At 69.5% G+C, this 56253-nt stretch carries 49 protein-coding genes and 1 pseudogene (2 of these 50 running past the window's edge); 38 read left to right on the forward strand and 12 right to left on the reverse strand.

All coding sequences use genetic code 11. The annotated features are described in order from the left end of the window. The 3 genes in view from ASC76_RS22035 to ASC76_RS22045 are tightly spaced (at most 25 nt apart) and all read left to right on the forward strand, a layout consistent with a single transcriptional unit that may run on beyond the window. Positions 1-42: the 3' portion of a sigma-70 family RNA polymerase sigma factor gene (locus ASC76_RS22035; RefSeq protein WP_082549379.1), read on the forward strand. The gene continues 495 nt to the left of window position 1, outside the view; only the last 42 of its 537 coding nucleotides appear in the window; its start codon lies beyond the left edge, outside the window; it ends in the stop codon at positions 40-42. Between the two features lie 25 nt (positions 43-67). Beyond that, positions 68-916 carry an anti-sigma factor gene (locus ASC76_RS22040; protein ID WP_082549394.1) on the forward strand — a complete coding sequence of 283 codons (849 nt, stop codon included), beginning with the start codon at positions 68-70 and terminating at the stop codon, positions 914-916. A 19-nt stretch (positions 917-935) separates the two neighbouring features. Next, a complete protein-coding gene (locus ASC76_RS22045; RefSeq protein ID WP_056471942.1) occupies positions 936-1730 on the forward strand; it encodes a tetratricopeptide repeat protein in 795 nt (264 codons plus the stop codon). Here ASC76_RS22045 and ASC76_RS22050 read toward each other — a convergent pair. Further along, a complete protein-coding gene (locus ASC76_RS22050) occupies positions 1699-2280 on the reverse strand; it encodes an FxDxF family PEP-CTERM protein (protein WP_056471947.1) in 582 nt (193 codons plus the stop codon). The two genes, ASC76_RS22045 and ASC76_RS22050, sit on opposite strands and share 32 nt — an antisense overlap. A gap of 342 nt (positions 2281-2622) precedes the next feature. Between ASC76_RS22050 and ASC76_RS22055 the strand changes: the two genes are divergently transcribed. Together ASC76_RS22055 and ASC76_RS22060 are read left to right on the forward strand one after the other, a co-directional pair. Further along, positions 2623-4215, forward strand: coding sequence for an MFS transporter (locus ASC76_RS22055; RefSeq protein ID WP_056471949.1), 1593 nt, complete (start codon positions 2623-2625; stop codon positions 4213-4215). A 55-nt stretch (positions 4216-4270) separates the two neighbouring features. After that, positions 4271-5161 (forward strand): M48 family metallopeptidase, encoded by an 891-nt coding sequence (locus ASC76_RS22060; RefSeq protein ID WP_056471954.1) that lies wholly within the window; start codon positions 4271-4273, stop codon positions 5159-5161. Between the two features lie 24 nt (positions 5162-5185). Here ASC76_RS22060 and ASC76_RS22065 read toward each other — a convergent pair whose 3' ends face one another. Both ASC76_RS22065 and ASC76_RS22070 read right to left on the reverse strand, forming a co-directional pair. Beyond that, positions 5186-5875, reverse strand: coding sequence for an alpha/beta hydrolase (locus ASC76_RS22065; RefSeq protein WP_056471957.1), 690 nt, complete (start codon positions 5873-5875; stop codon positions 5186-5188). A gap of 20 nt (positions 5876-5895) precedes the next feature. Then, entirely contained in the window at positions 5896-6681 is a 786-nt protein-coding gene (locus ASC76_RS22070) for an exodeoxyribonuclease III (protein WP_056471961.1), read from the reverse strand. Positions 6682-6698: 17 nt separating this feature from the next. Between ASC76_RS22070 and pyrE the strand changes: the two genes are divergently transcribed. Together pyrE and ASC76_RS22080 are read left to right on the forward strand one after the other, a co-directional pair. Further along, on the forward strand, positions 6699-7376 hold the full coding sequence (gene pyrE / locus ASC76_RS22075) for an orotate phosphoribosyltransferase (RefSeq protein WP_056471964.1): 678 nt from the start codon (positions 6699-6701) through the stop codon (positions 7374-7376). After that, positions 7377-8069, forward strand: a complete 693-nt coding sequence (locus ASC76_RS22080) for a hypothetical protein (RefSeq protein ID WP_056471968.1) — start codon at positions 7377-7379, stop codon at positions 8067-8069. 12 nt (positions 8070-8081) lie between these two features. On the opposite strand, the gene gatB is transcribed toward ASC76_RS22080, so the two are convergent. From gatB to gatC, 3 genes are read right to left on the reverse strand one after another with little or no spacing between them, the layout of a single operon-like run. Continuing rightward, entirely contained in the window at positions 8082-9530 is a 1449-nt protein-coding gene (gene gatB / locus ASC76_RS22085; protein WP_056471972.1) for an Asp-tRNA(Asn)/Glu-tRNA(Gln) amidotransferase subunit GatB, read from the reverse strand. 8 nt (positions 9531-9538) lie between these two features. After that, on the reverse strand, positions 9539-11026 hold the full coding sequence (gene gatA / locus ASC76_RS22090) for an Asp-tRNA(Asn)/Glu-tRNA(Gln) amidotransferase subunit GatA (protein ID WP_056471975.1): 1488 nt from the start codon (positions 11024-11026) through the stop codon (positions 9539-9541). Next, the gene (gatC, locus tag ASC76_RS22095; protein WP_056471979.1) at positions 11023-11325 is read right to left on the reverse strand and encodes an Asp-tRNA(Asn)/Glu-tRNA(Gln) amidotransferase subunit GatC; all 303 of its coding nucleotides are present in this window, start codon (positions 11323-11325) and stop codon (positions 11023-11025) included. Before gatC ends, gatA begins: the two co-directional genes overlap by 4 nt. Positions 11326-11626: 301 nt before the next feature. Here gatC and ASC76_RS22100 point away from each other — a divergent pair, with 301 nt between their 5' ends. The 5 genes from ASC76_RS22100 (at position 11627) to rodA (ending at position 17469) form a co-directional block, all read left to right on the forward strand. Beyond that, a complete protein-coding gene (locus tag ASC76_RS22100; protein ID WP_056471982.1) occupies positions 11627-12670 on the forward strand; it encodes a rod shape-determining protein in 1044 nt (347 codons plus the stop codon). A gap of 93 nt (positions 12671-12763) precedes the next feature. Further along, positions 12764-13741: a rod shape-determining protein MreC gene (gene mreC, locus ASC76_RS22105; protein WP_056471985.1), complete on the forward strand. Its 978-nt coding sequence runs from the start codon at positions 12764-12766 to the stop codon at positions 13739-13741. A gap of 22 nt (positions 13742-13763) precedes the next feature. Beyond that, positions 13764-14285, forward strand: a complete 522-nt coding sequence (mreD, locus tag ASC76_RS22110; RefSeq protein ID WP_056471988.1) for a rod shape-determining protein MreD — start codon at positions 13764-13766, stop codon at positions 14283-14285. Further along, entirely contained in the window at positions 14282-16315 is a 2034-nt protein-coding gene (mrdA, locus tag ASC76_RS22115) for a penicillin-binding protein 2 (RefSeq protein ID WP_056471991.1), read from the forward strand. The genes mreD and mrdA overlap by 4 nt, the downstream gene beginning before the upstream one ends. Continuing rightward, a complete protein-coding gene (gene rodA, locus ASC76_RS22120; protein WP_056471993.1) occupies positions 16312-17469 on the forward strand; it encodes a rod shape-determining protein RodA in 1158 nt (385 codons plus the stop codon). The genes mrdA and rodA overlap by 4 nt, the downstream gene beginning before the upstream one ends. Here rodA and ASC76_RS22125 read toward each other — a convergent pair. Next, a complete protein-coding gene (locus ASC76_RS22125; protein ID WP_082549380.1) occupies positions 17402-19003 on the reverse strand; it encodes a sensor histidine kinase in 1602 nt (533 codons plus the stop codon). The genes rodA and ASC76_RS22125 overlap by 68 nt on opposite strands. 218 nt (positions 19004-19221) lie before the next feature. On the opposite strand from ASC76_RS22125, the gene ASC76_RS22130 reads away from it, so the two are divergent. Further along, positions 19222-19569 (forward strand): PEP-CTERM sorting domain-containing protein, encoded by a 348-nt coding sequence (locus tag ASC76_RS22130; RefSeq protein WP_162247155.1) that lies wholly within the window; start codon positions 19222-19224, stop codon positions 19567-19569. On the opposite strand, the gene ASC76_RS22135 is transcribed toward ASC76_RS22130, so the two are convergent. Then, positions 19566-20237, reverse strand: a complete 672-nt coding sequence (locus tag ASC76_RS22135) for a response regulator transcription factor (RefSeq protein ID WP_056471999.1) — start codon at positions 20235-20237, stop codon at positions 19566-19568. The genes ASC76_RS22130 and ASC76_RS22135 overlap by 4 nt on opposite strands. 127 nt (positions 20238-20364) lie before the next feature. Here ASC76_RS22135 and recA point away from each other — a divergent pair, with 127 nt between their 5' ends. From recA to ASC76_RS22220, 17 genes are all read left to right on the forward strand, one after another. Then, positions 20365-21459, forward strand: a complete 1095-nt coding sequence (recA, locus tag ASC76_RS22140) for a recombinase RecA (RefSeq protein WP_056472001.1) — start codon at positions 20365-20367, stop codon at positions 21457-21459. Between the two features lie 81 nt (positions 21460-21540). Next, positions 21541-21993, forward strand: coding sequence for a regulatory protein RecX (locus ASC76_RS22145; RefSeq protein WP_371262164.1), 453 nt, complete (start codon positions 21541-21543; stop codon positions 21991-21993). 168 nt (positions 21994-22161) lie between these two features. Continuing rightward, complete coding sequence (locus tag ASC76_RS22150) at positions 22162-22776, forward strand: DUF2889 domain-containing protein (RefSeq protein ID WP_056472006.1); 615 nt, start codon at positions 22162-22164, stop codon at positions 22774-22776. Positions 22777-22794: 18 nt separating this feature from the next. Then, positions 22795-23958, forward strand: a complete 1164-nt coding sequence (gene sucC, locus ASC76_RS22155; protein WP_056472008.1) for an ADP-forming succinate--CoA ligase subunit beta — start codon at positions 22795-22797, stop codon at positions 23956-23958. A gap of 12 nt (positions 23959-23970) precedes the next feature. Then, a complete protein-coding gene (gene sucD, locus ASC76_RS22160; RefSeq protein ID WP_056472011.1) occupies positions 23971-24864 on the forward strand; it encodes a succinate--CoA ligase subunit alpha in 894 nt (297 codons plus the stop codon). A gap of 140 nt (positions 24865-25004) precedes the next feature. Next, positions 25005-25691: a TerC family protein gene (locus tag ASC76_RS22165; RefSeq protein WP_056472014.1), complete on the forward strand. Its 687-nt coding sequence runs from the start codon at positions 25005-25007 to the stop codon at positions 25689-25691. Positions 25692-26012: 321 nt separating this feature from the next. Continuing rightward, a complete protein-coding gene (locus tag ASC76_RS22170) occupies positions 26013-26708 on the forward strand; it encodes a TerC family protein (protein ID WP_056472016.1) in 696 nt (231 codons plus the stop codon). A gap of 37 nt (positions 26709-26745) precedes the next feature. Further along, positions 26746-27195, forward strand: a complete 450-nt coding sequence (locus ASC76_RS22175; RefSeq protein ID WP_056472022.1) for a hypothetical protein — start codon at positions 26746-26748, stop codon at positions 27193-27195. A gap of 116 nt (positions 27196-27311) precedes the next feature. After that, on the forward strand, positions 27312-28454 hold the full coding sequence (locus ASC76_RS22180) for a serine/threonine-protein kinase (RefSeq protein ID WP_056472025.1): 1143 nt from the start codon (positions 27312-27314) through the stop codon (positions 28452-28454). 33 nt (positions 28455-28487) lie between these two features. Further along, positions 28488-29270, forward strand: coding sequence for a Stp1/IreP family PP2C-type Ser/Thr phosphatase (locus ASC76_RS22185; protein WP_056472027.1), 783 nt, complete (start codon positions 28488-28490; stop codon positions 29268-29270). Between the two features lie 27 nt (positions 29271-29297). Continuing rightward, entirely contained in the window at positions 29298-29966 is a 669-nt protein-coding gene (locus ASC76_RS22190) for an FHA domain-containing protein (protein WP_056472030.1), read from the forward strand. Positions 29967-30012: 46 nt separating this feature from the next. Further along, positions 30013-32292, forward strand: coding sequence for a CHASE2 domain-containing protein (locus ASC76_RS22195; RefSeq protein ID WP_056472032.1), 2280 nt, complete (start codon positions 30013-30015; stop codon positions 32290-32292). After that, positions 32289-33074 carry an MBL fold metallo-hydrolase gene (locus tag ASC76_RS22200; protein WP_056472033.1) on the forward strand — a complete coding sequence of 262 codons (786 nt, stop codon included), beginning with the start codon at positions 32289-32291 and terminating at the stop codon, positions 33072-33074. Before ASC76_RS22195 ends, ASC76_RS22200 begins: the two co-directional genes overlap by 4 nt. A 169-nt stretch (positions 33075-33243) precedes the next feature. After that, on the forward strand, positions 33244-33648 hold the full coding sequence (locus tag ASC76_RS26400; RefSeq protein ID WP_056472035.1) for a pilin: 405 nt from the start codon (positions 33244-33246) through the stop codon (positions 33646-33648). Positions 33649-33696: 48 nt separating this feature from the next. Continuing rightward, the gene (locus tag ASC76_RS22210) at positions 33697-35445 is read left to right on the forward strand and encodes a PglL family O-oligosaccharyltransferase (protein WP_082549381.1); all 1749 of its coding nucleotides are present in this window, start codon (positions 33697-33699) and stop codon (positions 35443-35445) included. Between the two features lie 79 nt (positions 35446-35524). Then, entirely contained in the window at positions 35525-35824 is a 300-nt protein-coding gene (locus ASC76_RS22215; protein ID WP_056472040.1) for a hypothetical protein, read from the forward strand. 40 nt (positions 35825-35864) lie between these two features. Continuing rightward, on the forward strand, positions 35865-38138 hold the full coding sequence (locus tag ASC76_RS22220) for a tetratricopeptide repeat protein (RefSeq protein WP_056472043.1): 2274 nt from the start codon (positions 35865-35867) through the stop codon (positions 38136-38138). Positions 38139-38141: 3 nt separating this feature from the next. Here ASC76_RS22220 and ASC76_RS22225 read toward each other — a convergent pair whose 3' ends face one another. Then, a complete protein-coding gene (locus ASC76_RS22225; RefSeq protein WP_056472047.1) occupies positions 38142-39701 on the reverse strand; it encodes a tetratricopeptide repeat protein in 1560 nt (519 codons plus the stop codon). A 54-nt stretch (positions 39702-39755) separates the two neighbouring features. Beyond that, positions 39756-40088: pseudogene (locus tag ASC76_RS26680) on the reverse strand (tetratricopeptide repeat protein); the annotation flags it as partial. Positions 40089-40336: 248 nt separating this feature from the next. On the opposite strand from ASC76_RS26680, the gene ASC76_RS22235 reads away from it, so the two are divergent. Next, positions 40337-42079 (forward strand): PglL family O-oligosaccharyltransferase, encoded by a 1743-nt coding sequence (locus ASC76_RS22235; RefSeq protein ID WP_235580555.1) that lies wholly within the window; start codon positions 40337-40339, stop codon positions 42077-42079. A 15-nt stretch (positions 42080-42094) separates the two neighbouring features. Here the strand turns inward: ASC76_RS22235 and moaC are convergent, their stop codons facing one another. After that, positions 42095-42601, reverse strand: coding sequence for a cyclic pyranopterin monophosphate synthase MoaC (gene moaC, locus ASC76_RS22240; RefSeq protein ID WP_056472060.1), 507 nt, complete (start codon positions 42599-42601; stop codon positions 42095-42097). Between the two features lie 64 nt (positions 42602-42665). On the opposite strand from moaC, the gene ASC76_RS22245 reads away from it, so the two are divergent. The 3 genes from ASC76_RS22245 to pbpC all read left to right on the forward strand — a co-directional run bounded on the left by ASC76_RS22245 (position 42666) and on the right by pbpC (position 52344). Continuing rightward, a complete protein-coding gene (locus tag ASC76_RS22245) occupies positions 42666-44276 on the forward strand; it encodes a M48 family metalloprotease (RefSeq protein ID WP_056472065.1) in 1611 nt (536 codons plus the stop codon). A gap of 65 nt (positions 44277-44341) precedes the next feature. Continuing rightward, positions 44342-50227 carry an alpha-2-macroglobulin gene (locus tag ASC76_RS22250; RefSeq protein ID WP_056472067.1) on the forward strand — a complete coding sequence of 1962 codons (5886 nt, stop codon included), beginning with the start codon at positions 44342-44344 and terminating at the stop codon, positions 50225-50227. Further along, positions 50224-52344 carry a penicillin-binding protein 1C gene (gene pbpC, locus ASC76_RS22255; protein ID WP_056472070.1) on the forward strand — a complete coding sequence of 707 codons (2121 nt, stop codon included), beginning with the start codon at positions 50224-50226 and terminating at the stop codon, positions 52342-52344. The genes ASC76_RS22250 and pbpC overlap by 4 nt, the downstream gene beginning before the upstream one ends. 4 nt (positions 52345-52348) lie before the next feature. On the opposite strand, the gene ASC76_RS22260 is transcribed toward pbpC, so the two are convergent. Then, entirely contained in the window at positions 52349-52699 is a 351-nt protein-coding gene (locus ASC76_RS22260) for a phage holin family protein (RefSeq protein WP_056472073.1), read from the reverse strand. Positions 52700-52778: 79 nt separating this feature from the next. Here ASC76_RS22260 and hemP point away from each other — a divergent pair, with 79 nt between their 5' ends. The 4 genes from hemP to ASC76_RS22280 all read left to right on the forward strand — a co-directional run. Further along, on the forward strand, positions 52779-52994 hold the full coding sequence (hemP, locus tag ASC76_RS22265; RefSeq protein WP_056472076.1) for a hemin uptake protein HemP: 216 nt from the start codon (positions 52779-52781) through the stop codon (positions 52992-52994). Positions 52995-53087: 93 nt separating this feature from the next. Then, positions 53088-55388 (forward strand): TonB-dependent siderophore receptor, encoded by a 2301-nt coding sequence (locus tag ASC76_RS22270; protein ID WP_056472189.1) that lies wholly within the window; start codon positions 53088-53090, stop codon positions 55386-55388. Between the two features lie 17 nt (positions 55389-55405). Then, positions 55406-56095 (forward strand): Fe2+-dependent dioxygenase, encoded by a 690-nt coding sequence (locus tag ASC76_RS22275; protein ID WP_056472079.1) that lies wholly within the window; start codon positions 55406-55408, stop codon positions 56093-56095. Positions 56096-56138: 43 nt separating this feature from the next. Then, positions 56139-56253, forward strand: partial view of a PepSY domain-containing protein gene (locus ASC76_RS22280; RefSeq protein ID WP_056472080.1) — the start only. The gene runs 155 nt beyond the window's last position; the window shows 115 of its 270 coding nt (coding positions 1-115); it begins with the start codon at positions 56139-56141; the stop codon falls past the right edge of the window.

The following is a 56253-nucleotide window of genomic DNA, read 5'->3' on the forward strand; positions in this document are numbered from 1 at the left end:
GCGCCGCATGCCACCGCGCCCGGCCTGCGCCGCGTCGTCTGACGCCGCGCGCCTCGAACGAACCACCATGACCTCCGCCCCGATCGACGACCTCACGCTGCACGCCTGGCTCGACGGCGAACTCCCGCCCGAGCGCCACGCCGAGGTCGAGGCGTGGTTGCAGGCGCACCCCGAGGACGCCGCGCGCGTGCGCCTGTGGGCCGCCGACCGCGAACTGATGCGCACGCGACTCGGTGCCGTGCTCGACGAACCGGTGCCACCCGCGCTGGAACAGGTGGTGTGGCGCCGCGGTGAGCGCGGCCGAGTGCTCGGCGCGGGCTGGCAGCGCTGGGCCGCGGCTTCCGCGGTGTTCGCGTTCGGCGGCTTGCTGGGCGCAGGGGCGATGTGGCGCGTGCAGGCGACCGGCCAGCCGCTCGCCGCCGCGGGGGCCGGCGAGCCGGCCTGGGTCAAGCGCGCGGCGGTCGCGCATGCGGTCTACGTGCCCGAGGTGCGCCACCCGGTCGAGGTCAAGGCGCAGGAGGAGCACCTCAGCCGCTGGCTGACGCGGCGACTCGACGTGCCGGTGAAGTTGTTCGACCTGCGCGCGCAAGGCTTCGAGCTGGTCGGCGGCCGCTTGCTGCCGGACTCGTCCGGGCCGAGCGCCCAGCTGATGTACGAGCGGATGGCGGCGCCGGCCGCGTCGGGTGTCGCCGCCAAGCCGCTGCGGGTGACCGTCTACCTGCGCAAGCCCGATCGCGACACCCCGGCCGCGTTCCGCTACGAGCAGCAGGGCGCGCTCGGGATGTTCTACTGGGTCGAAGGCGCGAGCCCGCAGGGCGGCCCGGTCGGCTACGCGCTGGTCGGCGAGTTGCCGCGCGCGCAGTTGCTGGCGATGGCCGAGGCGATCTACCGGCAAGGCGCTGCGCCGACCAGGTGAGGCGGGCGAGAATCGCCCGATGACGACAAGCCCCGACCCCTGGCCCGCCCGGCCGGTCGCGCCGGAGGACCTGGCCGCGATCACCACCGCCCAATGGCGCGCCGTGCTCGACGGTGCGCCGGACCAGGCCGCCGGCTGGGTCACCGCCGCCGCCCGGCTCGGGCACGCCGAAGCGCAGGCCATGCTGGGGCAATGGTGTCTCGACGGCCACGGCGTCGTGCGCGACCCGGCGCAGGCGCTGCACTGGTTCCTGCGCGCGGCGCACCAGGGCCACGCGATGGCGATGAACATGGCGGGCCGCTGCCATGAGCAAGGTTGGGGCACGCCCGCCGATGCCGGCAAGGCGGTGCACTGGTACCGGCTGGCGGCGCGGACGAACCTGCCGCAGGCCCAGTACAACCTCGCGAACCTGCTGGCCGCGGGCCAGGGCGTCAAGCGCGATCACGCGCAAGCGTTCGGGCTGTACCGGGACGCGGCCGACCAGGGCTACGCGAAGGCGTTCGCGAAGCTCGGGCGGTATTTCGAGGATGGTGTGGTCGTGCCGCGAGACCCGCAGAAGGCACGCGATTGCTACCGCCGCGGCGCCGAAGGTGGCGACTTTCGCGGCCAGTTCTGCCACGCCGGCATGCTGGCCGAGGACGGCCGGCACGACGAGGCCCTGCGCTGGCTGGCCCAGGTGCCCGAGACCGCGACGCCGCGTTATCTCGAGCAGGCCGGCACGCTGCTGCTGCAGTCGCCGCACGGCGCGATCCGCGCCGTGGGCGAGCGCATGCTGGCGAAGCTCAGGCCGCCGGCTTGCGGCGACGCGCCATGAAGCCGATGGCGCCCATGCCGGCGAGCATCAGCGCGTAGGTCTGCGGCTCCGGAACGGCCGGCACGTTGGTGAACAGCGAGGCGTGCGACAGGCCGAGACCGCTGGTGTTGGCCAGGTTCACGGTGTAGGCCAGGTTACCGGCTGCGACGCCGTCGGCGAAGTAGTACGCGGACCAGGCCTGGCCCAGCTTCAGCGTCAGCACCAGCGGGCCGGTGAAGGCTTGCGCGAAGGTCACGTAGCCGCCGCTGTTCGACAGGCCGACCGCGTCGATGAACGAGGTGGTCGTGCCGACGGCCGAGTTGTTGTCCTTGTACTGGATGCTGAAGGGCGCGCCCCAGCCTTCGGCGGCGATGATCGCGTTGACTTGCGTCAGGTCGTCGTTCGGCGGCGGTGCGATCGAGCCGTAGCAGTCGCTCGCGCCGGCCGAGAAGGTCACGGCACCGCAGGCCCAGCCACCGTCCGCGACAGGGGCGGCGGCGAAGCTGGAGGCCGAAGCGGCGAGGGTCGAAGCGGCGACAAGGGCGCCGAGCAGGTTGCGTGAAAAGTTCATGTGGTTTCCCTTTGGTTGGCTGTTGGAGTCGCCCCTGGCGGGTGGGTGATAGCCAAGCGATTCGACTGAAGGAAGTGTGTGTTCGAGACACAAATGGACACACCCCCGAGCCGCGGGGGCCGCAACGGTCGATCCGAGAACTGCTTCTCGTTTTGACGGCTCATCGGCCTCAGTCGATCGAATTGGTGCGAATCCGATCGGTGCGCAAACAACAAAGCATTGACGAAGACGCGGCGCGCCGGTTCGAGACACGAACGCCGCGCCCGGAACCCGCCGTCGCATAAGCTACGGCCCACCGCCGCCGGCGCCCGCGCCGCCCCTCCCTCACTTCTCCGTGCCGTCTTGGACTCTTCCAGCAGCGTTCACCCGCGCCCGCGCTTCAGCGCCGCCACCGCCTACCGGCTCGTCGTCGTCACGGCGCTCGGCTTCGCGTCGGGCCTGCCGCTGGCGCTCACCGGGCAGGCGATGCAGGCCTGGCTCAGCGTCTCGGGCGTCGACATCGCGACGATCGGCTTCCTGAGCCTCGTTGGCCTGCCGTACACGTTCAAGTTCCTGTGGGCCCCGTTGATGGACCGCTTCGAGCTGCCGTGGCTCGGCCGGCGCCGCGGCTGGCTGGTGCTGACACAGCTCTTGCTGGCCGGCGCGCTGATGTGGATGGCCGCCACGTCGCCGAGCGGCGCGACCCGCTTCTTCGCGCTGCTCGCGGTGCTGGTGGCGTTCCTGTCGGCGTCGCAGGACGTGGTGATCGACGCCTACCGCACCGATGCGCTGCACGCGAGCGAGCGCGGCCTGGGCTCGTCGCTGTTCGTGCTCGGCTACCGGGGCGCGATGATCGTCTCGGGCGGCATCGCGTTCATCTGGGTCGATCCGGCGCAGGGCGGGGGCTGGACCTGGCCCGAGGTCTACCGCTTCATGGCCGGCGTGATGGTCGGCGCGGCGGTGCTGTCGGCTGTCGCGCTGCCGCGCCTGCCGCTCGCGCTGGTGCCGTCCAGCGTGCCGCGGCGCGATCTGCTCGGCTTCCTCGCGGTGCTCGCGGCGGTGGCGGTCGGCGTGTTCCTGAGCGACCGGTTCGGCCCGCCGATCGCGAAGGCCCTGCTCGGCGGGTGGCTCGCGAGCGGTGCGATGCCGACGGCGTTGCAAGGCAAGTGGATCGACCTCGCGGCGCTGATGCTCGGCATCGCGTTCACGCTGCCGCTGGCGGCGTGGGCGGCGCGGGCCGCACGCTTCGAGACCTTGCTCGGCGGACTGCGCAGCTACTTCTCGCAGCCGGGCGCCGCGGCCTTCCTCGCCTTCATCGTGCTCTACAAGCTCGGCGACGCGTTCGCCGGCTCGCTGATGACGCCGTTCCTGCTCCAGGCGATGCAGTACAGCACCGCCGAGGTCGGGGTGGTCAACAAGGTGATCGGCTTGTGGCTGACGATCGGCGGCGCGTTGCTGGGGGGCGCGCTGATGCTCAAGCTGGGCCTGTGGCGCGCGCTGCTGCTGTTCGGCGTGCTGCAGATGGCGAGCAACCTCGGCTTCTGGTGGCTCGCCGTCAACGGGCGCGACGTGCTGCCGGGGCTGACGATCCCGGCCTTCGACTGGGGCTTCGTCAAGCTGCTGCACGCCACGCCTGTCGACGGTGGTCTGCTTCTGGTGATCGCGGCCGAGAACCTGTCCGGCGGCATGGGCACCGCGGCGTTCCTCGCGTTCCTGATGAGCCTGTGCAACCAGCGCTTCACCGCGACCCAGTTCGCGCTGCTCAGCGCGTTCGCGTCGGTCGGCCGGGTATGGGTCGGACCGCTGGCCGGCGTGCTGGCGGAGTCTATCGGCTGGCCGGTGTTCTTCCTCGTCTCGACCGTCGTTGCGCTGCCGGCCCTGGCCATGCTGTGGTGGCTGCGGGATACCGTGCGTGCGCTCGAATACGATCCGGCGACAGCGCCGGCCGACGATTGAATTGCCGACGCGCGACCCGACTTACACGCCGCATTCCGAGCATGGGCGAGAAACGATGAACCAAGACACTTCCCTGCTGCACCACGTCGGCTGCAGCTGCGCTTTCCACGGCCGCCGGCTGTTCACCGGCGGCCTGCTGCTCGGCGGCGGCGCCACGCTGTTCGCGCTGCCGGCATGGGCGCGCGAGGGCGTCGATGTCGGTCCCCAGTCGAGCTTCAGCAAGCTGGTGTCGGCCGAGCAGATCGAGAAGGCGGCGCAGCAGAACTACCTGCAGCTGCTGCAGCAGGCGAACACGAAGGGCGCGGTCGCCAGCCCCTCGCACCCGCAGCTCACCCGCTTGCGCGCGATCGCGCAGCGGCTGATCCCGTACACCTACGAGTGGAACGAGCGTGCGCGCCAGTGGCGCTGGGAAGTCAACCTGATCAACAGCCCGCAGATCAACGCGTTTTGCATGCCGGGCGGCAAGATCGCGTTCTTCACCGGCATCCTCGAGAAGCTCAAGCTCACCGACGACGAGGTCGCGATGATCATGGGCCACGAGATGACTCACGCGCTGCGCGAGCACGCCCGCGAGCGCATGGGCAAGAACGCCGCAACCCAGGGCGCGATCGAGATCGGCGCGGCGATCTTCGGCCTCGGCAACGGCGGACGCTACCTGGCCGGCATGGGCGGGCAGCTGCTGACGCTCAAGTTCGGTCGCGACGACGAATCCGAGGCCGACCTGGTCGGCATGGAACTCGCCGCCCGCGCCGGCTACGACCCGCACGCCGGCGTGACGCTGTGGCAGAAGATGGCCGCCGCCAGCAAGGGAGCGCCGCCGCAGTGGATGTCGACCCATCCGTCCGGCCCGACGCGCATCCGCGACATCGAGCGGAGCCTTCCCAAAGTCGAGCCGCTCTATGCCCGGGCGGGAAAGCCCGCGCAGCGGTTCGACACCGCGCGCTGACCCATCGGCGGCTTCTGCGCGCGTTTACTTCGCTGGCGCAGGCGCCAGCGCGCGCAGCAGCCAGCGGTTCATGTCGGCGATCTCGTCCGGGCAGACCGAGTGCGGCATCGGGTACGCGTGCCACTCGACCGGGTGGCCGAGCGCGACGAGCGCGTCGCGCGACTGCAGCGCGCGCGCGATCGGGATCACCGGGTCGGCCGTGCCGTGGGCCTGGAAGATCGGCAGGTCGGCGTTGGCGGGGCTGCGCTCGGCCGCGGTCAGCGTGCCCAGCGGCAGGTAGCCCGACATGCCGAGCAGCCCGGCCAGCCGCTCGCCGTGGCGCAGGCCGGTCATGAAGGTCATCGCGCAGCCCTGCGAGAAGCCGGCCAGCACGATGCGCGAGGCCGGCACGCCGCGTGCCTTCTCGCGTGCGATCAGCGCCTCGACCAGCGCCTGCGATTCGCGCAGGCCGGCTTCGTCTTCGCGCTTGACGCCGCCCGGGCCGAGCTCGGCGCCGAAGATGTCGTACCAGGCGCGCATCACGTAGCCGCCGTTGACCGTGACCGGCCGGGTCGGGCCGTGCGGGAACACGAAGCGCACCGGGCCGACGGCGGCGAGATCGAGCTCTTGCGCGATCGGCACAAAATCGTTGCCGTCGGCGCCCAGGCCGTGCAGCACGATGATCGACGCGGTCGGGTTCGGCGCGGTTTCGAATTCGATGACGTCGAGGGACATGGTGGGTGCTTCTTTCGGGTTCAAAGGGTGAAGTCGTAGTCGATCACCAGCGGCGCGTGGTCGCTGAAACGCTGTTCGAGGTAGATGTGCTCGGCGACCGCGTGCTTGGCAATGCCGGGGGTGGCCAGGTGGTAGTCGAGGCGCCAGCCGACATTCTTCGCCCACGCCTGACCGCGGTTGCTCCACCAGGTGTATTGCTCGGGGTGCGGGTTGAGGGTACGGAATACGTCGACCAGGCCGATCTCGTCGAGCAGCGCGCTCATCCACGCGCGCTCCTCGGGCAGGAAGCCGCTGTTCTTCTGGTTGCCCTTCCAGTTCTTCAGGTCGATCTCCTTGTGGGCGATGTTGATGTCCCCGACCAGGATCAGCTCGCGCTCGGCAGCCAGCGCCTTCAGGTGCGGCGCCATCAGCGCGAGGAAGCGGAACTTCGCGGCCTGGCGCAGCTCGCCGCTCGAGCCGCTCGGGAAGTAGCAGCTGATCAGGCTGAGTCGGCGCGTGGGGGTGTCGAACCGCGCCTCCACGTAACGGCCCTCGGCATCGAACTCGGCGTTGCCGATGCCGGTGACCACGGCGCTCGGCGCCTTGCGGCTGTACAAGCCCACGCCCGAGTAGCCCTTCTTGTCGGCGTAGTGGAAATGCCCGGTCATGCCGGCCACCGTGTCGAACCGGCCGACGACCGTGTCGGCCTGGGCCTTGATCTCCTGCACCCCCATACAATCGGCCGCCAGCCCGGCGACCCAGGCTTCGAAGCCCTTGGTGGCGGCGGAGCGGATGCCGTTCAGATTCAGCGACACGAGACGAAACACGACAGAGGACCTTCGGGATGAGCACCACCGACCCCCAGGATTCACTCGCGCAGGACTTCGTGAAGTTCGCGGTCGAGGCGGGCGTGCTGCGGTTCGGTGAATTCAGGACCAAGGCCGGCCGGCTGTCCCCGTACTTCTTCAATTCGGCCCTGTTCGACGACGGCGCCAAGCTGGCGCGTCTGGCGGAATTCTATGCGCGGCGCCTGCTGGCGTCCGGCTGCGAGTTCGACATGCTGTTCGGCCCGGCCTACAAGGGCATCACGCTGGCCGCGGCTTCGGCGATGGCGCTCGCGCAGCTCGGCCGCAACGTGCCGTTCGCGTTCAACCGCAAGGAGGCTAAGGCCCACGGCGAAGGCGGCACGCTGGTCGGCGCGCCGGTGCAGGGGCGGGTCGTGATCATCGACGACGTGATCACCGATGGCGCCTCCAAGCGCGAATCGGTCGACATGCTGCGCGCGGCCGGCGGCACGCCCGCCGCGGTGCTGATCGCGCTCGACCGGATGGAGCGCGGCGGCACCGACGACAACCTGTCGGCCCGCTCGGCCGTTGAGGATTTCGAGCACGATTACGGGTTGCCGGTGATTTCGATCGCGTCGCTCGACGACTTGCTTCAGTACCTGCATTCCAATGCCGATACCGCGCTCGGGGCCCATTTCGAGCGGGTCTCCGCCTACCGTGAACGCTATGGAGTCTGAATGAGAGCCCACCGTCCTGTTGCCGGCGCCGCGCTGATCATGCTGTCGCTGCTGGCTGCGAGCCCGCTCGCGACGGCCCAGACGACCGGCGGGCGTTCGATCTTCACCTGCGTCTCGGCCGCCGGCAAGACGCTCACGTCCGACCGGCTGATCGCCGACTGCGTCGGCCGTGAGCAGCGCGTGCTCAATGCGGATGGCTCGCTGAACCGCATCGTGCCGCCGAGCCTGACTGCCGAGGAACGCGCCAAGGCCGAGGAACGCGAGGCCGCGGCGGCCGCCGTGCGCGCCGCCAAGGCCGAAGCCGTGCGCCGCGACCGCAGCCTGCTGACCCGCTACCCCGACGACAAGGCGCACAAGCGCGCCCGCGAGGCGTCGCTCGACTCGGTCCGCAAGCTGGTCGCCGCGAGCGAGGTCCGCCTGAAGGTGCTGGAGGAGGAGCGCAAGCCGCTGCTGGCCGACGCCGAGTTCTACGCCGGCAAGCGGCTGCCGCCCAAACTGAAGACCCAGCTCGACGCGAACGAGGTGTCCACCGAGGCGCAGCGCGCGCAGATCGAATCGCAGAAGCAGGAGATCGCGCGGATCAACCAGCGCTTCGACGAAGAGCTGCTGCGCCTGAAGAAGATGTGGGCCGGCACGCCGCCCGGATCGTTCGAGGTCCAGGCGGCCATCGCAGCGTCGACGCCGGCCAAGTGACCGCCGCGGCGGTCAGCCGAGTTTCTTCTTCAGCAGCTCGTTGACCTGGCTCGGGTTGCCCTTGCCCTTGGTCGCCTTCATCGCCTGGCCGACCAGCGCGTTGAACGCCTTCTCCTTGCCCGCGCGGAACTCCTCGACCGACTTGGCGTTGGCCGCCAGCACGTCGTCGATGATGCGCTCGAGTTCCCCGGAGTCGCTCATCTGCTTCAGGCCCTTGGCCTCGATCAGCGCGTCGACGTCCTGACCTTCGCCGGTCCACAGCGCGTCGAACACCTGCTTCGCGCCGTTGTTCGAGATCGTGCCGTCGGCGATGCGCCGGATCATCGCGGCGAGCGCCTCGGCCGAGACCGGGCTCGCCTCGATGGCGCCGCCCTGCGCGTTGAGCCGGCGCGAGAGTTCGCCCATCAGCCAGTTCGCGACCAGCTTGGGCTGGCCGCTGGCCAGCGCCGCGGTCTCGAAGAACCCGGCGAACGCCTTGCTCTGCGTCATCAGCGTCGCGTCGTACGCGGGCAGCGCGTAGTCGCGCTCGAAGCGCGCGGCCATCAGGCGCGGCAGCTCGGGCATCTGCGCGCGCACCTGCTCGATCCACTCGGGCGCGATCGCCAGCGGCGGCAGGTCCGGGTCCGGGAAGTAGCGGTAGTCGTGCGCGTCTTCCTTGCTGCGCATCGCGCGGGTCTCGCCGCTGTCCGGATCGAACAGCACGGTCGCCTGGTGCACGCTGCCGCCGTCCTCGAGCAGGTCGATCTGCCACTGCACTTCGTAGTCGATCGCCTGCTGCATGAACTTGAAGCTGTTCAGGTTCTTGATCTCGCGGCGTGTGCCGAACTCCGCCCCGGGGCGGCGCACCGACACGTTGGCATCGCAGCGGAACGAGCCCTCCTGCATGTTGCCGTCGCAGATGCCGATCCAGGTGACGATCTGGTGCAGCGTCTTTGCGTACTCCACCGCCTCGCGGCTGCTGCGCATGTCGGGCTCGGTGACGATCTCGAGCAGTGGCGTGCCGGCGCGGTTCAGGTCGATGCCACTCTGGCCCTGGTAGTCCTCGTGCAGCGACTTGCCGGCGTCCTCTTCCAGGTGGGCGCGGGTCAGGTTGACCTTGTGCTTCACGTCGCCGACGAAGAACTCGACCGCGCCGCCCTGCACCACCGGCGTCTCGTACTGGCTGATCTGGTAGCCCTTGGGCAGGTCAGGATAGAAGTAGTTCTTGCGCGCGAAGATCGACAGCGGCGCCACCTTGGCGCCGACCGCCAGGCCGAAGCGGATCGCGCGCTCGACCGCGCCGCGGTTCATCACCGGCAGCGTGCCCGGCAGCGCCAGGTCGACCGGCGACGCCTGCGTGTTCGGCGCCGCGCCGAAGTGCGTCGACGAACCGCTGAAGATCTTCGATTGCGTGGAGAGTTGCGCGTGGGTCTCGATGCCGATGACGACCTCGAAACCGCGGATCAGTGCGGGTGTGCTCATGCTCGTGTTCAGTAGCCCGAAGGCGCCCGCGAATGCCAGTCGGTGGCCTGCTGGAACGTGTGCGCGGCCTGCAGCAGCGCGCCTTCCTGGAAGTAGTTGCCGATGAGTTGCAGGCCGACCGGCATCGCCGCTTCGCCGAAGCCGGCGGGCAGGCTCATGCCGGGCAGACCGGCCAGGCTGGCGGGCAGCGTGAAGATGTCGGCGAGGTAGTTCGCGACCGGATCGTCGCTCTTGGCGCCGAGCTTCCACGCGACCGTGGGCGCGACCGGACCCGCGATCAGGTCGCACTGCGTGAAGCAGGCCTGGAAGTCGTCCGCGATCATGCGGCGCAGCTTCTGCGCCTGCAGGTAGTAGGCGTCGTAGTAGCCGTGGCTCAGCACGTAGGTGCCGATCATGATGCGGCGCTTGACCTCCGGGCCGAAGCCTTCGCTGCGACTCTTCTTGTACATGTCCTCGAGGTCGCCGTACTTCGCCGCGCGGTGGCCGTAGCGCACGCCGTCGAAGCGCGAAAGGTTCGACGACGCCTCGGCCGGCGCGATGATGTAGTACACCGGGATCGACAGCTCGGTGCGCGGCAGGCTCACGTCGACAAGCGTGGCGCCGAGCTTCTCGAACTCGGCGAGCGCGGCGCGCACCGCGCCGTTCACGTCAGCGGCGAGCGCGGCCGGGAAGAACTCCTTCGGCAGGCCGATGCGCAGGCCCTTCAACGGCTGCGCGGCGGTCGCGCCGGCGCGGGCTTGCAGCATCGCGGCGTGGTAGTCCTGCGGCGGCCGCTGCGCGCTGGTCGAGTCGCGCTCGTCGAAGCCGCTCATCGCGCCGAGCAGCAGCGCACAGTCCTCCGCGCTGCGCGCCAGCGGGCCGGCCTGGTCGAGGCTGGACGCGAATGCGATCATCCCGTAGCGCGAGCACACGCCGTAGGTCGGCTTGATGCCCGTGATGCCGGTGAAGCTGGCCGGCTGGCGGATCGAGCCGCCGGTGTCGGTGCCGGTCGCGGCGGGCATCAGCCGCGCGGCGACAGCGGCGGCGGAGCCGCCCGACGAGCCGCCCGGCACGCGGGCCGAGTCCCACGGGTTGCGCACCGCCCGGTAGGCCGAGTTCTCGTTGCTCGAGCCCATCGCGAACTCGTCGCAGTTGAGCTTGCCGAGCGTGACGACGCCGGACTCGGCGAGGCGGGCCACGACGGTTGCATCGAACGGGCTGCGGTAGCCCTCGATCATCTTGGAGCCCGCGGTGGTCGGCAGTTCGCGCGTGACGAAGATGTCCTTGTGCGCGAGCGGCACGCCGCGCAGCGCGCCCGCGTCGCCGGCTGCGCGTGTCGCATCGGCGGCGGCGGCCTGCGCGAGCGCGCCGGCCTCGTCGACGTGCAGCAGCGCGCCGAGTTGTTGGTGTGCGGCAACCCGTGCGAGCAGATGTTTCGTCACCTCGACGCTGGAGAGCTGCTTCGCGCCCATCGCGCGGCCCAGTTCGGCCACGCCCATCTCGTGGATCTGCTTCATGCGCCGATCACCTTCGGCACCAGGAACAGGCCGTCCTCGACGGCCGGCGCGCTGCGCTGGTTGGCGGCGCGCTGGTCGGTCTCGGTGACCACGTCGTCGCGCAGCCGCAGCGTCACTTCCTGCACCGCCGACAGAGGTGTGTAGAGCGGTTCGACACCGCTCGTGTCGACCGCGCTCATCTGCTCGACGATGCCGAAGAAGCCGTTCAACTGCGACAGCATCGCGGCCTGTTCGGCGGGCTGGAGTTCGAGCCGCGCCAACTGGGCGATGCGGCTCACGTCTTGCGGGGTCAGGGCCATGGCGTGGGTGGGAAAAAGAGGGGCTCGTCAGGGGCCCAAAACAGGGCGCGCCGTCACGAATGCGACGGGGCTTGCGGTATTATCCCCGGTTATCCACAAGCCCTTCGAGCCTGTGCAAATCGTCATCCGATGGCGATTTGACGCCGGATCGCAGCGCGCGTGCCATGAGCCCATCGGCCTGCGAAAGCACACGGTCGGCGCCCCGACAACACGTTCAACCCACGGAACACGATCCGTCCCGCCAGTGCCGCGTCTGCTTCAATGCCCGCAGGCTGCTTGACGAATCCCCAGCCCACACACCATGTTCGGATCCTTTCGTCGCTATTTCTCGACTGATCTGGCCATCGACCTCGGCACCGCCAACACGCTGATCTACGTGCGTGGCAAAGGCATCGTGCTCGATGAGCCCTCGGTCGTCGCCATCCGCCACGAAGGCGGCCCCAACGGCAAGAAGACCATCCAGGCGGTCGGTGCCGAGGCCAAGGCCATGCTCGGCAAGGTGCCGGGCAACATCGAGGCGATCCGCCCGATGAAGGACGGCGTCATCGCCGACTTCACCGTCACCGAGCAGATGCTCAAGCAGTTCATCAAGATGGTGCACCCGCGCTCGGTGCTGCGGCCGAGCCCGCGCATCATCATCTGCGTGCCCTGCGGCTCGACCCAGGTCGAGCGCCGCGCGATCCGCGAATCGGCGCTGGGCGCCGGCGCGAGCGACGTCTACCTGATCGAGGAGCCCATGGCGGCCGCGATCGGTGCCGGACTGCCGGTCAGCGAGGCGAGCGGCTCGATGGTCGTCGACATCGGCGGCGGCACGACCGAGGTCGGCGTGATCAGCCTCGGCGGCATGGTCTACAAGGGCTCGATCCGCGTCGGCGGCGACAAGTTCGACGAGTCGATCATCAACTACATCCGCCGCAACTACGGCATGCTGATCGGCGAGCCGACCGCCGAGGCGATCAAGAAGAGCATCGGCAGCGCCTTCCCCGGCTCCGAAGTGAAGGAGATGGAAGTCAAGGGCCGCAACCTCAGCGAGGGCGTGCCGCGCAGCTTCACGATCTCGTCGAACGAAATCCTCGAGGCCCTGACCGACCCGCTCAACCAGATGGTCTCGGCCGTCAAGAACGCGCTCGAACAGACCCCGCCCGAATTGGGCGCCGACATCGCCGAGCGCGGCATGATGCTCACCGGCGGCGGCGCGTTGCTGCGCGACCTGGACCGCCTGCTGTCGGAAGAGACCGGCCTGCCGGTGCTCGTCGCCGAGGACCCGCTGACCTGCGTGGTCCGCGGTTGCGGCATGGCACTCGAGCGCATGGAGCGGCTCGGCTCGATCTTCACGTCAGAGTAACCAGGATGCAGTTGCGAAGCCGGCACGTTCGTCGCGTGGCCGGCTTCGTCGTTTCTTCTTTCGACGCTTGTTCGACGCACCGAGTCCGCGGCCATGTCCATCGGCACCATTGATCGCACGCCGCCGCCCTTCTTCCGCCAGGGGCCGTCGGCGCTGACGAAGCTGATCCTGTGCTCGGCGCTGGCGCTGTTCCTGATGGTGGCGGACAACCGCTTCACGATCACGCGCCAGCTGCGCGCCGTCGTCGCGACCGCGCTCTACTACCCGCAGCAGGCGCTGCTGGTGCCGGTGGAGGCGATTCGTGGCGTCGGCAATTACTTCATGGGCCTGCAGGGCGCGCTGTCCGGCGAACAGGCGGCGCGCCGGGACCTGGCCGCGCAGGCCGAGCGCGCGCTGCGGGTCGACCAGCTCGCCACCGAGAACGCGCACCTGCGCGGCCTGCTGGAACTGCGGCCGAGCCTCACGGTGCGTTCGCAGGCGGCGCAGGTGCTGTACGAGGCCTCCGACCCGTACTCGCGCAAGGTCGTGATCGACCGCGGCGCGACCAACGGCGTGGCGCTGGCCTCGCCGGTGATCAACGAGACCGGCGTGCTCGGACAGGTCACGCGCGTCTACCCGCTGTCGAGCGAGGTCACGTTGCTGACCGACAAGGACGCCGCGATCCCGGTGCTGAACACGCGCACCCAGGTCCGCAGTGCCGCGTTCGGCAGCGCCGGCGCGGTCGGCGGCGGCATGGAGATGCGCTTCATGGCCGGCAATGCCGACGTGCAGCCCGGCGACGTGCTGACCACCACCGGCGTCGACGGCATCTACCCGCCCGGGCTGCCGGTCGCGAAGGTCACGAGCGTCGACCGCAAGCTCGACTCCGGCTTCGCCCGCATCCTGCTCGCACCGAACGCCAAGACCGACGGCGTGCGCCACGTGCTCGTGATCGAGCCGATCGGCTTGCAGATGCCGGCCCGGCCGGAGGTGCCGCCGGCGCTCGATCCGAAGGCCGCCGCGGCAGCCAAGAAGGGTGCGAAGGCCGCTGCCGCGAAGGCCTCGGCCGCCGCATCGGGGGCCGCGCCGTGAACCTGCCCGGAGGTCGCACGTCATGATCATGCCGCGCGCCAGCGACCAGCTGCTGCTGCCGGTCAACCCGCTGTTCGTCGCGTTCACGCTGCTGTTCGCGTTCGCGCTGAACATCGTGCCGCTGGGCCGGGTGCCGCTGCTGCCCGACTTCGTCGCGCTGGTGCTGGTGTTCTGGAATGTCCACCAGTCGCGCCGGGTCGGCGTCGGCCTGGCGTTCCTGTTCGGGCTGATGATGGACGTGCACGACGGCGCGGTGCTCGGCCAGCACGCGCTGGCCTACACGCTGTTGAGCTTCTTCGCGATCACGATCCACCGCCGGCTGTTGTGGTTCACGGTGCCGTCGCAGGCGGTGCAGATCCTGCCGCTGTTCTTCGCCGCGCACGCCGTCTCGCTGGTCGTGCGCATGATCGCCGGGGGCATGTTCCCGGGCTGGCAGGTGCTGCTCGCGCCGGTGTTCGAGGCGCTGCTGTGGCCGATCGCCACATGGCTGTTGCTGGCTCCGCAGCGCCGCGCGCCCGATCGGGACGAAAATCGACCACTGTGACTGAGCTGAAGAACGTCGAACAGGAAGTCGGGCGCTTTCGCATGCGTCTGGCGGCGGCCGCTGCGTTCGTCCTGTTCGCGTTCGGCCTGCTCGGCGCGCGGCTGGTCTACCTGCAGATCTACAAGCACGAGGAGCTCTCGACGCAGGCCGAGAACAACCGGATCACGGTCGTGCCGATCGTGCCGAACCGCGGCCTGATCCTCGACCGCAACGGCATCGTGCTGGCGAACAACTACTCGGCCTACACGCTCGAACTCACGCCGTCCAAGATCGACGACCTGGAGGCGACGATCGACCGGCTCGCCGCACTGGTCACGATCGAGCCGCGCGACCGCAAGCGCTTCAAGCGGCTGATGGAGGAGAACAAGAGCTTCGAGTCGCTGCCGATCCGCACCAAGCTCAGTGACGACGAGGTCGCGCGCTTCACCGCGCAGCGCTTCATGTTCACCGGCGTCGACATCAAGGCGCGGTTGTTCCGCAACTACCCGCTGGGCCAGGTCGGCAGCCACCTGATCGGCTACATCGGCCGGATCAACGAGGCCGAGAAGGCCAAGATCGACGACTCCGAGGACGAGGCCAACTACCGCGGCACGCAGTACATCGGCAAGCTCGGCGTCGAGCAGAGCTACGAGGCCGAGCTGCACGGCACGACCGGCTTCGAGGAGATGGAGACCAGCGCCGGCGGCCACCCGGTGCGCCGCCTCGACAGCCGCCCGGCCACGCCCGGCAACGCGCTGGTGATGTCGATCGACATCCGGCTGCAGGCGCTGGTCGAGGAGCTGTTCGGCGATCGCCGCGGCGCGCTGGTCGCGATCGACCCGCGCAACGGCGAGGTGCTGGCCTTCGTCAGCAAGCCCAATTTCGATCCCAACCTGTTCGTCGACGGCATCGACAGCGAGAACTGGAAGGCGCTGAACGAGTCGCTCGACAAGCCGCTGCTGAACCGCGCGCTGCGCGGCACCTACTCGCCCGGCTCGACCTACAAGCCGTTCATGGCGATGGCGGCGCTGACGCTGGGCAAGCGCACGCCGCAGCAGGCGATCAACGACCCCGGGTACTTCAACTTCGGCAACCACCGCTTCCGCGACGACAAGGAGGGCGGGCACGGCTCGGTCGACATGTACAAGTCGATCGTGCAGTCCTGCGACACCTACTACTACATGCTCGCCAACGACCTCGGTGTCGATGCGATCCACGATTTCATGGCCCCGCTCGGCCTGGGCCAGCTGACCGGCATCGACATGCAGGGCGAGCTGCGCGGCGTGCTGCCGTCCACCGAATGGAAGCGCAACGCCTACCGCAAGAAGGAACTGCAGAAGTGGTATGCCGGCGAGACGATCTCGCTGGGCATCGGCCAGGGCCAGAACAATTTCACGATGCTGCAGCTGGCGCAGGCGACCGCGACGATGGCGTCCGGCGGGCTGCGCTTCAAGCCGCACCTGGTCAAGATCGTCGAGAACTTCGAGACGCGTGCGCAGCGGCGCGCCGTCGGCGAGGCGCTGCCGCCGCTGAACTGGAAGCCGGAGCATGTCGAGTTCATCCGCAAGGCGATGTACGGCGTCACCCAGGAAGGCACCGGACGCGGCGCGTTCCTGAATGCCCCCTACCAGTCGGGCGGCAAGACCGGCACCGCGCAGGTCATCGGCATCAAGCAGGGCGAGAAATACAACGCCAAGAACCTCGACGAGCGGCATCGCGACAACGCGCTGTACACCGCGTTCGCACCGCTCGAATCACCGCAGATCGCGATCGCGCTGGTGGTCGAGAACGCCGGCTTCGGCGCCGGCGCCGCCGCGCCGATCGCGCGCCGCGTGATCGACTACGTGCTCACCGGCATGGTCCCGAGCGAGGCCGACATCGCGGCCACCAAGCTCGGCCAGTCGACCGCGCCGATCGGCACGCCGCGTCCCGCGGCCTCGGTGCCCTTGCCCGGCACCACGGTCGACGGCGCGGCCGCGGCGCTGCTGACGCCGCCGGCGCCGGCGCCGGCGGCCTCTGCCGTGGTCGCGGCGAACGAGAGATCTCGGTGAGCGCGATCTTCGAGCGGCCTTCGCTGTGGCTGCGCATCAAGCCGGTGTTCACCGGGTTCGACGTGCCGCTGATCCTGGCGATGCTCCTCCTCGCAGGTGCCGGGCTCGTCACGATGTATTCGGCGGGCTTCGACTCCGGCACGCGCTTCGTCGACCACGGCCGCAACATGCTGCTGGCGCTCGGCGTGGTCTTCATCGTCGCGCAGGTCTCGCCGCAGACGCTGATGAAGGCGGCGGTGCCGCTCTATACGGTCGGTGTGGCATTGCTGATCGCGGTGGCCGTGATGGGCGTGACCAAGAAGGGCGCGACCCGCTGGCTCAACGTCGGCGTCGTGATCCAGCCGAGCGAGGTCCTGAAGATCGCGATGCCGCTGATGCTGGCGTGGTGGTTCCAGCGCCGCGAGGGCCAGCTGCGCGCGCCCGACTTCGTGATCGCGGCGCTGCTGCTGCTGGTGCCGGTCGGGTTGATCGTCAAGCAGCCCGACCTGGGCACGGCGATCCTGGTGCTGTCGGCCGGCTTCTACGTGATCTTCTTCGCCGGGCTGAGCTGGAAGCTGACCCTGCCTGTGCTGCTGGTCGGCGCGATCGGGATCACCGCGATCGTCGTCTCCGAGGACAAGATCTGCCAGCCCGAGGTCAGCTGGCAGCCGGTGTTGAAGGACTACCAGAAGAACCGCGTCTGCACGCTGCTGGACCCGACGACCGACCCGCTCGGTAAGGGCTTCCACATCATCCAGGGAATGATCGCGATCGGCTCCGGCGGCGTCCACGGCAAGGGCTTCATGAAGGGCACGCAGACGCACCTGGAGTTCATCCCGGAGCGCACGACCGACTTCATCTTCGCGGCCTACTCCGAGGAGTTCGGGCTGGTCGGCTGCATCGGCCTGGTGCTCGGCTTCGTGTTCCTGATCTTCCGCGGGCTGATGATCGCCGCGGAGGCGCCCACGGCGTTCACGCGGCTGCTCGCCGGCGCCATCACGCTGAGCTGGTTCACCTACGCCTTCGTCAACATGGGCATGGTCAGCGGCATCCTGCCGGTGGTGGGCGTGCCGCTCCCGTTCATCAGCTACGGCGGCACCGCCATGGTCACGCTCGGCCTGGGGCTGGGGATCCTGATGTCGATCTCGAAGAGCCGCCGCCTGATTCAAAGCTGACGGTCGGCGCCGCCTCTTCGTCTGCCGGCGTTGCACTGCTCGCCTGCAGCCGCACCGTGATCAGCGTGCCGGGCGGGGTGCGGGTCGACGCGTCGGTGATCGCGATCTCTGCACCGTGCTGCATCGCGATCTCGCGCACGATCGCCAGGCCGAGGCCGGAGCCGTCGACCTCGGTGCCCAGCGAACGGTAGAACGGCTGGAACACGAGCTCGCGTTCGGCCAGCGCGATGCCGGGCCCCGAATCCTCGACCTGCAGGACCACCACCTGGCCAAACGGATCGTCGATCACCCGCACCGTCACCGTGCCGCCAGCGGGCGTGTACTGCAGCGCGTTGTCGACCAGGTTGCGGATCAGCTCGCGCAGCAGCAGCGCGTGGCCGAGCACCTGCGGACCTTGCGGGTGGCGCGCGGCGGCCAGGTCGCCGGGCCCCTCGTAGCCCAGGTCGATGCGCTTTTCGAGCGCGCGCGGCACGAAGTCGTGCACGGTCTCGGTCGCCAGCCGCGCCAGGTTCACGACCTGGCGCTGCGGCGCCTGTTGCTGGTTCTCGGCACGCGCCATCGCGAGCAGCTGGTTCACCATGTGCGCGGCGCTCTGGCTGGAGCGGGCGATCTGCTGGAGCGTCTTCTTGAGCGCCTGCGGGTCGGTCTGGCCGGCGTCGATCTGGCGCTGCGCCAGTTCGGCCTGGGTGCGCAGGCCCGCCAGCGGCGTCTTCAACTGGTGGGCGGCGTCGGCCAGGAAGTGCTTCTGCGAACGCAGCGACTGGTCGAGCCGGGCGAGCAGGTCGTTGATCGCGCGCACGAGCGGCGAGACCTCCTCGGGTGCCTGGCGCTCGTCGATCGGGCTCAGGTCGTTGCTGTCGCGCCGACGGATGCGCTGCTGCAGCTCGTTCAGCGGCGCGATGCCGCGCGCCAGCGCCAGCCACACCAGCAGCACCGCGAGCGGCAGGATCACGAACTGCGGCAGGATCACGCCCTTGATGATCTCGGTGGCCAGGCGCGAGCGCTTGCCCAGCGTCTCGGCCACCTGCACCAGCGGGGCCTCGCCGGTCGCCGGGGTCGCCGCGTCCGGGTCCGGCGGCCGGTCCTGGACGTTGACCCACAGGTAGGCGACTCGCACGCTCTCGTTGTTGAGCGTTTCGTCGCGGAAGCGCACCTCGCCTGGCGGCGCGCGGTCCTCGTCGGCCGGCACCGGCAGCGCGGCGTCGCCGCTGAGGAACTCGCCGCGCAGGCCCAGCACCTGGTAGTAGATGTCGTCGGCCTCGTCGGTGCGCAGGATCTCGGCGGCCGCGGCGGGCAGCTTGAACTGCGCCCGCGCGCGGCCGGGCTCGCCGCGCACCGAGACTTCCTTGGACAGCACGCGCACCATCTCGCCGAGTTCGCGATCGAATGGCTTGTTCGCGATGCCCTGCGCCACGAGCCAAGTCAGCACCACGCTCATCGGCCACAGCAGGAGCAGCGGCGCGAGCATCCAGTCGAGGATCTCGCCGAACAGCGAGCGTTGCTCGCGGGGGCGCGAATCGGGCAGCGTGGGCATGGGTGCGGCGGAGCATAGCGCCGTGGCCTGTCGCGGTGGCTGACAACGTGTTGCGTTGTTGCCCTTTTCCCCGGGTATCGCTGCGCGGCACATGTTCCTAAAGTCAAGCACGAAGTAGCGACATCATCGGCAGCAACTTCTCCGGCACCGCGTTCAACCTGGTGCCCGGTCACGGGGCGTACATTGACCTGGACGGCAGCTCGGCCGATGCCGGGCTGTTGAGCCGGTCGTTCATGTTGACAGCGGGCGTCGAATACACCGCCAGCTTCGACCTCGCGGGCAGCCATCGCGGCTCGACAGAAAGCGGAACCGTGACGTTCGGAGCCGCCTCGCTCACCTACCAGATTGCCTCGGCCACCGACTTTGCCGGCTACGTGCTGACCTTCACGCCAGGGACGACGGGCGACTACGCGCTGACGTTCCAGAATGCCGGCGGCGACAACGTCGGCGCGCTGCTCGACAACGTCGCGATCAGCTTCACCAGCGCCGTGCCCGAGCCCGGCGTGTGGGCCCTGACGCTGGCGGGGCTGCTGGTGGTCGGCCTGCGGTCGCGACGCAGCCGCTAAGCCGCGATCTTCTCAAGGCAGTAGCCGAGGCCGCGCACCGTGGCGATGCGCACCGGGCCCTGCTCGATCTTCTTGCGCAGCCGGTGGATGTAGACCTCGATCGCGTTGTTGCTGACCTCCTCGCCCCACTCGCACAGGCGCTCGACCAGCTGGTCCTTGCTGACCAGCCGCCCGGCGCGCTGCAGCAGCACTTCCAGCAGGCTGAGTTCACGCGCCGACAGTTCGACCATCTGGTCGTTCAGGTAGGCCACCCGCCCGGTCGCGTCGAAGCTCAGCGGTCCGTGCTTGATGATCGCCGAGGCGGTGCCCAGGCCCCGCCGCGTCAGCGCCCGCACCCGCGCTTCCAGTTCCTGCAGCGAGAACGGCTTGGCCATGTAGTCGTCGGCGCCGAGATCCAACCCCTTGACGCGCTGCTCGACGCTGTCCGCGGCCGTGAGGATCAGCACCGGCACGCTGGCGCCGCGCGCGCGCAGCTTGCGCAGCACCTCCAGGCCGTGCAGCTTGGGCAGTCCGAGGTCGAGGATCACCAGGTCGAACTCGTGCGACGACAGCGCCGCGTCCGCCTCGGTGCCGCTGCCGACCTGGTCGACGGAGTAGCCCGCGTTGCGCAACGAGCGCAACAGGCCGTCGGCCAGGACCTGGTCATCTTCGGCGATGAGGATGCGCATGCGAGTCTCCAGACGGGCGCGGCTCGGGGCCGCATCTTCATTGTAGGGAGCGCCGCAAAAAACGGCGCCCAGGCACTGTACAAACATCCAGCTTTTGAGATAATGCGCCTTACTTCAGGAGAATCCCTTGGACGCCATCGCAAAAGCCGCTGCCCCCGCCCCGACCGCTCTCAACACCGAAAAGGCCAAGGCCCTGCAGGCGGCGCTCTCGCAGATCGAAAAGCAGTTCGGCAAGGGCACGATCATGCGCCTCGGCGAGGGCGAAGTCATCGAGGACATCGAGGTGGTCTCCACCGGTTCGCTCGGCCTCGACATGGCGCTGGGTGTCGGCGGCCTGCCGCGCGGCCGGGTCGTCGAGATCTACGGCCCTGAATCCAGCGGCAAGACCACGCTCACGCTGCAGGTCATCGCCCAGATGCAGCGCGTCGGCGGCACCTGCGCGTTCATCGACGCCGAGCACGCGCTCGACATCGGCTACGCCCAGAAACTCGGCGTCAACCTGCAGGACCTGCTGATCAGCCAGCCCGACACCGGCGAGCAGGCGCTCGAGATCGTCGACGCGCTGGTGCGCTCCGGCTCGGTCGACCTGGTCGTGGTCGACTCGGTCGCCGCGCTCACGCCGAAGGCCGAGATCGAGGGCGAGATGGGCGACTCGCTGCCCGGCCTGCAGGCCCGCCTGATGAGCCAGGCGCTGCGCAAGCTCACCGGCAGCATCAAGCGCACCAACACGATGGTGATCTTCATCAACCAGATCCGCATGAAGATCGGCGTGATGTTCGGCTCGCCCGAGACCACCACCGGCGGCAATGCGCTGAAGTTCTATGCCTCGGTGCGCCTGGACATCCGCCGCATCGGCTCGATCAAGAAGGGCGAGGAGGTCATCGGCAACGAGACCAAGGTCAAGGTCGTCAAGAACAAGGTCTCGCCGCCGTTCAAGACCGCCGAGTTCGACATCCTCTACGGCCAGGGCATCAGCCGCGAGGGCGAGGTGATCGACATGGGCGTCGAACAGAAGGTGCTCGAGAAGAGCGGCTCCTGGTACGCCTACAACGGCGAGAAGATCGGCCAGGGCAAGGACAACGCGCGCGAGTTCCTCCGCGAGAACCCGGCGCTGGCGTTCGAGATCGAGAACAAGGTCCGCGAGGCCGCCGGCATCCGCCTGCTGGCCGACGCCGGGCTGGCCGACGAGAAGCCGGCCAAGCTGAAGGTCGTGAAGGAGTAAGCCACGCCCGCGCCCAAGCCCCGGTCGCTGAAGGCGCGTGCGCTGCAGTGGCTGGCGCAGCGCGAACAGAGCCGCGTCGAGTTGCGGCGCAAGCTGCTGCCGCACGCGGTCGCGGAGTTGGCGGCGGCGACGGGTGACGGGGCGACCGACCCGGAGGCCCGCGCGAGCGCCGCTGCGCGCGTCGACGCGGTGCTCGACTGGCTCGAGACCCACAACTACCTGTCCCAGGAGCGTTTTGTCGAATCGCGCGTCCATGCCCGCTCGGCGCGATTCGGCAACCTGCGCATTCGCCAGGAATTGAAGCAGCACCAGGTCGCACTCGGTGCCGATGCGGCGCAGGCATTGAAGGACAGCGAACTGGCGCGCGCACGCGCCGTGCGCGAGCGCAAGTTCCCGATGTGGCCGGCGGATGCGGCCGAACGGGCTCGGCAGGCGCGGTTCCTGGCGGGTCGCGGCTTCTCGCCCGATGTGATCTCGCGCGCGCTGCGAGGCGCGTCCCGGCCCCGCGATCCCGACGAGGACGACGGGGGCTGAGCGGTTCCGCGTCCGCCCGGCTGTCATCCCGGCGTCAGCGATGGTGCAGAGCAGCATGCTACATTCGCGGGCTGATTTGCGGGTTCGCCCCGGGCGTCGTTGCCCCGGCCGTCCCGCCCCGAAGCGCCGCCACCTCGAACTCCGTTCACTTCGCCCTTCGCCCCACCGATGGCCCTGCCGACCGCAGCCAGCGACCGCCAGCTCAAGCACCGCCGCAGCATCGACGTGCAGATCTACGCGCGCGGCAACGGCTTGTGGGAAGTCGACGCGCACATCACCGACGTGCGCTCGCGCGAGACCCGCATGGCCACCGGCATGCTGCCGGCCGGGGCGCCGATTCACGACATGCTGCTGCGACTGGTCGTCGACGAGCGCTTCAACGTCGTCGAAGCGGGCGCCGAGACGGCGGCGATGCCTTACCCGGGCGAATGCAACAGTTATGGTGACGTCTACGGCCGACTTGTCGGATTGAACCTGATGAAAGGGTTCCGCCAGGCCGTCAAGGAGCGGCTCGGCGGCGTGCAAGGCTGCACCCATATCACCGAGCTGACCCAGGTGCTGCCGACCGCGGTCGTGCAGGCCTTTGCCGGCGAGGTGCTCGACACCCGCGGCGACAGTGCGGACAGCACCCAACCGTTCCAGATCGACCGCTGCCACGCGCTGCGCGCCGATGGCCTGGCCGTCAAGACGTACTACCCGCGCTGGTATCGAGCCCCGCAGAACAGCGCCCCCGCCCGCAGCGCGCCACCCGGCGCCGCCGTTGTTGTCCCCTCCGAAACCTGAAAGCCCGAGAGACCGACCATGAAGATCCACGAGTACCAAGGCAAGGAAATCCTGCGCCAGTTCGGTGTGCCGGTGCCGCGCGGCTATCCCGCGTTCAGCGTGCGCGAGGCCAACGAGGCCGCGCAGAAGCTCGGCGGCCCGGTCTGGGTCGTGAAGGCGCAGATCCACGCCGGTGGACGCGGCAAGGGCGGCGGCGTGAAGCTGGCGCGCTCGATGGCCGATGTCGAGAAGCTCTCCAACGAAATCCTGGGCATGCAGCTCAAGACCCACCAGACCGGCCCGGAGGGCCAGAAGGTGCGCCGCCTGCTGATCGAGGAAGGCGCGGACATCAAGAAGGAGTATTACGTCGCCGCGGTCACCGACCGCGCGACGCAGAAGGTCGCGATCATGGCCAGCTCCGAGGGCGGCATGGACATCGAGGAAGTGGCCCACGCCACGCCCGAGAAGATCCTGAAGGTCTTCGTCGACCCGGCCACCGGACTGACCGATGCGCAGGGCACCGAACTCGCGAACGGCATCGGCGTGCCGCCCGGCTCGACCGCGCAGGCGATCGACGTGTTCAAGAAGCTCTACCAGTGCTACATGGACACCGATTGCTCGCTGGCCGAGATCAACCCGCTGATCCTGGAAGGCAACGGCAACATCAAGGCGCTCGACGCGAAGTTCAACTTCGACTCGAATGCGCTGTTCCGTCATCCCGAGATCGTCGCCTACCGCGACCTCGACGAGGAAGACCCGGCCGAGATCGAGGCCAGCAAGTTCGACCTCGCGTACATCCAGCTCGACGGCAACATCGGCTGCCTGGTCAACGGCGCCGGGCTGGCGATGGCGACGATGGACACGATCAAGCTGTTCGGCGGCGAGCCGGCGAACTTCCTCGACGTCGGCGGCGGCGCCACCGCCGAGAAGGTCACCGAGGCCTTCAAGATCATGCTCGGCAACCCGAAGGTCAAGGCCATCCTGGTCAACATCTTCGGCGGGATCATGCGCTGCGACACGATCGCCGAAGGCGTGATCGCCGCGTGCAAGGCCGTCAACCTGAACGTGCCGCTGGTCGTGCGCATGAAGGGCACCAACGAGGACCTGGGCAAGAAGATGCTGAAGGACTCGGGCCTGCCGATCATCACCGCCGAATCGATGGCCGACGCCGCCAAGGCCGTGATGGCCGCGCTGGCCAAGTAAGCAAGGAACACCATGAGCATCCTGATCAACAAAGACACCAAGGTCATCACGCAAGGCATCACCGGCAAGACGGGCCAGTTCCACACCCGGATGTGCCGTGACTACGCGAACGGCAAGGCCGCGTTCGTCGCCGGCGTGAATCCGAAGAAGGCCGGCGAGGACTTCGAAGGCATCCCCATCTACGCCAACGTGACCGAGGCCGCCAAGGCGACCGGCGCCACCGTCAGCGTGATCTACGTGCCGCCGGCCGGCGCCGCCGCGGCGATCTGGGAGGCCGTCGAGGCCGACCTGGACCTGGCGATCTGCATCACCGAAGGCATTCCCGTGCGCGACATGTTGATGGTGCGCAACCGCATGAAGGAAAAGGAAGCCAAGGGCGGCAAGAAGACGCTGCTGCTCGGGCCGAACTGCCCCGGCCTGATCACGCCGGACGAGATCAAGATCGGCATCATGCCGGGCCACATCCACAAGGCCGGCCGGGTCGGCGTGGTCTCGCGCTCGGGCACGCTGACCTATGAAGCGGTCGCGCAGCTGACCGAACTCGGCATCGGCCAGTCGAGCGCCGTGGGCATCGGCGGCGACCCGATCAACGGGCTCAAGCACATCGACATCATGAAGCTGTTCAACGACGATCCGAACACCGACGCGGTGATCATGATCGGCGAGATCGGCGGCCCCGACGAGGCGGACGCGGCGCGCTGGTGCCAGGCCAACATGAAGAAGCCGATCGTCGGCTTCATCGCCGGCGTGACCGCGCCGGCCGGCAAGCGCATGGGCCATGCCGGTGCGCTGATCTCCGGCGGCGCCGACACGGCCGATGCCAAGCTCGAGGTGATGGAGGCCTGCGGCTTCACCGTCACCCGCAACCCGTCGGAGATGGGCAAGCTGCTCAAGGGCCTGCTCTGACGCCGGTTTGACGCGGCACGCCGTGCCGCGTCGGTGATAGTCCCACCGACGCCGCGCGCCAGCCTGCCTAGAATCCATACCAGCTCGACAACGGGCGGCCGCGTGCCGCCCGATTTCATTCCTACATACGGGCCTGCTTCATGGACTTCACTTCCGGCGCCTACTGGGCGGCACTCGGTTCGATCATCCTTGCCAACATCGTGCTGTCGGGCGACAACGCCGTCGTCATCGCGATGGCGGCGCGCTCGCTGCCGCCGCATCAGCAGAAGAAGGCGATCTTCTGGGGCAGCGCCGCCGCGATCGTCATGCGGATCATCCTGACGCTGATCGCGGTCGAGATGCTGAAGTGGCCGTACCTGAAGATCGTCGGCGCGCTGCTGCTGCTCTACATCGGCATCTCGCTGCTCAGCGAGGACGATGGCGACGACGACGGCCACAAGGAGATCGGCGGCATGGCCGCGGCGATTCGAACCATCCTCGTCGCCGACCTGGTGATGAGCCTGGACAACGTGCTGGCCGTCGCGGCGGCGGCCAAGGGCAACACCGCGCTGCTGATCATCGGCCTCGCGGTCAGCATCCCGCTGATCATCTTCGGCAGCACGCTGCTGCTCAAGGTGATGGAGCGCTTCCCGATCATCATCACGCTCGGCGCAGCGCTGCTCGGCTTCCTGGCCGGCGAGATGCTGCTGACGGACCCGGCGGTGGTCACGCGTTTCGGCGAGCAGCCGCACATGGTCATCAACGCGGCCGGCGTGATCGGCGCGGCGATCGTCGTCGCGGTCGGGCTGTGGATGCAGCGCCGCGCGCGCGCCAAATCCCCCGCTTGACACGGGTCGGGCGGCCCTGTCCTAATCGGGGCCTTGAAGGGGAGTAGCTCGACGTCTCGCGCCTCAGGGTGCAGCAGGCGTTTCGGTGAGCCGTCAATACGAAGCGGGGTCCACGACCCGCTTCCGGTTCACCGGGCCAAAACATTCACTCCATGCCGGGCAAGACCTTCGATGCAAGCCGCTTCTGCGTGAGCAGGGCGGCGGGCTCGAGGTCGGCGCGCGGTCTTCACCCACCGCCACCTTCCTGAGTTCGCTGTCTGCGTTCGCCATCGGCGCGGCTTTGCATCGTTCGTCGTGCATTGCCCTGTCCATGGAGACCGTATGGAACTCTTCTCCGCCGCGTGGCTGTCCGCGCTGCTCGCGATCATCCTGATCGACCTCGTGCTCGCCGGCGACAACGCGATCGTCATCGCGCTGGCCGCCCGCAAGCTCCCGCCGCAGCTGCAGACCAAGGCCATCATCTGGGGCACGGTCGGCGCGATCGTCGTGCGCACGATCATGACCGTCGGCGTCGTCTGGCTGCTCAAGATTCCGGGCCTGATGCTGATCGGCGGGCTGGGCCTGGTCTGGATCGCCTACAAGCTGCTCGCGCCCGACTCGGGCGGCCATGGCCACGAGCCGACCGCCACCACCTTCTGGGGCGCGATGAAGACCATCGTGATCGCGGATGCGCTGATGGGCGTCGACAACGTGCTCGGCGTCGCCGGCGCGGCCAAGGGCAGCATCGACCTGGTCGTGATCGGCCTGCTGGTCAGCGTGCCGATCGTGGTGTTCGGCAGCACCCTCGTGCTGAAGCTGGTCGAGCGCTTCCCGATCATCATGTACCTCGGTGCGGGCGTGCTCGCCTACACCGCCGCGCACATGATCGTCAGCGAACCGCTGCTCGACGAGCTGTTCGACCCGAACCTGGCGATCCGCGTCGCCACCCACGCCCTGCTGATCGTCGGCGTGCTCGCCGCCGGCTGGTGGGCGACCCACCGCGCCTCCCCCTCGGGCCGTGAACCCACGGCCACCTGATCCCCGCGTCACCCACCCCTGAACAGGAGCACTACAAATGGAAAAGATCGCCGTGTTCGTCAACGACGTGGCCAGTGCACGCCACATCCTGCAACCGATGCTCGAAGGCGAGGGCCCGACGCACTGGGTGCTGGTGGCGTGCCCGCCCACGCTCACCCGCCACATCGGCCGCTGGGTCTCGCACAGCGCGCGCCGCCAGTGGCGCGAGCGCTGGGCGACGGACCTCTTCACCGCGTTGCAGCCCGAGCTCCAGGCGCGCGCGGGCAGCGAAGTCGAGACGCTGATCGCGAACCGGCCGCTGGTCGACGTGTCGGCCCGCCTGGTCGCGCGCCTGCCGCACCTGCGCCTGCTCGATGCGCGCCAGCCGCGCGTCGGCCGCACCGACGAGCCGATCAGCGTGGCGCAACCCGGTCAGCCGGGGCCACGCTGGGCCGCGCCCGTCGCCGCCACGGCCGGGTTGTCGGTGATGCTGGCGCTGGCCGACTGAACCGGCACGCGTGTCGCAATCGGGGGTTCGGCTGGCCGCGCCCCTGTGCTAACGTGCCTGCGCAATGAGCAGGCACCCCTCCCCGAACCCCGCGCCGGCCCCGGGCCGCGCCGTCGATGCGGCCTGAGTGGGGTCTGGCGATCTGGGTCCCGCTGGTGGTCGCGGTGGCCGGCGCATTCGGCCTGGGCTGGTGGTTCGGGTCGCGCCGCCGATCCGCCTCCGACGCGCCCGATCGAGCAGCGCGAGCGCTCGGCTCCACGTCCGACGCCGCACCGGGCAACGCCGCGGTCGTCGGCAGCCCGCAGGGGCCGAGCGTGCGACCGGAGCGCGCCACCCTCGGCCGCTACCGGATCGAGCGCCAGCTCGGCCGCGGCTCGATGGGCGCCGTCTACCTGGGCCACGACCCGCAGATCGGCCGCGCCGTCGCGATCAAGACGATGGCGCTGAGCCGCGAGTTCGAGGGCAGCGAACTGGCCGACGCGCGCGCCCGCTTCTTCCGCGAGGCCGAGATGGCCGGGCGCCTGCACCACCCGGACATCGTGACGATTTTCGACGCCGGCGAGGAAGACGGCCTGGCCTACATCGCGATGGAGTTCGTCACGGGCCACGACCTGGTGAGCCACACGCTGCCCAACCAGCTGCTGCCCGTGCCGCAGGTCCTGCGCACGCTGGCGCGCGTGGCGCAGGCGCTCGCGCACGCCCACACCCAGGGCGTCATCCACCGCGACGTGAAGCCTGCCAACGTGATGATCGATCCGGCCGAGGGCACCGTGAAGGTCACCGACTTCGGCATCGCGCGCATCACCGACGCCTGCCGCACGCGAACCGGCATGGTGCTGGGCACGCCGTCGTTCATGTCGCCCGAGCAGATGGCGGGGCGCCGGGTCGATGGCCGCACCGACCTGTATTCGCTCGGCGTGATGCTGTTCCAACTGCTCACCGGCGCGCTGCCGCACCGTGCCGAGTCGATGGCGGCGCTGATGAGCCAGATCGTCAATGACGCCGCACCCGATGTCCGCACGCTCCGGCCGGAGCTGCCCGAAGCGCTGGCCAACGTCGTCGCGCTCGCGCTCGAGAAGCGCGTCGAGGTGCGCTACGCGGACGGCGGGCAGCTGGCGCAGGACCTGCTGCAGGTCGCCGCGATGATCGACGCCGAGCCGGCGCTGCCGGCAGCCACGAGCGTGGGGGCGAAATCGGCGACGTTCGAGGCCACGACGAGATTTTCTCCCGGCGATCCAAGGCACAATGCCGGGCACTGATCAGGGTTCTTCATGCCCGTACACGTTCCGTCCATGACCCTCGAATTCTTCAGCGCCACCGACACCGGCCGCGCGCGCAGCAACAACGAAGATTCGGTCGCCGTCGACGACGCCACCGCACTGGTCGTGCTGGCCGACGGCATGGGCGGCTACAACGCCGGCGAGGTCGCCAGCGGCATGGCCACCGCCTTCATCAAGTCCGAACTCGGCCGCTGGCTGGCCGAAGCCTCCGAGACCGCCACCGACACCGACGTGCGCCGCGCGATGGACATCTGCGTGGACAACGCCAACCGCGCCATCTTCAATGCCGCCAATTCGAACCCGCAGTACGCGGGCATGGGCACGACGCTGGTCGTCGGCGTGTTCCGCGAATCGCGGCTGCTCGTGGGCCACGTCGGCGATTCGCGGGCCTACCGGCTGCGCGCGTCGCGCCTGACCCAGATCACCCACGATCATTCGCTGCTGCAGGAGCAGATCGACTCCGGCCTGATCACGCCCGAGCAGGCCGCGTTCTCGGCCAACAAGAACCTCGTGACCCGGGCGGTCGGCGTCGAGGACACCGTGCTGCTCGAGACCCACCTGCACGACGTGATGCCCGGCGACACCTACCTGCTATGCTCCGACGGACTGTCCGACATGCTCGACGACGAAAGCATCGCGCAGTTGCTGATGGGCGCCGAGACGCTGCCCGAAGCGGCCAGCGCGTTGATCGACGCGGCCAACGATGCGGGCGGCAAGGATAATATCTCCGTGGTGCTGGCGCGAGTCCGCGGCGGCGCCGGTGCCGCGCGCTCCTGGTGGCCGTTCCGCCGCTAAGACTTAGTCACAAGAGGTCAAACAGCAATGGGCAAACTGGTCGTATCGCTCGATGGTGTGGTGATCAAGGAAGTGCAGATCACCAAGGACAAGACGACGCTCGGCCGGCGGCCCTACAACGACATCGTGATCGACAACCTCGCGGTCAGCGGCGAGCACGCCGTGCTGCAGATGGTCGGCGCCGATGTCTTCATCGAAGACCTGAACAGCACCAACGGCACCTACATCAACGGCAAGGCCGTCAAGAAGCAGCTGCTGAGCCACAACGACACCGTCGAGATCGGCAAGTACAAGATCAAGTTCATCGTCGACGACGGCACCGACTACGAGAAGACGATGATCATGAAGCCCGGCACCCGCCCGCCGGGCGCGCCCGGCCAGCCGCCGCACTCCGGATTCGGCAACTCCGGCTTCGGTTCCCTCGGCTCGTCGACGATCCCGGCCTCGATCCGCGTGCTGAACGGCGCCGCCGCCGGGCGCGAGGTGTCGCTGACCAAGGTCGTCACCACCGTCGGCAAGCCCGGCGTGCAAGTCGCGTCGATCACCAAGCGGCCGGGCGGCTACGTGCTGGCCCACGTCGAAGGCGCGCTGCAGCCCACCGTCAACGGCAACCCCGTCGTCGGCGAGACCGTGCACCTCAAGAACGGTGACGTGATCGAGCTCGCCGGCACGCAGATGCAGTTCGTCCAGGCCTGATTCCCTCCCGGCCCGCGCCGTTGCGGACCTGCCAGCCTCTCCTGCGATGACCTCGCGCTCCGGCCTGTGGCGCGCCCTGCGCGCGCTGCTGCTGTTGGCCGCGCTGCTGGTCGCGCTGGGCCACGCCACCGGGTTGCGGCCGCTGCGCACGCTGACCGGGCTCGACCTGGCGATCGACGACGCGCGGCTGCGCACCTTCATGCCGCGCACGCCCGATCCGCGGGTCGTCATCGTCGACATCGACGAGAAAAGCCTCGCCGAGGTCGGCCGCTGGCCCTGGAGCCGCGACCACGTCGCGGCGCTGGTCGACGAGCTGTTCACGCGTCAGCGCGCCGCCGTCGTCGGCTTCGACTTCGTGTTCGCCGAGCCGGACAACAGCTCCGGGCTGCCGACGCTCGAGCGCCTCGCGGCCACCGCGCCGGCCCTGGCCAGCGCGATCGAGCCGCTGCGCCCGCAGCTCGACTTCGATGCCCGCTTCGCCCGTTCGCTCGCCGACCGCAACGTCGTCCTCGGCTACTACCTGACCAACCTGCGCGACGGCCGCCAGAGCGGCCAGCTGCCGGCGCCGGTGTTCGACGCCGCGCTGCTGCAGGGCCGGCCGATCTCGTTCACCTGCTGGGACGGGTACGCGGCGAACCTGCCGCAATTCGCGCGCGCCGCGCCCACCGCCGGCTACTTCAACAACGTGCCCGACCCGGACGGCCTGGTGCGCGCGGTCGCGTTGATCTCCGAGCTGGGCGGGCGCCACTACGAGCCGCTGTCGCTCGCGATGTACCGGCTCTACACCGGCTCGCCCGCCGTGCTGCCCGGTTTCCCGCACGAGCGCTGGCTGGCCAGCGACTACAACGCGCTGCAGAGCGTGATCCTGCAGCAGGCGGGCAGCGCCGGCCGGGGCACGCAGCAACAGGCCATCCCCGTCGACCAGCATGCGCGCGTGCGCGTGCCCTACCGCGGGCCCGGCGGGCCGCACGGCGGCTCGTTCGAGTACGTCTCCGCGGTCGATCTGATGCGCGCCCGGATCGCGCCGGGGCACCTGGCCGGCAAGCTCGTGTTCATCGGCACCACCGCGCCGGGCCTGTACGACCAGCGCGCCACGCCCGTCGCCGAGGTCTTTCCGGGTGTCGAGGTGCACGCCAACCTGCTGTCCGGCCTGCTCGACGGCCAGGTGCCCGCCGCCCCCGATTGGGCGAGCGCGTTCGAGGTGCTGCAACTGCTGGCCATCGCCGCGCTGCTCACCTGGGCGCTGCCGCGGGTGCGCGCGTTGCGCGGCGCGCAGGTGGCCGCCGCGGTGGCGTTGATCCTGGTCGGCACCAACCTGTGGGCCTACCGCGCTTACGGCCTGCTGCTGCCGCTGGCCGGCCCGCTGCTGCTGACGGTCGGGATCTACTTCGGCGCCACGATCTGGGGCTACATCGTGGAGGGCCGCAGCCGGCGCTCGCTGGCCCGCCTGTTCGGCACCTACGTGCCGCCCGAGCTGGTCGAGGAGATGGCGCGCGACCCGGCGCGCTACGACATGCGCGCCGAGAACCGCGAGCTCACCGTGATGTTCTGCGACATGCGCAACTTCACCCGCGTCTCCGAGCTCCTGCCGCCGGAGGACGTGCGCGGCCTGGTCAACAGCTTCTTCTCGGCCATGACCACGCAGATCCGCGCCCAGCGCGGCACGCTCGACAAGTACATCGGCGACGCGATCATGGCCTTCTGGGGCGCGCCGCTGCCCGACACGGCGCATGCCGAGCACGCCACCCGCGCCGCGCTGGCGATGGTGCAGCGCCTGGAGGCGCTCAACGCCGAGCTGCGCGGGCGCAAGCTGCCCGAAATCGGCCTGGGCATCGGGCTGAACACCGGCATCGTCTGCGTCGGCGACATGGGCTCCAGCATGCGCCGCAGCTACACCGTGATGGGCGACGCCGTGAACCTGTCGTCACGCATCGAGGGGCTGACCCGGCACTACGGCGTCGACATCCTCGTCGGCGAGGACACGCGTCGCGGCGTGCCGGCGCCGGCGGACTGGCGCTGGGTCGAGGTCGACCGGGTGCGGGTCAAGGGCAAGAACCGGCCCGTGACGCTTTTCACGCCGGTCGTGATCCCGCTCGACCGATCTGCACGCTTCGACGAGGAAACGCGACTTTGGGAGCTTGCGCTCACCTCGTACCGGCTGCAAGATTGGGACGCTACCCACGCCCGCCTGCAGGGGCTGCTCGAGGGGTTCGCCGAGTCCGGTCTTGCCGGCCTGTACCGCCAGCTCGACGAACGTACCCGCCACCATCGCACCACGCCCCCACCCGACGGATGGGACGGGGCCCACACCTTCGACAGCAAATGAATCTCACCGTGCTCGGCTGCTCCGGGTCCATCGCCAAGGGCTGCAAGACCACGGCGTTCCTGCTCGATGGCGACGTGCTGATCGACGCCGGCACCGGCGTCGGCGACCTGGAGCTCGACGCGCTCGCGCGCATCGACCACATCCTGATCAGCCACTCCCACCTCGACCACGTCCTCTCGATCGGCCTGCTCGCCGACGCCGTGATGCGCGTGCGCGAGGAGCACCAACGCGGCGCGATCCAGGTGCACGCGCTGCCCGAGACCATCGCCGCGCTGCGCGCCCACATCTTCAACGGCGTGATCTGGCCCGACTTCACCCGCCTGCCCAGCGCCGACGACCCGATCCTGAAGCTCGTGCCGTTCGCGGTGGGGGATGTGCTGGAGGTCAATGGCAAACGCATCGAGGTGCTGACCGCCGCGCACACCGTGCCGGCGGTCGGCTTCGCGGTGTTGCCGCGGGACGAAGCGGCCGGCGCCTGGGTCTTCACCGGCGACACCGGGCCGAACCCGGCACTGTGGGAGCGGCTGCGGACGATGAAGGTGGCGCATCTCGTCATCGAGACGGCGTTCAGCGACGAGGAGCGCCAGCTGGCGCGCATCAGCCGCCACCTGTGCCCAGCGGCGCTGGGGCACGAGCTGGCGCAGCTGGCGGGAAGCGTCGACGTGCACATCACGCACATCAAGCCGGGCGAGAGCGAGGCGGTGATGGCGGAGATCGGGCGGTTGGGGTCGCCGCATCGGATTGCGGCGCTCGCGGCCGGGCAGGGGATGCGGTTGGGGTGAAAGTGACTCGATCGGTCGCTATTTCCACGCGCCCGGTCACTGTTGTGAGCGCGGTGACAAATCGTGTCACCTTTTTGGGCGATCGAGGGGGCTGAAGCGCGTTTCGAGCGTGGCACGCGCTTCGCATCTGGGTCTGGGCGTTCCCTCAACCCCTCAGGAGTTCCCCACCATGAAGCGCCAAGTCCAAGCTGGTTTTACCCTTATCGAACTGATGATCGTCGTCGCGATCATCGGCATCCTGGCCGCGGTCGCGCTGCCGGCCTACCGCGATTACACCGTCCGTGCGAAGGTCTCGGAAGTGGTCCTGGCCGCGTCGTCGGGCAAGACCAGCGTGTCGGAGTACGTGAACACCAGCGGCGCGTTGCCGCCTAGCACCTTCACGGTCGAGAACCAGACGTCGAAGTATGTCCAGAAGGTCGAGTGGGATGGCTCCAAAATCATTGCTACGGCACAAGGGGACTCGAACATCGCGGGCTCGACGATTGAGCTGAGCGGCAGTGCGTCCGGCGGCCAAGTCACCTGGACCTGCAGCGGCACGATCGACCAGAAGTATCGTCCGTCGAGCTGCAAGTAATCCGCCTTTTCGGATATCAAGGGCCTCACATCGTGAGGCCCTTTTTCCATGCAAGAAGTCGTTTTTAATCATTCGTTCTTCGGTAGTCGCTCGGGCTGGCGTAGCGCTGTCGAGGCGGCATCATTGCCTGCCCTGATCGGCTTCGCGTTGCTGTCGCTCGCATGGCTGCTTCCCGGTCACTACCTGCCTTGGACGATGTTCCAGCAGGAGTCGCTCGCGGCGGTCGGCGGCCTGCTGCTGTGCTGGGCGGCGGTCGAGAAGTCGCGTCGTGTCGCCTGGCCGGCGCCTGCCGCGGTCGCCCTGCTCACCGCATTCATTCCTTGGGTCCAATTTGGGTTCCATGAGATCCGCTTCCTGACGGACGCATTTCTCGCGTCGGCCTACATGGTGGCACTGGCGCTGTCGCTGGTCACCGCCGCGACGCTGGCGAGCGGCGCCCGTCGCCATCAGTTTTTCGACGGATGGACGGCTTGCTGCGTCACGGCCGCGCTGCTGTCGACCGGCATGGCCCTGTACCAATGGCTGCAGTTGCCGCCGGTCGGCGACTGGCTCTCGCAGGTCATGCCGGGCGGCCGCGTGTTCGCGAACCTCGCCCAACCCAACCACCTGTCGTCCGTGCTGGCACTCGGGCTCGCCGGCGTGCTGCGGTGGTACGAGAAGCGGCGCATCGGCGCGGCCGGAGCCATCCTCGCCGCGGTGTTTCTCGCCTGGGGCATCGCGATGACGGAATCGCGGACCGGCTGGATGTTCATGGCCGTGCTGGCGGTCGGCACGGGCGTGCTGCGTCGGCGCGCGCAACTTCGCACGCCGCTCTTCGCGGTCGTCGCCGGCGTGCTCGTGTTCGGCGCGATGGTGGTTCTCGAAGGGCGTCTGCATGCGCTCTGGACCCAGTCGGCCGTTGTCGCGGGCGTTCGGACCGCCGTGGGCACCCGTGCCATGCACTGGCCGACCCTCCTCGATGCCGCGATGCAGTCGCCCTGGGTGGGCTACGGCTGGAACCAGGTGGCCGCGGCGCAGTACGCGACTGCACTCGCCCACCCGGCGACCGGCGAGGCCCTGATGCACAGCCACAACCTGCTGCTCGATCTCGTGCTCTACAACGGCCTGCCGCTCGGGCTGCTGCTGTTCGGCCTGCTCGTCTGCTGGACGGGACGCGCGCTCTGGCGGTGCCGCAGCGCCGATGCGTGGTGCCTGCTGGCGGCGCTGCTCGCGCTGCTGGCGCACGCCATGGTCGAGTACCCACTGCACTACCTGTACTTCCTCATCCCGGCGGGGCTGACGATGGGCGCCGTCCACACGCTGGTCGCGTCGCCTGATGCACCGCAAACGACTGGGCCGCGGGTCACGCTGTGGCTGCCCGCGCTGCTCATGCTGGGCGCGCTCGCCTGGGTGGGCGTCGAGTACATGCGCGCCGAGGAGGCATTGCGCCGCCTGCGCTTCGCCAGCGCGCGGGTCGGCATCACGATGGCCGAGCTACGCACTCCCGATCTGGTGCTGCTCGATGGGTGGAAGGCGTACCACGAGGCCGCCAGGCTGCGGTCCCACCCCGGGATGTCCGCCGCGGAAATGGAACTCCTGAAGGATGTCGCGCGCCGCTTTCCGTACCCGGCGGCGCTGAATCGGCACGCTCAGGCGCTGGTATTGAATGGACAGTCGGCAGCCGGGCTGGAGGTGTTGACTCACCTTTGCAAGGTGTACCCCGAAGGCGTCCAGCAAGTGATGCGCGATGCGTGGCAGGAACAGCAGGCGCAGGATCAGCGTTTGCTCGCTGTGGCGTTCCCGCGCTGCGACCGATGACCGTAACATCGGGCTCCGGCGAGCCCGGAGCCGGTGCGTCACCGACGCGGCTCTCCACGATGATGCAGAGGAACCCAGGATGATCTTCAGTTGGCTCGACGCGACTGCCGCGCAGCAATTCGGCAGCAAGCTCGCGCAGTCCTTCATCGCCAGCATGCCCGCCGCAGGCGCCGTGAGCGACAAGAAGTTCGAAGCGAAGGCGAAGACGGCCGTCGCGCAGTTCGAACGGAGCATCGCGGCGTTCCGACGTGACCACAGCCTCAACTTCTACCAGAAGGCCCGCCTCGGGAACGCCTTCAAGTGGGCATTGAAGGACGCGGGCTATGACGCCGCCTACATCGAGAAGATCACCGACTTGCTGATGCTCAAGCTGCAATGAAGGCTCCCCCTGCACACTCCCATCTCCTCGGAAAGCGGAAATGTTTGGCTGGTTGACGAAGCTCAAGGGCGCTTCTGCTGCATCGTCTGCCCCCAACCCGCCGCCCAGAGCACCGCAGTCGGCGGCGCAAGCCGCTGAGGCGAAGCGTCAGGAAGGCAACGCCCTGCTCGAACGGGACGACCTGGACGGCGCCGCGTTGCGCTACCGCGAAGCGATCGCCCTGGACGACGCGGCCGTTCCCGCGCGTGTCAACTTGGCTTATGTCCTGCTGGAGCTCCAGCGCCCCGAAGAGGCGGAGGTTCACCTGACGCGCGCCATAGCGCTGGACGCATCGAATGTTGACGCGCACTACATGCTCGGCAACACGATGCGAGCGCGGGGCGCAGCGGCAGATGCGGCGACGCATTTCGCACTGGCCATCGCGTCCCAGCCCGATTTCGCGTTGGCTTACCGTGATGGCTGTCTGGCCTATGTCGAATCGGCCCAGTTCGATCGCGCCGAAGCGCTGCTTGTGAGCGGTTTGAAGCGCTTTCCGGGCTCGGCCGACTTGCTGTTCCTGATGGGCAACGTCCACACCAAGGCGGGTCGGCGAGAAGCGGCTGTCGATTCGTATCGCCGCGCGCTGGCTGCCCGGGGCGGCTACGTCGAGGCCCACGAGAACCTGGCGGTCGTCCTGTCGGAACTCGGGCAACCCGAACAAGCGGCAGCCCAGCTCCAAGCGGTGGCCGTCCTGCGTCCACGCGACGTGGACGCGCAGTGTCGCTATGGCGTTGCGTTGCAGGGCTTGGGGCGCCTCGACGCCGCGGTCGAGAGTTTCCGCCGCGCCGTCGCCATCGATCCCGCGTCGGCAACGGCGCTTGCGAGTCTGGGTAGCGCCTACGCGGCTCAGGGACGCCGGGCGGATGCTATCGAGCAGTACCACGCGGCCATCGCCGCCGATGCGACCCACTACTTCGCCTACGCCGGCCTGGGTGTCGAGTTGAACGAAGCGGGTCGACCCGAGGAAGCGACGCAGCGGCTGCGCGAAGCCTTGGCGCTCAATCCGGCGGCGGTGGAGCCTCACAGCAACATCCTCTTCCTGATGAGCTTCGTCGCGGAGCCGTTCGACTATTTGGCGGAGGCCCGGCGCTACGGCGAGAAGGTCACAGCCCGCGCCTCACAACATGTCGCTCGCCAGGGTCGCGCGCGCGTCGCCGACGTGCCGCCACGCATCAGGATCGGACTCGTCTCGGGCGATTTGCGAAATCACCCGGTTGCGGCGTTCCTCGAGGGCGTGCTTGCCAGCCTCGACCGCAGTCGGGTCGAGGTCTTTGCCTATGCGACCGCCCAGCGTGACGACGCGGTCACCGAACGCCTGCGCCGCCTGTGCGACGGCTGGCGATCGCTCGTGGGAATGAACGACGAAGCAGCCGCAGAACGCGTGCGCGATGACGGAATCCATGTATTGATCGACCTCGCGGGCCACACCGCCCACAACCGGCTGTCGATCTTTGCGCTCGAGCCCGCGTCAGTGCAGGTGACCTGGCTGGGCTATCTGGCGAGCAGCGGGCTCGCGGCGATCGACTACGTGCTGGCGGACCGGGTCTCGCTGCCCGAAGAACATCGGTCGCACTTCGTCGAGCAGGCCTGGTACATGCCTAACAGCCTGTATTGCTTCACCGCACCGCCCGACGCGCCGCCAGTGGGGGCGCTTCCGGGCTTGTCACGTGGTGACGTGACCTTCGGTTCGTTTCAGCGCATGAACAAGGTCAGCGACAGCACGCTGCAGGCCTGGAGCCGGGTAATGGCGCGCATGCCGGGCGCTCGCCTGCGGCTGCAATGCAAGCAGATGGCGGATTCGTCCGGCCGCGAGCACGCGCTGGAGCGGTTGCGCCGCTTCGGCGTCGACACCGACCGGGTGGAACTGGTCGGGCCGGTGCCGGACCGCACCGCATACCTCGCCTGCCACGACCATGTCGACATCGTTCTCGACACCTTCCCGTACCCGGGCATCACGACCACCTGCGAGGCGCTGTGGATGGGCGTGCCCACTGTCACGCTGGCAGGCGGCACCCTGCTGTCCCGGCAGGGTGCGAGTCTGCTGCATTGCCTCGAACTCGACGATTGGGTGGCTCGAGACGTGGAGGACTATGTCGATTGCGCGGTGCGGCAGGCTGGCGATCTGCCGGCCCTGGCACGACTGCGCGGCGAACTCCGGGAGCGCGCCCGCCGTTCGCCGCTGTTCGACACCGCGCGGTTTGCACGCGATTTCGAGGATGCGATGCACGCGATGGTCGCGCGTGCAGTTCAGGTCGACCCGTCGAATTCACGTTGATCGTCAGGGTCGACCGCTCTTGCGGCACCAGACATGCCACATGGCGCGCAGCGCTGTCTCCAAATGGTCGGCAAACCGCTCCGCGTCCATGACGGGCGAGCGCAAGAGTCGCTCGCGCAACTCGCTCCGCAGTTTCGCCAGCCGAGGCAGGTCGGCGGCATGCGCAAGCGCAAGCTCGACGAAGTGATCAACATCGCGTGCGATCCAATCCTCCAGGCCCGCGTTGGCGAGAAAGCCGATGCCCTGGCGCGATAGAAGGTTCGCGCCGTCCAGCGTAAGCACTGGCACGCCCATCCATAGCGCCTCTGCCGTCGTCGTGCCGCCCGTGAACGGGAAGGTGTCCAACGCGATGTCCACCTCGCCGTAGCGTGCCAGGTAGTCGACGCGGGGCGACAAGCCATCGAACGCGATGCGCGCGGCGTCGACCCCGTTTCGCTCGAACACCGCGAGTAGTCGTTGACGTGTCGTCGACTCCGCCAGCTGCGGCGCCTTGAGCAAGAGCCTGCTGTCGGGACGCGCGACCAACACGCGTGACCACAGTGCGACAACTTCGTCCGTCACCTTCGACAAATTGTTGAAGCTCGCGAAAGTCAATGGCGCACCACCAAGCAGCGCCGGCAGTGCAGCGACCGGCGGGCTGGCGTCCGGGCGGGTGAAGCACAGGCGCGTATCGGGCAGGCGCCAGATGCTCTCGGTGAAGTAGCCGGCCTGAGTCTCCGGCAAGGTATGCGGGTCCGCGATCAGGTAATCGATCTCGGCAACGCCCGTCGTCGCGAAGTACCCGAGCCAGCTAATTTGCACCGGTGCGGGCTTCCAGGCGAACACCTGAAGTCGGTTGTGTGCGGTGTGGCCGGACAGATCGAACAGCACATCGATGGCATCCGCGTGCACGCGCCGCGCAAGGGCAGCGTCCGACCAGGCGTGCGCGTCGTCGTTCCACTCGGCGCAGTGCGCGCGGATCCGTCGAGCGATGGCATCGTTGCTGGGAACAGTCGGGTAAGCGATCAGTTCGAGTCGATCGACGTGACGGGCCGCAAGCGAGGCGATGATGCTCTCCGCGAAGTATCCAACAGGGTGTGTGCGCAGATCACCTGACACGAGCCCGACCCGCAGTGGCCGACCCGGATCCTTAAGGCCGCGCCACGATGTGAATCGCTGGGCTCGACTCGCCACCAGTGCGCCGTATTCCCGCGCCTCGTTCAGCAGCGAAGCGGGCGAATGCCGGGCGGTGTAGTTGTGCGCGAACAGCAGATTGGAGAAGGCGCGCAGATTGTCCGGCTCCGCCGCCAGCACCTGGCGATAACAGGCCTCCGCTTCGTCCATCCGCCCGAGATCCTTCAGCGCGTTTCCCAGGTTGTTCAGGGCCTGTGGCAGCAAAGGGTCGATCTCCAGTGCGCGGCGGTGGCTGAAGACCGCACTGTCGAACTGCCCGGACCTGCTGAGCGCCGTTCCCAGGTTGCTGTGCACTTGGGCGTAGTCCGGCGCGATTGCCAGCGCGCGCCGATAACGCGCGATCGCCTCTGGCAATCGGCCCAAATCGTCGAGTACGGCTGCCGCTGCCACGTGCGCATCAACGAACCGATCATCCAGGTCGCTTGCACGGTCGTACCACTCGAGCGAGCGCTGCAAGTCACCCTGCTGAAGGAGCGCATTCCCAATATTGAAGTGGGCGCCAACGTGTTGCGGGTCGATCGCGAGTACGGTCTCATATGCAGCAACGGCGCCGGCTGCATCACCCCGCCCGAGGAGCGCATTGCCTCGATTCAAATGGGGCCGAGCGAGGTTCGGCGCGATCCGCACGGCCTCGAGGTAGCAAGTCATAGCACGCTCGGAGAGTCCGGCCTCATCGAGCCTGTTGCCTTCATCAACAAGCGCGATCGCCTGCGCCTCACTTGATGGTGTGGTGGACCCTCCGCCGGCCCAGCCGCGCATCTTTCCAAACAGCCCCATCTAGGTGTCCGATTCAGCCTAGGTCGTCGCCGACCGGCCTGTTGAGTGGGTCCCCGAACTTTCCGGCAGATTCTAGTCAGGGCCCGCTTCGATTCGGTGGTCCGGCTTAAGGGCGCTCATTGGTTGTGGGAAGCCCGCTGCGGGTCCGCTGCGCCCCCGGCCTCCGACCCAAACGCGGCGCCTGCGCGCGTGGCGTGGACAATCCCCGGATGCCGTCGATCCGTGCCACTCCATCTTCCCCTGTCGCGTTGGCCACCACTCCGTTCTGGTCCGCCCTCGCCGCCCTCGCCATCGGCCTACCAATGCTGCTGGCCTTCAACCTGCCGCCGTCCTCCACCTTCCTGAACCAGGCCGTCGCCCTGGTCGGCTGGGGCGGCTGGCTGGCGGTGCTGGCGGCGTCGCTGGCCCGGGCGCCGCGTGGCCGTCGGACTGCCGGGCAGATGTCGCTGCAGGCGGCGCTGCTCGTGCTGCTGGCTTCTGCGCTGGCTTCCCCGCTGTGGGCCGACCTGCCCTGGTCGCTGTCGCTGTCGTCGGCCGGCATGATCGCCGCGGCGATGCTGGCGGTGCAGGCGGGCGCGCGCGCGCAGGGGGACGGGTTCGCGGTGCCCGCGTTTCGCGCGCTGTGCCTCGGGCTGGTCGTGGCCGGTACGCTCAGCAGCGTGGTCGGGCTGGTTCAGGTGTTCGCGCCGGGCTGGACCGACGGCAACTGGATCGCACGCACCTACATCGAGGGCCGCGCGGTCGGCAACATGCGGCAGCCCAACCATTTGAGCAGCCTGCTGCTGTGGGCCGTCGTCGCGGCGGCGTGGCTGGGCGAGGCGCAGGTGCTGCGGCGCTGGCTGGTGAACGCGCTCGCCCTGCTGTTCGTCTTCGTCGTCGTGCTGACGGCCTCGCGCACCGGCGCGCTGAGCATGCTGCTGCTCACCGCCTGGGCGCTGCTCGACCGTCGCCTGTCGCGCCCGGCGCGCTGGCTGCTCGGGCTCGCGCCGTTGATCTACTTCGTGTTCTGGTACGGCACCGGCGTCTGGGCCGATGCCAGCCACCATGTGTTCGGCGGCGAGACGCGCTTCAGCACCCAGGGTGACGTGTCCAGCTCGCGGCTGGGCATCTGGTCGAACACGCTGACGCTGATCCGCATGCACCCGTGGACGGGCGTCGGCTTCGGCGAATTCAACTTCGCCTGGACGCTGACGCCGTTCCCCGGCCGCCCGGTCGCGTTCTTCGACCACACCCACAACCTGCCGCTGCAGTTCCTCGTCGAACTGGGCATTCCGCTCGGCGCGCTGGTGCTCGGGCTGATGTTGTATGCACTCTCGATCGCCTGGCGCGCGGCGCGTGCGCCGGTGCCTGTCGATGCCGCGCCCGGCGAGTCGCTGCTGCGGCCGGCGGCGTTCGCGATGGTGCTGCTGATCCTCGTGCACAGCCTGCTCGAGTACCCGCTCTGGTACGCCTATTACCTGCTGCCGGCCGCCTTCGCGTTCGGCTTGTGCCTGGCGTCACCGCCGGTCGATGCGCCTGCGGCGAAGCGCGGCGGCGTGAACGGGCTCTTGATCGGCGCGGTCGCGCTGATGCTGGGCGGCGCGCTGTCGGTGGTCGATTACGCCCGTGTCGTCGTGATCTTCTCGCCGTCCGCCGGTTCGCCGGCGCTGGCGCAGCGCATCGTCGACGGCCGCAAGAGCATCTTCTTCTCGCACCACGCCGACTACGCCGCGGCCACCACCAGCGAGCACCCGGCCGACGTGATGCCGGCCTTTCTCGGTGCACCGCATTACCTGCTCGACGCGCGCCTGCTGCAGGCCTGGGCCACCGCGCTCGATCAGGCCGGCGACACCGAGCACGCGCGCTACCTCGCGCAGCGCCTGCGCGAGTTCCGCAACGACCAGTCGGCCGAGTTCTTCGCGCCGTGCGACGCGCCGCCTGCAATCGGTTCGGCCTTGCCGTTCCAGTGCCTGGCGCCTGCCCGCGCGTTCAAGTTCGAGGACTTTCGCTGAGCGGGTCGCGCGCGCTCAGCCCGCGACCCAATCCCCCGACTTCCCCCCGTGCTTCTCCAGCACGCGGATCCCGTCCATCACCATCCCGCGGTCGGCGGCCTTGCACATGTCGTAGACCGTCAGCAGGCCGATCTGCACCGCGGTCAGCGCCTCCATCTCGACGCCGGTGCGGCCGAGCGTCTCGACCTGCGCGGTGCAGCGCACGCTGCTGGTCGCCCGGTCGGTCTCGAACTCGACCGCCACACGGGTGATCGGCAGCGGGTGGCACAGCGGGATCAGCTCGGCGGTGCGCTTGGCGGCCTGGATCGCCGCGATGCGCGCGACGCCGATCACGTCGCCCTTCTTCGCCTGCCCGCCCTCGATCAGCGCCAGCGTCGCCGGCAGCATGCGGATCGTGCCGGTCGCGCGCGCGATGCGGTGGGTCTCGCCCTTGGCCGAGACATCGACCATGTGCGCCTGCCCCTGCGCGTCGAAATGCGTCAGCGGCGAAGCGGCAGGCGATGCGGGCGGCGTTGAACTCATGGCACGAAACATCCTCGAAACGTTTGTGCGGCATCATAGCCACGCGCTTTCGCAGCCCACCTCCGTGTCGACACCACCCGATCGCCCCCGCCCGCTGCGGCGCCGCCTCGTCGCCGCCGCCACCGCCCTCGCGCTGCTCTTGCCAAGCACGCTGCCGCCGGCGTGGGCGCAGAACCAGCTGCCGTCGCTGGGCGATCCGTCGGGTGACGATTTCAGCATCGCGACCGAACACAAGCTCGGCGCCGAGATCATGCGTGAGATCCGCGCCGACCCGGACTACCTCGACGACCCGGTGCTGCTCGAATACGTCCAGTTGCTCTGGCAGCCGCTGGTCGCGCAGGCGCGCGTGCGCGGCAACCTGAGCGCCGACATCGACCAGCGCCTCGCGTGGGAGCCGTTCCTGGTGCGCGACAAGGAGGTCAACGCGTTCGCGCTGCCGGGCGGTTTCGTCGGCGTGTACCTCGGCCTGATCGCGCTGACCGGCAGCCGTGACGAGCTGGCCTCGGTGCTGGCGCACGAGATGTCGCACATCACGCAGCGCCACATCGCGCGCAGCATCGGCAACGCCAAGCGCCAGTCGATCCTCAGCCTCGCGGCGATGCTCGCGGGCCTGGTCGTCGCGAGCCGTGCCGGCAACAGCAGCATCGACGCCGCCAACGCGGCAGTCGTCGGCAGCCAGGCGCTGGCGGCTCAGGGGCAGCTCAACTTCTCGCGCGACATGGAGCGCGAGGCCGACCGCGTCGGCTGGCAGGTGATGACCGGCGCCGGCTTCGCACCCGGCGGCATGGCAGCGATGTTCGAGAAGCTCGAGCAGTCCTCGCGGCTGAACGACTCCGGCGGCTACCCGTACCTGCGCAGCCACCCGCTGACGAGCGAGCGCATCGGCGAGGCGCGTGCGCGCATGGGCACGGCCGGCGCGGCTAGTGCCGCCAGTGCGGTGGTCGCGCTGCCGGCGACGCCGGCGCAGCTCGAGCACATCGCCGCACAGGCCCGTGCGCGGGTGCTGATGGACTCGCGCTTCGACGCGCTGCGCCGCTGGCAGGCGCTGGATGGCGACCGCATCGCAACCACCACCGGCGAGAAACTGCTCTCGGCCTACTCGAGCGCGCTCGCCTCGACGCTGTTGCGCGACTGGTCGCGCGCCGACGCGTCGATCGCGGCTGCCGCCGCCCTGGTGCGCGGTAACGCGCGCGCCGAACGCGCGGTCGCGCTGCTGAACGTGCAGTCGCTGCTGGCGCGCGGCGATGTCTCGCGCGCCACCGCGGCGCTCGATCCGTACCGCACCGACGGTTCGCGGCCGACGCTGCTGCTGGCGGCCCAGGCGACGCTGGCCGCGGTGCCCCGGCAGGCGCCCGACAGCCCGGCACTGCGCCAGCAGGCTGAACAACTGCGCACCTGGACGGCGATCCGGCCGACCGACTCGCTCGCGTGGACCGCGCTGAGCCAGACCGAGGAGCGCCTCGGCCAGCCGCTGCGCGCGCTGCGCGCCGATGCCGAATCGCGGGTCGCGCTCGGCGACCTGGAAGGCGCGGCCGACCGCCTGCGCGCCGGCCAGCGCCGCGCCCGCAGCGGCGGCGCCGTCGACTTCATCGACGTCTCGGTGATCGACGCGCGGCTGCGTGATGTCGACGCGCAACTGCGCCAGCGCAAGGCCGACGAGAAGTCGCTCAAGTAGTGCGGCACCGCTCGTAGACTCTCGCGACGCCGGGCCGAACCCGGCGCGAATCAGGGAGTCGGTGCATGCGGTCAGTCGTCGAGAAGTTCCGGGCCTGGCCCACAACCCTCGCATTCCTCGCGGCGCTTGCGGCCGTGCCGCCGGCGCATGCCGCGACCATCGCCGCGGTCACGCCGCAAGGCGAGGTCGCTCAGGTGCGGCAGATCACCGTCAAGTTCTCGGAGGCCGTGGTCGCGTTCGGCGACTTGCGCCTGCCGGACCCGATGGCGCTCGCCTGTCAGGGCGCGGTGCCGGCCGGCGCCGGACGCTGGGCCAACGACCGTGTCTGGCTCTACGACTTCCGCGAGCCGCTGCCGCCCGGCACGCGCTGCACGCTGAAGGCGCGCAGCGACTGGAAGCCGCTGAACGGCGCGCTGACCGGCCCGGCCGAGTACAGCTTCAACACCGGCGGCCCGGCCATCGTCTCGATGCAGCCGTACGACGGCTCGCAGATCGCCGAGGACCAGTATTTCCTGCTGCGCCTGAACGGCGCGGCGGTCGAGAGCACGGTGCTCGCGAACGCCTGGTGCGAAGTCGAGGGCATCGGCGAGCGGATCGGCGTCACCGTGATCGGCGGCGACGCGCGCGCCGCGCTGCTGAAGGCGCGCGGCATCGACAAGAAGGAGCAGATCGAGCGCACGCTGATCCTGACCTGCAAGCGCCCACTGCCGCACGCCGCGGCGGTGCGGCTGACCTGGGGCCAGGGCATCACCGGTGTCGCGAACCCGAAGATCGCGACGACGATCGAGCAGCGCTACCGCTTCACGGTGCGTCCGGCGTTCACGGCCGAGTTCAGCTGCGAGCGCGAGAACGCGAACGCGCCGTGCCTGCCGATCCGGCCGATGACGGTGCGCTTCTCGGCGCCCGTCGCGCGCGAGACGGCGGCGAAGCTGCGGCTGAATCCGCCGTCCGGCGGCGCGCTCGCGCCGGTGTTCGACAAGGACGACAAGTCGACCGAGGTCAGCGCCGTCACGTTCCCGATCCCGCTGCCGGAGCGCGCGGCGTTCACGATCGCACTGCCGGCCGACCTGAAGGACAACGCCGGCCGGGCGTTGGACAACGCGTCGATGTTCCCGCTGCAGGTCGCGACCGGCGAGGCCCCGCCGATCGCCAAGTTCGCCGCGGCGCCGTTCGGCGTCATCGAGGCAGCCGACCCGCTGTTGCCGGTCACCGTGCGTCATGTGCAAGGCGACCTGAGGCCCGCGGCGCCGGGCGGCCAGGTGCGCATCAAGCACCTGCAGACCGACGCCGACATCCTGGCCTGGTTCGCGACGCTGCGCCGCTACGACGAGAGCCGCATCAGCGCGAAGGATGCGGGCCTGCCCGAGTCGCAGTGGTTCACGACCGAGACCGACACCGATGCGCGCGGCCGGCCGATCAAGCGCAAGGCGGAGCGGTTCGTCGCGACCCGCGAGCTTTCGCTGCTGAACAAGGACGCGTCCGCGAAGCGCCTCGACCTGCCGCAATTGAACGGTGGCGACCCGCGGCCGTTCGAGGTCGTCGGCATCCCGATCGCCGAGCCGGGCTATCACGTCGTCGAGATCGAGTCGCTGCGGCTCGGCCAGTCGCTGCTCGACAAGCGCGCGCCGATGTTCGTGCGCACCGGCGTGCTCGTCACCAACCTCGGCGTGCACTTCAAGCTCGGGCGCGAGAACAGCCTGGCGTGGGTGACCTCGCTCGATCGCGGCAAGCCGGTCGACGGGGCGGAGGTCGTCGTCAACGACTGCACGGGTCGCAAGCTGTGGTCCGGCCGCACCGACGCGAACGGGCTGGCCCGGATTTCTCAGGCGCTCGACGCGGACGTGGCGGTCTGCCCGGCCGAGTCGGGCCTGTTCGTCACCGCCCGCAAGGCCGATGCGAAAGGCGTGGTCGACACCGCGTTCGTGTTCAGCAGCTGGCAGAAGGGCATCGAATCGTGGCGCTTCAACGTCCCGGTCGGCCGCGGCGTCGAGCCCGACGTGCGCACCGCCACGGTGTTCGACCGCACGCTGTTCCGTGCCGGCGAGACGGTGTCGATGAAGCACTTCGCGCGCACCGAGACCTCGGCCGGCCTCGCCGCGCTGAAGCCCGAGGACCTGCCGACGCGCATGAAGATCGTCCACGCCGGCACCGGCCAGGAGTTCGTGCAGCCGTTGAAGTGGAACGGCGTGCGCCATGCGCTCGCCACCTGGGCGATCCCGCCGGCCGCCAAGCTCGGCGTCTACAACGTCGTGCTCGTGCGCGAAAGCGCTGACGCGAAGCGCCGCCGCGAGTGGATCAGCGGCGATTTCCGCGTCGAGGAGTTCCGCTTGCCGCTGGTCGATGCGCGCCTGACCGGGCCGAAGGCGGTCGCGGTTGCACCGAAGGAGCTGCCGATCGCCGCGCAGCTCAACTACTTCTCCGGCGGGCCGATGGTGCAGCAGCCGGCGCGCGCGTCGGCACTGCTGAAGAGCCGCAGCGTCGCGTTCGCGGGCTACGAGGAGTTCTCGTTCGAGCCGCCGCGCGACCCGGCCGCCACGCCCGCGTCGCGCGACGAAGAGGACAGCGAGACCGCGCCCGAGGCGCGCGACGGCAAGCTGATCGCCGACAAGCTCGCGCTGACGACCGACCGCAACGGCGCCGCCAACTTCACGCTGAAGGACCTGCCGCCGACCAGGCGCCCCAGCGAGGTCACCGCCGAGCTGACCTACAACGACCCGAACGGCGAGGTGCAGACGGTCGCGACCACGATCCCGCTCTGGCCGAGCGCGGTGGTGCTCGGCGTCAAGACCGGCTCGTGGGCGAGCGGCCGCGGCAAGGCTCGCTTCAGTGCCGTCGCGCTCGACACCCAGGGCCAGCCGATCAGGAACCAGGCCATCGAGGTGCGCGGCCGCCTGAGCCAGGTGATCAGCACGCGCAAGCGCATGGTCGGCGGCTTCTACGCCTACGACAACCGCACCGAGCAGAAGGACCTGGGCGCGCTGTGCAGCGGCCAGACCGACGACCGCGGGCTGCTCGCCTGCGAGGCCGAGCTCGACACCGCCGGTCAGGTCGAGCTGATCGCGTCGAGCAAGGATGCCGCTGGCAACGCCGCGCAGGCCGCCGCCAGCCTCTGGGTCACGAAGCAGGGCGAACTCTGGTTCGCGCAGGACAACGACGACCGCATCGACCTGCTGCCCGAGAAGAAGCGCTACGAGCCGGGCGAGACCGCGAAGCTGCAGGTCCGCATGCCGTTCCGCGAGGCGACCGCGCTGGTGGCCGTCGAGCGCGAGGGCGTGCTGGACACGCGGGTCGTCACGCTGCGCGGCGACGACCCGACCGTCGAGCTGAAGATCGAGCCGAGCTGGGGCCCGAACGTCTATGTCAGCGTGCTCGCGCTGCGCGGGCGCCTGCGCGAGGTGCCGTGGTACTCGCTGTTCACCTGGGGCTGGAAGGAGCCGCTGAACTGGTGGCGCGCGTTCCGCGTCGAAGGGCGCGACTACCAGGCGCCGACCGCGATGGTCGACCTCGCGAAGCCGGCGTTCAAGCTCGGCGTCGCGGCGCTGAAGATCGGCTTGAAGGCGCACGAGCTGCAGGTGAGCGTGACGACCGACAAGCCCCAGTATTCGGTGCGGCAGAAGGTGGTCGCGAAGGTCAGGGTGGCGTTCGGCGGCAAGCCGCTGGCCGGCACCAGCGTCGCGTTCGCGGCGGTCGACGAGGGCCTGCTCGCGCTGCGCCCGAACGATTCGTGGGACCTGCTGAACACGATGATCAAGCCGCGCGCCTGGGGCGTGGAGACCAGCACCGCGCAGAGCGAGATCATCGGCCGGCGCCACTACGGCCGCAAGGCGATCGCGGCCGGCGGCGGCGGCGGGCGCGGCAGCACGCGCGAGCTGTTCGACACGCTGCTGCTGTGGAAGGGCGACGTGCTGCTGGACGCGAACGGCGAGGCCACGATCGAGGTGCCGCTGAATGACTCGTTGACCAGCTTCAGGCTCGTGGCCATCGCCGATGCGGGCGTGCAGCAGTTCGGCACCGGCAGCGCCAGCATCCGCGTCACGCAGGACCTGCAATTGCTCGCCGGCCTGCCGCCGCTGGTGCGCGAGGGCGACCAGTTCGGCGCGATGCTGACGCTGCGCAACACCACCGCGCGCGAGATGAAGGTCCACGCGACGCTGCAGGGCACGGTGAACTCGGGCACTGCGCCCGACGTCGTCCGCACGCCGCTGAACGTACCCGCGCAGGACGTGGTCGTGCCGGCCGGCGGCGCGCAGGAACTCGTCTGGCCGGTCAGCGTGCCGGCGGATGCGTTCAGCGTGACCTGGGAAGCCGGTGCCGACGAGCAGGGCGCCGGGCCCGCCGCGGCGCGCGCGCGCGACCGCGTGAAGGTCACGCAACTGGTCGCGCCCGCGGTGCCGGTGCGCGTGCTGCAGGCCACGCTGCAGCAGCTCGAAGGCACGCTGACCTTGCCGATCGCCGCGCCGGCCGATGCGCTGCCGGCCACCGGCCCCAAGCGCGGCGGCATCTTGGTCGCGACGCAGCCCAAGTTGAGCGGCGCGCTGCCCGGCATGCGCCGCTACTTCGAGACCTACCCGTTCATCTGCCTGGAGCAGAAGACCTCGAAGGCGGTCGGCCTGAAGGACGCGAAGCTGTGGGCCGCGGTCGCCGGCGCGCTGCCGACCTACCTCGACAGCGACGGCCTCGCCAGCTACTTCCCGCCGCGCGCCGAGGACGGCCCGCGCGGCAGCGACCGGCTGACCGCCTACGTGCTCGCCGCGACGCACGAGGCCGGCTTCGAACTGCCCGCACCGGCGCGCGACGCGATGCTCGCCGGCCTGGCGGCGTTCGTCGAGGGCCGCATCGAGCGCAGCTTCTGGTCGCCGCGCGCGGATCTGGACGTGCGCAAGATCGCCGCGATCGAGGCGCTGTCGCGCTACGGCCGCGCGCAGCCCAAGATGCTCGGCTCTGTCAACCTCACGCCGAACATCTGGCCGACCGCGGCGGTGATCGACTGGCTGCGCATCCTGCGCCAGCTCGACGGCGTGCCCAACGCCGCCAAGCGCATCGACGAGGCGAACCAGATCCTGCGCAGCCGACTGACGTATGCCGGCACGACGCTGAAGTTCAGCAACGAGCAGGACGACTTCTGGTGGTGGCTGATGGACAGCGCCGACGCGAACGCCGCGCGGCTCATCCTCGCGGTGATGGACGACCCGGCGTGGAAGGAGGACATCCCGCGCATGGTCGTCGGCGCACTGAGCCGCCAGCGCGCCGGCGCGTGGCTGACGACGACCGCCAACCTGTGGGGCTCGCTCGCGCTCGACAAGTTCTCGGCGAAGTTCGAGTCGGTCAAGGTCGGCGGCCGCACCGCCGCGACGCTCGCCGACCGCAGCGGCGCAATCGACTGGGCGAAGAGCCCGAACGGCGGTTCCATGCTGCTGGCCTGGCCGGCCACGCCGGGGCCGTTGAACGTCGCGCAGGACGGCACCGGCAAGCCGTGGCTGACGGTGCAGAGTCTGGCCGCTATCCCGCTGCGCGCGCCGCTGCGGGCGGGCTACAGCGTGGTGCGCAGCGTCAGCCCCGTCGAGCAGAAGGACAAGGCGGGCTGGTCGCGCGGCGACGTGGTCCGCGTGCGCATCGAGGTCGACGCCCAGAGCGACATGACCTGGGTCGTCGTCAGCGATCCGGTGCCCGGCGGCGCGACCATCCTCGGCAGCGGCCTCGGCCGCGACTCGGCGATCGCGACCCGCACCGAGCGGCGTGCCGGCAGCGCCTGGCCGGCGTTCGACGAGCGCGGGTTCGAGGCCTTCCGCAGCTACTTCGAATTCATGCCCAAGGGCAAGCACGTGATCGAGTACACCGTGCGGCTCAACAACCCGGGCCAGTTCTCGCTGCCGCCGACGCGGGTCGAGGCGATGTACGCGCCGGAGAGCTTCGGCGAGGCGCCGAACGCGGCGCTCGAGGTCCGGCCATGATGCGGTGGCGCGCCCCGATCGCGGCGGTGCTGCTCGGCGCGTCGGCCGCGGCGAGCGCGTTGCCGACCTTCGAGCAGGTGCGCGCCGCCCACCGCCCGTCCGACATCACGTTGACGGACCGCACCGGCGTGCCGATCCAGACCCTGCGCGTCGACAAGACCGCGCGCCGCCTGCCATGGGTGCCGCTCGACGGGATGTCCCCCGCGCTGCTGCAGGCCATCGTGCTCAGCGAGGACCGCCGCTTCTACGAGCACGCCGGTGTCGACTGGAGCGCGGTCGCGAAGAGCGCGTGGGGCAACCTCTGGAACACGAAGACGCGTGGCGCGTCGACGTTGACGATGCAGCTCGCCGGCCTGCTCGACGACGGCCTCGCGCGGCCCGCCGGGGGCCGCAGCGTCGTGCAGAAGATCGACCAGGCGCTGACCGCGGCGCAGCTCGACGCGCGCTGGAAGAAGAGCGAGATCCTCGAGGCGTACCTCAATTCGGTGGCGTTCCGCGGCGAGGTGGTCGGCATCGACGCGCTGAGTTTGACGCTGTTCGGCAAGCACCCGAGCGGCCTCGACGCGCACGAAGCGGCGATCGCCGCAGCGCTGCTGCGCGGGCCGAACGCCAGCGCCGAGACCGTCGCGCAACGCGCCTGCGGCGTGCTGCAGCTGCAATCGCAGCCCTGCACCGGCGTCAACGCGCTGGCCGCGACCGCGCTCGCGCGCCGCGGCGGCATGCCGCTGGGCGAGCAGCTGGCGCCGCATTTCGCGCGCCAGGCGGTCGCAGCCGGCGGCGCGGCGGTGCAGCGCAGCACGCTCGATGCCGGCCTGCAGCGCGTCGCGATCGCGGCGCTGCGGCAGCAGCTCGGTGAGCTGGCCGGTCGCAACGTCGAGGACGGCGCGATCGTCGTGCTCGACAACGCCAGCGGCGAAGTGCGTGCGTGGGTCGGCTCGAGCGGCGACCTGTCCGGCGCGGCGCAGGTCGACGGCGTGCTCGCACGGCGCCAGCCCGGCTCGACGCTGAAGCCCTTCGTCTACGCGCTCGCGTTCGAGCAGCGCTTGATCACGCCGGCCAGCCTGATCGACGATTCGCCCGCGCAGCTCGAAACGCAGAACGGCCTGTACCTGCCGCAGAACTACGACCACGATTTCAAGGGCTGGGTCAGCGCCCGCACCGCGCTCGGCGCGAGCCTGAACGTGCCGGCGGTGCGCGTCGGCGCGATGCTCGGGCCGGACACGCTGGTCGCGCGCTTCAACGCGCTCGGGTTCGCGCTGCCGAAGCCCGGCGGCTTCTACGGCAACGCGCTGGCGCTCGGCGCGGCGGACGTGACGCTTCTCGGGCTGACCAACGCCTACCGCGCGCTCGCGAACGGCGGGCGCTATGCGCCGGTCGCGCTCGACGGCCACGCCACCGCGCCGGTCCGCGTGGCCGACCCGGCCGCGGTGTTCCTCGTCACCGACATCCTGGCCGACAACAACGCCCGCGTCCGCACCTTCGGCCTGAACAACCTGCTCGCGACGCGCGGCTTCGCGGCCGTCAAGACCGGCACCAGCAAGGACATGCGCGACAACTGGTGCGTCGGCTTCACCGACCGCTACACGGTCGGCGTCTGGATCGGCAACGCCAGCGGCGCGGCGATGCACGACGTCAGCGGCGTGAGCGGCGCCGCGCCGATCTGGCACGCGCTGGTGCAGCGACTCCATGCGGATGCGCCGTCACGCGCGCCGCGTGCGCCGGCCGGTGTGGTCGCGACACGCGTCGCGTTCGACGCGCAGCGCGAGCCGGCGCGCGAAGAGTTCTTCATCGCCGGCACCGAGCAGGCCGTGCAGCGCGCCGGCGTTCAGGTGGCGCAGTCGCAGCGTTTCGGCATCGCGAGCCCGCGCGACGGCAGCATCTTCGCGCTCGACCCGGACATGCCGCCCGCCGCGCAGCGCATCACCTTCGAAGGCGCCGCCGGCGTGTGGATGCTCGACGGCAAGCGCCTGGGCCGGGCGCGCCGGATCACGTGGGCGCCGTGGCCGGGCCGGCACGAGCTCGCGCTGCTGGGGCGCGACGGCGCGGTCGTCGAGACCGTGCGGTTCGAGGTGCGTGGCGCGGGCGTCAGGGCGACGCCGGCCGCCACGCGCCGCTGAGGCGTCAGCGCAAGAAGACTCTTTCCATCGCCACGTCGATCACCATCCCGCACAGGCTGTAGAGCAGCGAGCCGATCAGCGCGGCGACGAAGCCGGCGACGTGGAACCCGTCGAGCATCGACGCGGCGAAATAGAACATCAGCGCGTTGATCACGAACAGGAACAAGCCGAGCGTGAGCACCGTGACCGGCAGCGTCAGCAGCACCAGGATCGGCCGCAACAGCGTGTTCAGCAAGCCGAGTACGAACGCCGCGATCAGCGCAGAGGTGAAGTTGTTCACCGTCACGCCGGGGTAGAGGTAGGCCACCAGCAGCAGGGCGGCGGCGAGCAGGAGCCAGCGGACGATGATTTTCATGCGCGAAGAATACCGCGCCGCGCGCGGGGTCGAATTCGTGAATAGGAATAGTTCGCATTAGTGTTAATATCCGTGTCCGATGTCGAACCACCGCGCGCCTCCGTCGATCCCAGCCGTTGATGCGCTCGATGCGCCGCGCGGCGAGGTCCCGCCGGTGGCCGCCGCCGAGGGCGATGCCCGCACGGTGGCCAGCGACGCGCTGTTCCGCGGCGCGACCGAACTGCGCATCGACCATGGTGGCGTGATCTACCGCCTGAAACTGACCGCGCTCGGAAAGCTGATCCTGACCAAGTAGCGCCCCGTTCCGTTCTTCGCCTCTCGCACCAGCCCGCCATCGCCAGCCCGTGCCGACCCCTTGTCCAAGGAGCCTCACGTGCCGACCGTCCCGATGTCCACCCCATTCCTTCCACCCGCCGCACCGCGGCTGTTGCCGCTCGGCGCGCTGGCGGCCGGCTTCGGCCTGCTGGCCGGCCCGGTCGGCGCGCAGACCGCAGTCGTGGCGGCTGCGCCGTCGGTGACGCTGACGCCGGTGGTCGTCAACGGCAAGGCCGAGACCGACGCGAACTCGGTGCGCGCCACCACCTCGACGATCGGCAAGGGCACGCAGGACCTGCGCGACATCCCGCAATCGGTGACCGTGATCACCGAGAAGCTGATGGAGGACCGCCGCATCGACACGCTGAAGGAAGCGCTGCACCAGACCGCCGGCGTCTCGTTCCTCGCGGCCGAGGGCGGCGAGGAGGACATCCGGCTGCGCGGCTTCTCGCTCGCCGCCAGCGGCGACATCTACGCCGACAGCCTGCGCGACCCGGCGTTCTACGAGCGCGACACCTTCAGCTTCGACCGCATCGAGCTGCTGCGCGGCTCGGCCTCGATGCTGTTCGGACGCGGCTCGACCGGCGGCGTGGTCAACCAGGTCAGCAAGATGCCGTTCCTGGCCAACGCATCCCAGGTCGACTTCACCGCCGGCACCGGCAGCTTCATGCGCTTCACCGGCGACTTCAACCTGAAGACCGGCGACACGTCGGCGCTGCGCATCAACACGATGGTCACGCAGGCCACCAACGACGGCAACAAGCTCGACAAGCAGGGCCTCGCGCCGAGCTTCCGCTGGGGCATCGGCACGAACGACGAGTTCCACGTGTCGGGCTACTACCTGCGCAACAACAACGGCATCAACTACGGCCTGCCGTGGGTCAAGCAGACCCAGGCGCAGAGCGGCGCGAACGCGTCGTCGATCGACACCCGCCTCGATCCGAACCACGCCTACTACCAGGCCGCGAGCGACTACAACGCCGGCGGCGCCGCGCTCGCGACGGCCGGCTGGACGCACCGCTTCGCCGACGGCGGCGAGCTCCAGTCGGCCATCCGCCACGGCCGCTACGACCGCGACCAGCGCGCCGGCACGATCCGCTTCTACACGAACGCGAATGCGGCCAACGGCCCGATCGTCGCCGCGCCCGGCCTGGACACGGTGAACGGCGCGACGCGCCTGGTCGAGAACGGTCCGAACAACAAGGTTCAGGACATGACGACCACCTACGCGCAGAGCGACTACAGCAACCAGTTCGGCTGGTTCGGCCTGACGCACAACGTGCTGACGGGGGTGGATGCCGCGCACGAGGTGTTCCACGGCTACGCCACGGTGCTGCCCGCCGGCGTGGTGCTGAACAAGAACGCCGTGCCGTTCACGCTGGACGGCGGCAACCCCAACAGCGTCGACGAAAGCCTGCGGCTGAAGCGCCAGGCGAGCGCGTTCGACGCGAAGGCGCTGGGCGTGTACTTCCAGGATCTGGTGGAAGTCGCGCCGCACTGGAAGCTGCTCGGCGGCCTGCGTTGGGACTACTTCAAGGGCAGCTACCAGACCTTCCAGACCGCCGAGCCGACGACGGCGGTGCCGAACCCGCCGCCGGTCGGCACGCAGCTCGCCGACCGCGGCCGCTCGGACAAGCTGTGGAGCAAGCGCTTCGGCGTGCTCTACCAGCCGACCGACGAGACCTCGTTCCACTTCTCGTACGGCACCTCGTTCAACACCTCGGGCGACACCTACCAGTACGACGCACAGACCGCGAACACGCCGCCCGAGGGCAGCGAGAACTACGAGCTCGGCGGCAAGGTCGACTGGTTCGGCGGCAAGCTGAGCACGCGCGTCGCGGCCTTCTACAGCATCAAGACGAACGAGCGCAATCGCGATCCGGACAGCGCCGCCACCGCCGCGCTGCTTTCCGGCAAGCGTCACGCCGCCGGACTCGAGCTCGAGGCGGCCGGCCGCATCACGCCGGCGTGGGAGGTGTTCGCGTCCTATGCATGGACACCGGTCGCGAAGATCGACATCGGTGCGCCGGGTTCGGTCGCCGGCGTCGGCGAAGGGGCGGGCACCCGCTCGTCGCTGACCCCGCGCCACAGCGGCACGTTCTGGACGACCTACCAGTTCACGCCGGCGTTGCGCCTGGGCGGCGGCCTGAACGCGCGCAGCTCGCAGACGCCGAACCGCAACCCGGCCGGCATCGTCGCGCCCAAGTTCGTCACCGGCGACCTGATGGCCGAGTACACGCTCAGCGACGCGGTCGCGTTCAAGCTCAACGTCAACAACGTCGCGAACAAGTTTTACGCCGATGCGCTCTACAGCGGGCACTACATCCCGGGCGCCGGGCGCTCGATCCAGGTCACGATGACCACCCGGTTCTAGCGAGGGTTGCGCCGCCGATGCTGCTCCACGTCAAGCAAGTCCTGAACGCCGACGAGTTGCGCGAAGCCCGCGCGATCCTGGCGCGCGCGACCTGGGGCGACGGGCGCGTCACCGCCGGCGTGCAATCGGCCCAGGCCAAGAACAACGAGCAGCTGCCGCAGGACGCCGCCGAGACGCGCGCGCTGCAGCAGATCGTGCTCGGCGGGCTCAACCGGCACGCGGTGTTCTTCTCGGCGGCGCTGCCGAAGCGGGTGTTCCCGCCGCTGTTCAACCGCTACGGCGGCGCCAGCAACGCGTTCGGCGACCACGTCGACAACGCGATCCGCTTCCTGCCCGGCGGGCAGGGCGACCGGATCCGCACCGACGTCAGCTGCACCCTGTTCCTCGCCAACCCCGACGAGTACGACGGCGGCGAGCTGACCGTGGAGGACACCTTCGGCCCGCAGCGCATCAAGCTGCCGGCCGGCGACATGGTGCTCTACCCCGGCACCAGCGTGCACCGCGTCGAGCCGGTGACCCGCGGCCATCGCGTCGCGAGCTTCTTCTGGCTCGAGAGCATGGTGCGCAGCGACGAGCAGCGCCGGCTCCTGTTCGACATGGACTCGCACCTGATGCGCCTGCGCACCTCGGTGGGCGAGACCGACCCCGCGGTGATCGGCCTGACCGGCACGTATCACAACCTGCTGCGCCTGTGGGCCGACGCCTGAGCGCAGCGCCTTTTCTCTCGACCGACCCTGAAAGGAAGCCCCCATGAAACGCCAACTCCTGACCCTGTGCCTGGCCCTTGCCGCCGGCGGTGCGTTCGCGCAGCACGCCGAGAAGTGCGAGCCGATCCCGAAGGCAGAGTGGAAGCCGCAGGCCGAGC

It is taken from the genome of Rhizobacter sp. Root404 (genome assembly GCF_001425865.1).
Taxonomy (GTDB): Bacteria; Pseudomonadota; Gammaproteobacteria; order Burkholderiales; family Burkholderiaceae_C; genus LMDS01.

What these genes read in the sequence shown, in the direction of transcription:
- ASC76_RS22170 (WP_056472016.1), top strand. Translation starts at nt 26,013, where the DNA reads ATGGAACTCTTCTCCGCCGCGTGGCTGTCCGCGCTGCTCGCGATCATC.
- ASC76_RS22080 (WP_056471968.1), top strand. Translation starts at nt 7,377, where the DNA reads ATGAGAGCCCACCGTCCTGTTGCCGGCGCCGCGCTGATCATGCTGTCG.
- ASC76_RS22270 (WP_056472189.1), top strand. Translation starts at nt 53,088, where the DNA reads ATGTCCACCCCATTCCTTCCACCCGCCGCACCGCGGCTGTTGCCGCTC.
- ASC76_RS26400 (WP_056472035.1), top strand. Translation starts at nt 33,244, where the DNA reads ATGAAGCGCCAAGTCCAAGCTGGTTTTACCCTTATCGAACTGATGATC.
- gatC (WP_056471979.1), bottom strand. Translation starts at nt 11,325, where the DNA reads ATGGCCCTGACCCCGCAAGACGTGAGCCGCATCGCCCAGTTGGCGCGG.
- ASC76_RS22220 (WP_056472043.1), top strand. Translation starts at nt 35,865, where the DNA reads ATGTTTGGCTGGTTGACGAAGCTCAAGGGCGCTTCTGCTGCATCGTCT.
- mreC (WP_056471985.1), top strand. Translation starts at nt 12,764, where the DNA reads ATGTCCATCGGCACCATTGATCGCACGCCGCCGCCCTTCTTCCGCCAG.
- ASC76_RS22045 (WP_056471942.1), top strand. Translation starts at nt 936, where the DNA reads ATGACGACAAGCCCCGACCCCTGGCCCGCCCGGCCGGTCGCGCCGGAG.
- ASC76_RS22125 (WP_082549380.1), bottom strand. Translation starts at nt 19,003, where the DNA reads ATGCCCACGCTGCCCGATTCGCGCCCCCGCGAGCAACGCTCGCTGTTC.
- ASC76_RS22150 (WP_056472006.1), top strand. Translation starts at nt 22,162, where the DNA reads ATGGCCCTGCCGACCGCAGCCAGCGACCGCCAGCTCAAGCACCGCCGC.
- ASC76_RS22275 (WP_056472079.1), top strand. Translation starts at nt 55,406, where the DNA reads ATGCTGCTCCACGTCAAGCAAGTCCTGAACGCCGACGAGTTGCGCGAA.
- ASC76_RS22065 (WP_056471957.1), bottom strand. Translation starts at nt 5,875, where the DNA reads ATGTCCCTCGACGTCATCGAATTCGAAACCGCGCCGAACCCGACCGCG.
- ASC76_RS22210 (WP_082549381.1), top strand. Translation starts at nt 33,697, where the DNA reads ATGCAAGAAGTCGTTTTTAATCATTCGTTCTTCGGTAGTCGCTCGGGC.
- pyrE (WP_056471964.1), top strand. Translation starts at nt 6,699, where the DNA reads ATGAGCACCACCGACCCCCAGGATTCACTCGCGCAGGACTTCGTGAAG.
- sucD (WP_056472011.1), top strand. Translation starts at nt 23,971, where the DNA reads ATGAGCATCCTGATCAACAAAGACACCAAGGTCATCACGCAAGGCATC.
- ASC76_RS22050 (WP_056471947.1), bottom strand. Translation starts at nt 2,280, where the DNA reads ATGAACTTTTCACGCAACCTGCTCGGCGCCCTTGTCGCCGCTTCGACC.
- hemP (WP_056472076.1), top strand. Translation starts at nt 52,779, where the DNA reads ATGTCGAACCACCGCGCGCCTCCGTCGATCCCAGCCGTTGATGCGCTC.
- ASC76_RS22195 (WP_056472032.1), top strand. Translation starts at nt 30,013, where the DNA reads ATGACCTCGCGCTCCGGCCTGTGGCGCGCCCTGCGCGCGCTGCTGCTG.
- ASC76_RS22165 (WP_056472014.1), top strand. Translation starts at nt 25,005, where the DNA reads ATGGACTTCACTTCCGGCGCCTACTGGGCGGCACTCGGTTCGATCATC.
- gatB (WP_056471972.1), bottom strand. Translation starts at nt 9,530, where the DNA reads ATGAGCACACCCGCACTGATCCGCGGTTTCGAGGTCGTCATCGGCATC.
- sucC (WP_056472008.1), top strand. Translation starts at nt 22,795, where the DNA reads ATGAAGATCCACGAGTACCAAGGCAAGGAAATCCTGCGCCAGTTCGGT.
- gatA (WP_056471975.1), bottom strand. Translation starts at nt 11,026, where the DNA reads ATGAAGCAGATCCACGAGATGGGCGTGGCCGAACTGGGCCGCGCGATG.
- ASC76_RS22190 (WP_056472030.1), top strand. Translation starts at nt 29,298, where the DNA reads ATGGGCAAACTGGTCGTATCGCTCGATGGTGTGGTGATCAAGGAAGTG.
- ASC76_RS22260 (WP_056472073.1), bottom strand. Translation starts at nt 52,699, where the DNA reads ATGAAAATCATCGTCCGCTGGCTCCTGCTCGCCGCCGCCCTGCTGCTG.
- moaC (WP_056472060.1), bottom strand. Translation starts at nt 42,601, where the DNA reads ATGAGTTCAACGCCGCCCGCATCGCCTGCCGCTTCGCCGCTGACGCAT.
- ASC76_RS22040 (WP_082549394.1), top strand. Translation starts at nt 68, where the DNA reads ATGACCTCCGCCCCGATCGACGACCTCACGCTGCACGCCTGGCTCGAC.
- ASC76_RS22185 (WP_056472027.1), top strand. Translation starts at nt 28,488, where the DNA reads ATGACCCTCGAATTCTTCAGCGCCACCGACACCGGCCGCGCGCGCAGC.
- ASC76_RS22175 (WP_056472022.1), top strand. Translation starts at nt 26,746, where the DNA reads ATGGAAAAGATCGCCGTGTTCGTCAACGACGTGGCCAGTGCACGCCAC.
- ASC76_RS22215 (WP_056472040.1), top strand. Translation starts at nt 35,525, where the DNA reads ATGATCTTCAGTTGGCTCGACGCGACTGCCGCGCAGCAATTCGGCAGC.
- ASC76_RS22250 (WP_056472067.1), top strand. Translation starts at nt 44,342, where the DNA reads ATGCGGTCAGTCGTCGAGAAGTTCCGGGCCTGGCCCACAACCCTCGCA.
- pbpC (WP_056472070.1), top strand. Translation starts at nt 50,224, where the DNA reads ATGATGCGGTGGCGCGCCCCGATCGCGGCGGTGCTGCTCGGCGCGTCG.
- ASC76_RS22200 (WP_056472033.1), top strand. Translation starts at nt 32,289, where the DNA reads ATGAATCTCACCGTGCTCGGCTGCTCCGGGTCCATCGCCAAGGGCTGC.
- ASC76_RS22100 (WP_056471982.1), top strand. Translation starts at nt 11,627, where the DNA reads ATGTTCGGATCCTTTCGTCGCTATTTCTCGACTGATCTGGCCATCGAC.
- mreD (WP_056471988.1), top strand. Translation starts at nt 13,764, where the DNA reads ATGATCATGCCGCGCGCCAGCGACCAGCTGCTGCTGCCGGTCAACCCG.
- ASC76_RS22060 (WP_056471954.1), top strand. Translation starts at nt 4,271, where the DNA reads ATGAACCAAGACACTTCCCTGCTGCACCACGTCGGCTGCAGCTGCGCT.
- ASC76_RS22180 (WP_056472025.1), top strand. Translation starts at nt 27,312, where the DNA reads ATGCGGCCTGAGTGGGGTCTGGCGATCTGGGTCCCGCTGGTGGTCGCG.
- ASC76_RS22135 (WP_056471999.1), bottom strand. Translation starts at nt 20,237, where the DNA reads ATGCGCATCCTCATCGCCGAAGATGACCAGGTCCTGGCCGACGGCCTG.